Annotated in this window: 51 protein-coding genes and 5 tRNA genes (1 of these 56 only partly in view); 34 read left to right on the top strand and 22 right to left on the bottom strand. The window is 72.0% G+C overall.

Annotation, left to right across the window (positions count from 1 at the left end; translation table 11 throughout):
• The 4 genes from N8N77_RS06165 to N8N77_RS06150 form a co-directional block, all read right to left on the bottom strand.
• Positions 1–1,119, bottom strand: partial view of an ATP-binding cassette domain-containing protein gene (locus tag N8N77_RS06165; protein ID WP_261165453.1) — the beginning only. It extends 1,158 nt beyond the left edge of the window; 1,119 of the gene's 2,277 nt are visible here — the first part of the coding sequence; it begins with the start codon at positions 1,117–1,119; its stop codon lies off the left edge, out of view.
• Between the two features lie 27 nt (positions 1,120–1,146).
• Positions 1,147–1,722 (bottom strand): ECF transporter S component, encoded by a 576-nt coding sequence (locus N8N77_RS06160; protein WP_261165452.1) that lies wholly within the window; start codon positions 1,720–1,722, stop codon positions 1,147–1,149.
• 68 nt (positions 1,723–1,790) lie between these two features.
• Positions 1,791–2,792 carry a pirin family protein gene (locus N8N77_RS06155; protein ID WP_261165451.1) on the bottom strand — a complete coding sequence of 334 codons (1,002 nt, stop codon included), beginning with the start codon at positions 2,790–2,792 and terminating at the stop codon, positions 1,791–1,793.
• A 25-nt stretch (positions 2,793–2,817) separates the two neighbouring features.
• Positions 2,818–3,183, bottom strand: a complete 366-nt coding sequence (locus N8N77_RS06150; protein ID WP_261165450.1) for a GNAT family N-acetyltransferase — start codon at positions 3,181–3,183, stop codon at positions 2,818–2,820.
• 121 nt (positions 3,184–3,304) lie between these two features.
• Between N8N77_RS06150 and recQ the strand changes: the two genes are divergently transcribed.
• From recQ to N8N77_RS06125, 5 genes are all read left to right on the top strand, one after another.
• Positions 3,305–5,296, top strand: a complete 1,992-nt coding sequence (gene recQ / locus N8N77_RS06145; protein ID WP_261165448.1) for a DNA helicase RecQ — start codon at positions 3,305–3,307, stop codon at positions 5,294–5,296.
• Positions 5,297–5,616: 320 nt separating this feature from the next.
• Entirely contained in the window at positions 5,617–10,962 is a 5,346-nt protein-coding gene (locus N8N77_RS06140) for an Ig-like domain-containing protein (RefSeq protein ID WP_261165446.1), read from the top strand.
• A 200-nt stretch (positions 10,963–11,162) separates the two neighbouring features.
• Positions 11,163–13,208 (top strand): acyl-CoA dehydrogenase, encoded by a 2,046-nt coding sequence (locus N8N77_RS06135; RefSeq protein WP_261165444.1) that lies wholly within the window; start codon positions 11,163–11,165, stop codon positions 13,206–13,208.
• A gap of 145 nt (positions 13,209–13,353) precedes the next feature.
• Complete coding sequence (locus N8N77_RS06130; RefSeq protein ID WP_261165442.1) at positions 13,354–15,063, top strand: RDD family protein; 1,710 nt, start codon at positions 13,354–13,356, stop codon at positions 15,061–15,063.
• Positions 15,060–15,848: a PP2C family serine/threonine-protein phosphatase gene (locus tag N8N77_RS06125; RefSeq protein WP_261165440.1), complete on the top strand. Its 789-nt coding sequence runs from the start codon at positions 15,060–15,062 to the stop codon at positions 15,846–15,848. The genes N8N77_RS06130 and N8N77_RS06125 overlap by 4 nt, the downstream gene beginning before the upstream one ends.
• A gap of 40 nt (positions 15,849–15,888) precedes the next feature.
• Here the strand turns inward: N8N77_RS06125 and N8N77_RS06120 are convergent, their stop codons facing one another.
• Both N8N77_RS06120 and N8N77_RS06115 read right to left on the bottom strand, forming a co-directional pair.
• On the bottom strand, positions 15,889–16,329 hold the full coding sequence (locus tag N8N77_RS06120) for a recombinase family protein (protein WP_261165439.1): 441 nt from the start codon (positions 16,327–16,329) through the stop codon (positions 15,889–15,891).
• An 80-nt stretch (positions 16,330–16,409) separates the two neighbouring features.
• On the bottom strand, positions 16,410–16,667 hold the full coding sequence (locus tag N8N77_RS06115; RefSeq protein WP_261165438.1) for a glutaredoxin domain-containing protein: 258 nt from the start codon (positions 16,665–16,667) through the stop codon (positions 16,410–16,412).
• A 95-nt stretch (positions 16,668–16,762) separates the two neighbouring features.
• Here N8N77_RS06115 and N8N77_RS06110 point away from each other — a divergent pair, with 95 nt between their 5' ends.
• Together N8N77_RS06110 and N8N77_RS06105 are read left to right on the top strand one after the other, a co-directional pair.
• Entirely contained in the window at positions 16,763–17,962 is a 1,200-nt protein-coding gene (locus N8N77_RS06110; RefSeq protein ID WP_261165437.1) for a glycosyltransferase, read from the top strand.
• Entirely contained in the window at positions 17,959–18,873 is a 915-nt protein-coding gene (locus N8N77_RS06105; RefSeq protein ID WP_261165436.1) for a ribokinase, read from the top strand. The genes N8N77_RS06110 and N8N77_RS06105 overlap by 4 nt, the downstream gene beginning before the upstream one ends.
• A gap of 16 nt (positions 18,874–18,889) precedes the next feature.
• Here N8N77_RS06105 and N8N77_RS06100 read toward each other — a convergent pair whose 3' ends face one another.
• Positions 18,890–19,789, bottom strand: coding sequence for a rhodanese-related sulfurtransferase (locus N8N77_RS06100; protein WP_261165435.1), 900 nt, complete (start codon positions 19,787–19,789; stop codon positions 18,890–18,892).
• A 103-nt stretch (positions 19,790–19,892) separates the two neighbouring features.
• Here N8N77_RS06100 and N8N77_RS06095 point away from each other — a divergent pair, with 103 nt between their 5' ends.
• Positions 19,893–20,420, top strand: coding sequence for a thioesterase family protein (locus tag N8N77_RS06095; protein ID WP_261165434.1), 528 nt, complete (start codon positions 19,893–19,895; stop codon positions 20,418–20,420).
• A 24-nt stretch (positions 20,421–20,444) separates the two neighbouring features.
• On the opposite strand, the gene N8N77_RS06090 is transcribed toward N8N77_RS06095, so the two are convergent.
• The 7 genes from N8N77_RS06090 to N8N77_RS06060 all read right to left on the bottom strand — a co-directional run bounded on the left by N8N77_RS06090 (position 20,445) and on the right by N8N77_RS06060 (position 28,004).
• A complete protein-coding gene (locus N8N77_RS06090) occupies positions 20,445–21,431 on the bottom strand; it encodes an acetylxylan esterase (RefSeq protein ID WP_261165433.1) in 987 nt (328 codons plus the stop codon).
• Between the two features lie 107 nt (positions 21,432–21,538).
• Positions 21,539–21,949, bottom strand: a complete 411-nt coding sequence (locus tag N8N77_RS06085; RefSeq protein WP_261165431.1) for a VOC family protein — start codon at positions 21,947–21,949, stop codon at positions 21,539–21,541.
• 93 nt (positions 21,950–22,042) lie between these two features.
• The gene (locus N8N77_RS06080) at positions 22,043–23,578 is read right to left on the bottom strand and encodes an alpha-N-arabinofuranosidase (RefSeq protein ID WP_261165430.1); all 1,536 of its coding nucleotides are present in this window, start codon (positions 23,576–23,578) and stop codon (positions 22,043–22,045) included.
• A 33-nt stretch (positions 23,579–23,611) separates the two neighbouring features.
• The gene (locus N8N77_RS06075) at positions 23,612–24,514 is read right to left on the bottom strand and encodes a carbohydrate ABC transporter permease (protein WP_261165429.1); all 903 of its coding nucleotides are present in this window, start codon (positions 24,512–24,514) and stop codon (positions 23,612–23,614) included.
• Positions 24,511–25,467 (bottom strand): carbohydrate ABC transporter permease, encoded by a 957-nt coding sequence (locus N8N77_RS06070; protein ID WP_261165427.1) that lies wholly within the window; start codon positions 25,465–25,467, stop codon positions 24,511–24,513. The genes N8N77_RS06075 and N8N77_RS06070 overlap by 4 nt, the downstream gene beginning before the upstream one ends.
• The gene (locus N8N77_RS06065; RefSeq protein WP_261165425.1) at positions 25,464–26,798 is read right to left on the bottom strand and encodes an extracellular solute-binding protein; all 1,335 of its coding nucleotides are present in this window, start codon (positions 26,796–26,798) and stop codon (positions 25,464–25,466) included. Before N8N77_RS06065 ends, N8N77_RS06070 begins: the two co-directional genes overlap by 4 nt.
• A 153-nt stretch (positions 26,799–26,951) precedes the next feature.
• Positions 26,952–28,004 (bottom strand): LacI family DNA-binding transcriptional regulator, encoded by a 1,053-nt coding sequence (locus N8N77_RS06060; RefSeq protein ID WP_261165423.1) that lies wholly within the window; start codon positions 28,002–28,004, stop codon positions 26,952–26,954.
• 93 nt (positions 28,005–28,097) lie between these two features.
• Here N8N77_RS06060 and N8N77_RS06055 point away from each other — a divergent pair, with 93 nt between their 5' ends.
• On the top strand, positions 28,098–28,466 hold the full coding sequence (locus N8N77_RS06055) for a glyoxalase superfamily protein (protein ID WP_261165421.1): 369 nt from the start codon (positions 28,098–28,100) through the stop codon (positions 28,464–28,466).
• A gap of 84 nt (positions 28,467–28,550) precedes the next feature.
• On the opposite strand, the gene N8N77_RS06050 is transcribed toward N8N77_RS06055, so the two are convergent.
• Positions 28,551–28,934 (bottom strand): GbsR/MarR family transcriptional regulator, encoded by a 384-nt coding sequence (locus tag N8N77_RS06050; protein ID WP_396652805.1) that lies wholly within the window; start codon positions 28,932–28,934, stop codon positions 28,551–28,553.
• Between the two features lie 127 nt (positions 28,935–29,061).
• Between N8N77_RS06050 and N8N77_RS06045 the strand changes: the two genes are divergently transcribed.
• The gene (locus N8N77_RS06045) at positions 29,062–29,964 is read left to right on the top strand and encodes an ABC transporter ATP-binding protein (protein WP_314732513.1); all 903 of its coding nucleotides are present in this window, start codon (positions 29,062–29,064) and stop codon (positions 29,962–29,964) included.
• Between the two features lie 10 nt (positions 29,965–29,974).
• On the top strand, positions 29,975–31,546 hold the full coding sequence (locus N8N77_RS06040; protein WP_261165417.1) for an ABC transporter permease: 1,572 nt from the start codon (positions 29,975–29,977) through the stop codon (positions 31,544–31,546).
• A gap of 162 nt (positions 31,547–31,708) precedes the next feature.
• Here the strand turns inward: N8N77_RS06040 and N8N77_RS06035 are convergent.
• The 3 genes from N8N77_RS06035 to N8N77_RS06025 form a co-directional block, all read right to left on the bottom strand.
• Positions 31,709–31,784, bottom strand: a tRNA-Phe gene (locus N8N77_RS06035).
• 73 nt (positions 31,785–31,857) lie between these two features.
• A tRNA-Asp gene (locus tag N8N77_RS06030) sits at positions 31,858–31,931 on the bottom strand.
• A gap of 27 nt (positions 31,932–31,958) precedes the next feature.
• Positions 31,959–32,031, bottom strand: a tRNA-Glu gene (locus tag N8N77_RS06025).
• Between the two features lie 232 nt (positions 32,032–32,263).
• Between N8N77_RS06025 and N8N77_RS06020 the strand changes: the two genes are divergently transcribed.
• Positions 32,264–33,646 (top strand): peptidoglycan DD-metalloendopeptidase family protein, encoded by a 1,383-nt coding sequence (locus N8N77_RS06020; protein WP_261165416.1) that lies wholly within the window; start codon positions 32,264–32,266, stop codon positions 33,644–33,646.
• Between the two features lie 73 nt (positions 33,647–33,719).
• On the opposite strand, the gene N8N77_RS06015 is transcribed toward N8N77_RS06020, so the two are convergent.
• Entirely contained in the window at positions 33,720–34,256 is a 537-nt protein-coding gene (locus tag N8N77_RS06015) for an inorganic diphosphatase (RefSeq protein WP_261165415.1), read from the bottom strand.
• Between the two features lie 68 nt (positions 34,257–34,324).
• Here N8N77_RS06015 and tilS point away from each other — a divergent pair, with 68 nt between their 5' ends.
• The 12 genes from tilS to lysS all read left to right on the top strand — a co-directional run bounded on the left by tilS (position 34,325) and on the right by lysS (position 46,130).
• The gene (gene tilS / locus N8N77_RS06010; protein WP_261165413.1) at positions 34,325–35,311 is read left to right on the top strand and encodes a tRNA lysidine(34) synthetase TilS; all 987 of its coding nucleotides are present in this window, start codon (positions 34,325–34,327) and stop codon (positions 35,309–35,311) included.
• A 67-nt stretch (positions 35,312–35,378) separates the two neighbouring features.
• Positions 35,379–35,930 carry a hypoxanthine phosphoribosyltransferase gene (gene hpt, locus N8N77_RS06005; RefSeq protein WP_261165412.1) on the top strand — a complete coding sequence of 184 codons (552 nt, stop codon included), beginning with the start codon at positions 35,379–35,381 and terminating at the stop codon, positions 35,928–35,930.
• 135 nt (positions 35,931–36,065) lie between these two features.
• Positions 36,066–38,075, top strand: a complete 2,010-nt coding sequence (ftsH, locus tag N8N77_RS06000; protein WP_261165411.1) for an ATP-dependent zinc metalloprotease FtsH — start codon at positions 36,066–36,068, stop codon at positions 38,073–38,075.
• Between the two features lie 35 nt (positions 38,076–38,110).
• Positions 38,111–38,716, top strand: coding sequence for a GTP cyclohydrolase I (gene folE / locus N8N77_RS05995; RefSeq protein WP_261165409.1), 606 nt, complete (start codon positions 38,111–38,113; stop codon positions 38,714–38,716).
• The gene (gene folP / locus N8N77_RS05990) at positions 38,713–39,510 is read left to right on the top strand and encodes a dihydropteroate synthase (protein WP_261165407.1); all 798 of its coding nucleotides are present in this window, start codon (positions 38,713–38,715) and stop codon (positions 39,508–39,510) included. Before folE ends, folP begins: the two co-directional genes overlap by 4 nt.
• Positions 39,507–39,908 carry a dihydroneopterin aldolase gene (gene folB / locus N8N77_RS05985; protein ID WP_261165406.1) on the top strand — a complete coding sequence of 134 codons (402 nt, stop codon included), beginning with the start codon at positions 39,507–39,509 and terminating at the stop codon, positions 39,906–39,908. Before folP ends, folB begins: the two co-directional genes overlap by 4 nt.
• The gene (gene folK / locus N8N77_RS05980; protein WP_261165404.1) at positions 39,905–40,447 is read left to right on the top strand and encodes a 2-amino-4-hydroxy-6-hydroxymethyldihydropteridine diphosphokinase; all 543 of its coding nucleotides are present in this window, start codon (positions 39,905–39,907) and stop codon (positions 40,445–40,447) included. The genes folB and folK overlap by 4 nt, the downstream gene beginning before the upstream one ends.
• Positions 40,444–40,932 (top strand): DUF3180 domain-containing protein, encoded by a 489-nt coding sequence (locus N8N77_RS05975; protein ID WP_261165402.1) that lies wholly within the window; start codon positions 40,444–40,446, stop codon positions 40,930–40,932. Before folK ends, N8N77_RS05975 begins: the two co-directional genes overlap by 4 nt.
• A gap of 357 nt (positions 40,933–41,289) precedes the next feature.
• Positions 41,290–41,814 carry a PH domain-containing protein gene (locus tag N8N77_RS05970; protein WP_261165400.1) on the top strand — a complete coding sequence of 175 codons (525 nt, stop codon included), beginning with the start codon at positions 41,290–41,292 and terminating at the stop codon, positions 41,812–41,814.
• Positions 41,811–43,733: a PH domain-containing protein gene (locus N8N77_RS05965; RefSeq protein ID WP_261165398.1), complete on the top strand. Its 1,923-nt coding sequence runs from the start codon at positions 41,811–41,813 to the stop codon at positions 43,731–43,733. The genes N8N77_RS05970 and N8N77_RS05965 overlap by 4 nt, the downstream gene beginning before the upstream one ends.
• Positions 43,730–44,440 carry a Rossmann-like and DUF2520 domain-containing protein gene (locus N8N77_RS05960; protein ID WP_261165397.1) on the top strand — a complete coding sequence of 237 codons (711 nt, stop codon included), beginning with the start codon at positions 43,730–43,732 and terminating at the stop codon, positions 44,438–44,440. The genes N8N77_RS05965 and N8N77_RS05960 overlap by 4 nt, the downstream gene beginning before the upstream one ends.
• 169 nt (positions 44,441–44,609) lie before the next feature.
• A complete protein-coding gene (gene lysS, locus N8N77_RS05955) occupies positions 44,610–46,130 on the top strand; it encodes a lysine--tRNA ligase (RefSeq protein WP_261165395.1) in 1,521 nt (506 codons plus the stop codon).
• A 29-nt stretch (positions 46,131–46,159) separates the two neighbouring features.
• Here the strand turns inward: lysS and N8N77_RS05950 are convergent, their stop codons facing one another.
• Positions 46,160–47,302, bottom strand: a complete 1,143-nt coding sequence (locus N8N77_RS05950) for a DUF4192 domain-containing protein (protein WP_261165393.1) — start codon at positions 47,300–47,302, stop codon at positions 46,160–46,162.
• A gap of 202 nt (positions 47,303–47,504) precedes the next feature.
• Here N8N77_RS05950 and N8N77_RS05945 point away from each other — a divergent pair, with 202 nt between their 5' ends.
• Both N8N77_RS05945 and cls read left to right on the top strand, forming a co-directional pair.
• Complete coding sequence (locus N8N77_RS05945; RefSeq protein WP_261165392.1) at positions 47,505–47,729, top strand: hypothetical protein; 225 nt, start codon at positions 47,505–47,507, stop codon at positions 47,727–47,729.
• A gap of 109 nt (positions 47,730–47,838) precedes the next feature.
• Entirely contained in the window at positions 47,839–49,245 is a 1,407-nt protein-coding gene (gene cls / locus N8N77_RS05940) for a cardiolipin synthase (RefSeq protein ID WP_396652804.1), read from the top strand.
• A gap of 12 nt (positions 49,246–49,257) precedes the next feature.
• Here the strand turns inward: cls and N8N77_RS05935 are convergent, their stop codons facing one another.
• Both N8N77_RS05935 and N8N77_RS05930 read right to left on the bottom strand, forming a co-directional pair.
• Positions 49,258–50,298, bottom strand: coding sequence for a diacylglycerol kinase family protein (locus tag N8N77_RS05935; protein ID WP_261165391.1), 1,041 nt, complete (start codon positions 50,296–50,298; stop codon positions 49,258–49,260).
• A gap of 58 nt (positions 50,299–50,356) precedes the next feature.
• Positions 50,357–50,965, bottom strand: coding sequence for a GNAT family N-acetyltransferase (locus tag N8N77_RS05930; protein ID WP_261165390.1), 609 nt, complete (start codon positions 50,963–50,965; stop codon positions 50,357–50,359).
• A gap of 178 nt (positions 50,966–51,143) precedes the next feature.
• On the opposite strand from N8N77_RS05930, the gene N8N77_RS05925 reads away from it, so the two are divergent.
• The 8 genes from N8N77_RS05925 (at position 51,144) to N8N77_RS05890 (ending at position 57,234) form a co-directional block, all read left to right on the top strand.
• The gene (locus N8N77_RS05925; RefSeq protein WP_261165389.1) at positions 51,144–51,377 is read left to right on the top strand and encodes a hypothetical protein; all 234 of its coding nucleotides are present in this window, start codon (positions 51,144–51,146) and stop codon (positions 51,375–51,377) included.
• An 87-nt stretch (positions 51,378–51,464) separates the two neighbouring features.
• Positions 51,465–52,748, top strand: a complete 1,284-nt coding sequence (gene serS, locus N8N77_RS05920; RefSeq protein ID WP_261165388.1) for a serine--tRNA ligase — start codon at positions 51,465–51,467, stop codon at positions 52,746–52,748.
• A 75-nt stretch (positions 52,749–52,823) separates the two neighbouring features.
• Entirely contained in the window at positions 52,824–53,645 is an 822-nt protein-coding gene (locus N8N77_RS05915) for an HAD family hydrolase (RefSeq protein ID WP_261165387.1), read from the top strand.
• Between the two features lie 145 nt (positions 53,646–53,790).
• A tRNA-Ser gene (locus N8N77_RS05910) sits at positions 53,791–53,878 on the top strand.
• A gap of 13 nt (positions 53,879–53,891) precedes the next feature.
• Positions 53,892–55,229 (top strand): LCP family protein, encoded by a 1,338-nt coding sequence (locus N8N77_RS05905; protein WP_261165384.1) that lies wholly within the window; start codon positions 53,892–53,894, stop codon positions 55,227–55,229.
• 44 nt (positions 55,230–55,273) lie between these two features.
• Positions 55,274–55,363, top strand: a tRNA-Ser gene (locus N8N77_RS05900).
• Positions 55,364–55,475: 112 nt separating this feature from the next.
• Positions 55,476–56,174: a hypothetical protein gene (locus tag N8N77_RS05895; protein ID WP_261165382.1), complete on the top strand. Its 699-nt coding sequence runs from the start codon at positions 55,476–55,478 to the stop codon at positions 56,172–56,174.
• A gap of 109 nt (positions 56,175–56,283) precedes the next feature.
• Positions 56,284–57,234, top strand: coding sequence for a hypothetical protein (locus N8N77_RS05890; RefSeq protein WP_261165380.1), 951 nt, complete (start codon positions 56,284–56,286; stop codon positions 57,232–57,234).
• The last annotated feature ends 55 nt before the right edge of the window (positions 57,235–57,289 follow it).

The following is a 57,289-nucleotide window of genomic DNA, read 5'->3' as shown; positions in this document are numbered from 1 at the left end:
CTCGAGCTCCCCGCGCACGGTGTGAGCGACGAACTGATGCTCGGGATTCTGGAACACGAAGCCCACCCGCTCGGCGAGGCGGCGCGGTGGTGCGGCACCGGCGTCGAGCCCGGCCACGCGCACCGTTCCGCGCGGGGGCGGGACGACTCCGGCGAGCGCCTGCGCGAGCGTCGTCTTGCCCGCGCCGTTCGGACCCACCACGGCGGTGAACGAGCCGGCGGGGATGTCGAGGGAGACATCGCGGATGAGGGCGCGGCGCGCCCGGCCGCGCCCGGTGCGCACCGTGAGCCCCCGTGCCGAGACGGCCGGCGGCCCCGCGTCGTCGTCGGGTCCCGCGACCGGCGCATACGCCGGCTCACCCTCGCGCGGCAGCCACACACCCAACGCCCGGAGCTCGGCCGCGTGTCCGGCGAGCACCTCGCCCGGGCTGCCGTCCTGGACGAGGCGCCCGTCGCCGTCGAGCACGACGACCCGCGTCGCGAGCGGCAGCGCGGCATCGATGTCGTGCTCCACGAGCAGGATGGCGTGGTCGCCGGCGGCGACGAGAGCGGCCAGCGCGTCGTAGACGTCGCGCGCGCCCGCGGGGTCGAGGTTGGCCGTGGGCTCGTCGAGCACGAGCAGCGGGCTGCGCATCGCGAGCGCGCAGGCGATCGCGAGGCGCTGCTTTCCCCCGCCCGAGAGCTCGTCGGGGTCGTCGTGGCGGCGCTCCCACAGGCCCACCCGCCGCAGCGCCTCCTCGCTGCGCGCCATCACCTCCGCGGGATCGAGGAGCAGGTTCTCCAGGCCGAAGGCGACCTCATCCAGCACGCTCGAGGCGACCAGCTGCGCGTCCGGATCCTGGAACACCATGCCCACGCGGGTGCTCAGCCGCGCGGGGGACGAGGCGGCCACGTCTCGTCCATCGATCCGCACGACGCCTTCGACGTCGGCGTCGATGTGGTGCGGCACCAGCCCGTTGAGCGTGAGGGCGAGCGTCGATTTGCCGCTGCCGCTCGGGCCGAGCAGCAGCACCACCTCGCCCGGACGGATCTCGAGCGAGACCTCCCGCGGCGTGGGGCGGCGGGCGTCCAGATGCGCGACGCTCACACGCTGCAGCGCGGCGAGCGGGGCATCGGTCATCCGATCAGCGTATGCGGCCGCCGGGGGTCACGCCCGCGGCGTCGCACGCCGTGGGGCATCACGCCGCGGCGTGATGCCGGCGCGCTCCAAGGCGCGCCCGATCCACAACCCGAGCAGCGTCCACGCCACCGGCCCCAGCAACGACAGCGCGAGGTAGGCGGCCTGCGCCCACAGGGGCAGCTCATCGAGATCGGCCGCCATCGCGACGACGAAGGCGACGATCGCGCCGATGAGCAGTGCCGAGAGGAGGTAACGCCACCAGCTCCAGGCGCGGTAGCGGAAGATCGCCGCCACGCCCTCCTGGATGCCGCCGAACAGGACGGCGGTGCCGAGGAACTGCGGCGCCCACACGGGAGCGACCGCGGCACCGACGAGCCCGGCCAGCACATGGGTGAGCAGCGCGACCCCCGGCATGCGGAAGAGCTCCTGGGCCACGATGCCGGGCAGGGTGTGCACGCCGAGCAGGAAGCCGTAGAGGAACGGCGCCGCCGCGAGCACGGGGATGGTCAGCCATCCCTCGATCCCGCCGAGCACCCCCGTCGCCACCGCGATGGCTGCGCAGACGAGGAGGACGCGCGTGGACAGGACGCCGGGCTTGCTCACGACTCGAGCCTATTGCGACGCGCCGGTGCGGCGGGCGCCGAGCCGCCCGGGGGAGCGGACGGTGCGCGTCAGATCCGGCGCCGCCGTGCCGTCAGGCGCACGTTCGGCAGGGGCGGGGCGGGGATGCGGTCGTCTGCGGGATGACCCACCACGGCGCCGAAGCGCGCATCGCGCGCCTCCCACTGCTCGCGCGCCTCGGCGACCTCGTCGTGCGTGCGGCCCACGAAGTTCCACCACATCACGATGTCCTCGCCGAACGGCTCGCCCCCGAGGAGGAAGATCATCGCCCCGTCCTCGGTGGACACCTCGATGCCGTCTCGGTCGACGCCGAGGTAGAGCAGGTCGAGCCGATCCAGCGACATCGGTGCGGTGCCGCCCGGGGCGGCGTCGTGCACCCGCAGGTCGCCCTCCACCTGCACCACGGCGTACTCCCACGCCGGGTCGAAGGGCAGTCGCACCCGTGAGCCCGGCGCCAGCCGCACCTCGGCGCCCACGATGGGGCTGTACACCGCCGCCGGGGAGTCCACGCCGGCGAACGATCCCACCACGACGGTGATCTCGGGATCCGCGCCCTCGACCGCGGCCACCGTGGCGGAGGGCAGCTCGCGGTGCTGCTCGAAGTGCGGCCGCTGCCGGCGGGCGTGGTCGGGGAGCGCGATCCACAGCTGCAGCGCGTCGATCGGCCCCGGCTCATCGCCTACCGAGTACTCCGAGTGGCTGATGCCGTCGCCGGCCGTCATGATGTTCAGCTGGCCGCGCGTGATGAGCACATCCGAGCCCACGGCGTCGCGGTGTCGCACCTCGCCCACGAGCGGCCAGGTCACTGTCTGCAGCCCGATGTGGGGATGCGGGTCGACGCGCATCATCGCCTCCTGCGGACCGAAGCGGTCCAGGAAGCACCACGCGCCGACGAGCGGCAGATCGCGCTGCGGCAGTGAGCGCGACACGTCCATCGCGCGCACCCCGCCCAGCGGCACGCGGCGCGGCTCGAGCAGGAGCGCCCGTGGTCCGTCGCAGCTCGTGGATCCGCCGTCGACCGCATCGCGGGCGTCGACGTCGTACCGGGTCATCCGATCCCCTTCCGGTGCGCCGGGCTCAGGACGACGGCTCGGGCGGGGTGGCTGCGTTCTGCGGTGCCCCGTGCGGCCACTGCACCACGGCGCCGGCCACCTCGTTCTCGGTGAGGTACTTGGCGATGAACGGGCACAGCGGCACGATGGTGTCGCCGCGCTGGGCGGCGTCGGCGAGCGCGTCGGCCGCCAGCACATCACCCAACCCGCGCCCGCGGAAGGCATGGTCGATCACGGTGTGGGTGAACCGCACCTTGCCGTCCTCCTGCGAGAACTCCGCGAAGCCGGCAAGCGTCTCGCCGGCGGGCGCCGCCTCCGTGTCGGCCTGGTCCGACACATAGATCTCGTAGCGGTTCCGGGCGTCGACGCGCTCGACCCTCGTGTTCGTCATCCCTCCACGCTACGAGGTCCCCGGGCCCCAACGGAACCCTGTCGCCGATCCATGACGCCCGCCTCCGGCGCGGTCGTCCACGGGAGCGCACGGTGTCGGCCGCCCCGCCTACGCTGGAGGGATGACCCCCGGCGCGCACCTCGACCCGTACGACGGGTGGGCGCCGCCCGAGGAGCCGCCCGCCGACCCGTACGGCGACGAGTACTGGGAGCCCGATTACGCCGGCGGCCCGATCGCGTGGGGTGGAGCATCGCGCCCCGACGCGCCGCCGCCCGCGGCACCCGCCGGCCCGCGTCCCTCCCGCTTCGCTACGGCGCGGGAGGCCCTCAAGACCGTTTACGGCTACGACGCGTTCCGCGGCGACCAGGCGGCGATCGTCGACCAGGTGATCGCCGGCGGTGACGCCGTCGTGCTCATGCCCACCGGCGGCGGCAAGAGCGTGACGTATCAGGTGCCGGCGCTCGTGCGTGAGGGCACCGGCCTCGTCGTCTCACCGCTCATCGCGCTCATGCACGACCAGGTCGACGCGCTGCGCGCCAACGGCGTCAACGCCGCCTATCTGAACTCCACCCAGAGCCCGGCGGAGCGCGCACAGGTGGAGCGCGAGTACACCGGCGGCCAGCTCGACCTGCTGTACGTCGCGCCCGAGCGGCTCAACTCGGAGGCCACGCTGCGCCTGCTCGAGCGCGGGGCACTGAGCGTCATCGCGATCGACGAGGCACACTGCGTCAGCCAGTGGGGTCACGACTTCCGTCCCGATTATCTCGCCCTCGGCGGGCTGGGGGAGCGCTTCCCCGGTGTCCCGCGAATGGCACTCACCGCCACCGCCACGCCCGAGACACACCGCGAGATCACCGAGCGGTTGCGGCTCGACGACGCGCGGCACTTCGTCGCCAGCTTCGACCGCCCGAACATCCGCTACCGGATCGAGGCGAAGACGGAACCACGCCGGCAGCTGCTGTCGTTCATCCGCGCGCAGCAGGAGGGGTCGGCGGGCATCGTCTATGCGCTCAGTCGCAAGTCGGTGGAGGAGACGGCGGCGTTCCTCGCGGGCAACGGCATCGACGCGATCCCGTACCACGCGGGCCTCGATGCGGCCACGCGCGCCCGGCACCAGTCCCGCTTCCTGCGGGAGGACGGCGTCGTCGTCGTGGCGACGATCGCGTTCGGCATGGGCATCGACAAGCCCGACGTGCGTTTCGTGGCGCACATCGACCTGCCCAAGTCGGTGGAGGGCTACTACCAGGAGACGGGACGCGCGGGCCGCGATGGCGAGCCGGCGGTGGCGTGGATGGCCTACGGGCTCGGCGACGTCGTGCAGCAGCGGCGCATGATCCAGCAGGGCGAGGGGGACCGCGCCATCCGGCAGCGCCAGCAGCAGCACCTGGACGCGATGCTGGCGCTGTGCGAGACCGTCGACTGCCGCCGTCAGAACCTGCTCGCCTACTTCGGGCAGGAGTCGGAGCCGTGCGGCAACTGCGACACGTGCCTCGAACCGCCCGAGGTCTGGGACGGTCTCATCCCCGCCCAGAAGCTGCTGTCGACCATCGTGCGGCTGCAGCGGGAGCGCAACCAGGCGTTCGGTGCCGGCCACCTCATCGACATCCTGCGAGGAGCGGCCACCGAGCGCATCCGGAAGATGCGGCACGACGAGCTCACGACCTACGGCATCGGCAAGGACCTGTCGGAGCAGGATTGGCGCAGCGTGATCCGGCAGCTGCTCGCCCGCGGCCTGCTCGTGGCGCAGGGCGAGTACGGCACGCTCACCATGAGCCCGGCGGGCGCGGGCGTGCTGCGTGGTGAGACTCCGGTGCGGCTGAGGCGTGACGTGATCGGGCGCGTCTCGCGCGCCAGTGGCACGAAGAGGTCCTCGACCGCCGATCAGCTCGACGCGGACGACCGGCCGCTGTTCGAGGCGTTGCGCGCCTGGCGTGCCGAGCAGGCGCGCGAGCAGGGCGTGCCCGCCTATGTCGTCTTCGGCGACGTCACGCTGCGCGCCCTCGCCGAACGCCGCCCGGCATCGATCGCCGAACTCGACGGTATCACCGGCATCGGCGCGAAGAAGCGCGACGCCTACGGCGACGCCGTGCTCGCGGTCATCGCCGCGCACTGACGCTGCCGCCGAGCCGCGGGCCGCCGCCGAAGCGGTCGACGGCCCAGGTCGTCTCCCGATCGTCTCGGTGGCGCCCCTCCCGGCGCGGCCGGGCGTGCCGCCGCATGGCCTGCGCCACGCGTCAGAAGCGGCTGGGCTCGCGCCGTTATGCGCGATTCCCACAATTCATCCGCGGGTGAATTGCCGGTGAGACGCGGGTGAAAAACGACCTCCGCGGTAGACGGTGTTCTCCCCCCGCCACCAAGCTGAGCGGCAAAGTGCGCTGCCGGCATCCCGATATGGCGCGGCGCCGACGACGTCGCCGATTCAGGGGGAATGGCATGAGCACTGCCGCGCGCACCGTCCGCTCCGAGCGCCGAAGGCCCGGCCGGTTCATGAAGGGGATGCGGGCAGGCACATCCGTCGTCGCGGCGACGGCGCTCGCGGCCACCGCGGCGCCCGCTCATGCCGCGGTGAGCGACGGCTCCGAGGCGCTCGGTCAGGTGATCGCCGTCGATCTGCTCACGCCCGACCTGCTCGAGACGGCGACCGCGTGGACCGGCTATCCGAGCGCGCCGCAGACCGAGAGCACGCCGCTCAACCTGGGCGTGCTCGAGGGCATCGAGCTCGATCTCGGCGGCGGCCTCGTGCTCCCGCTCATGAGCCGGCCCGATGGTTCCGGGCTGCTCCACCTGGGCGAGCTGGGCGCGGTGAGCACCTTCGCCTCGTCACCGACCGCGGATGCGTCCACGGCCAGCGCGGGTGCCGTCACCGCCGACGGGGCGATCGACCTCGATCCTCAGGACCCCGGCGTGTACGGCCGATCGGTCCTCGACGTCACCGACCTTCTCGCGCAGGCGGGGGTGGCGGGACTGACCGACCAGATCATCGACGAGTTCCGGGTCTCGCTCGGAGCGTTCGCCTCCACCGCGACGGCCACCGGCAACGCCGCCGCGGGCACCGTCTCGTACGCGTCGGACTACATGATCGCCGATGCGCAGCTCGCCCTGCGCAGCCCGCTCGTGGCGGGGCTCACGCCTCAGCTGGCGAGCACGATCACGGGGGCCGGTGACACCCTCGACGCGGCGCTGGGGGAGGGTGGCGCGATCGACACCACGCTCGACGGCCTCTCCACGACGCTCAGCACCCTGCTCGGCGCGCTCGTATCGGTGGACTCGCTCACGTTGCAGGTCAACGGCGCCGACACCGCCCTCGCCGACCTGGCCGCCGACATCCTGGCGCGGCCCCTGCAGGACGACGCGGGCCTGCTGTCGGTCGACCTCGGGGCGGGGCAGATCGTCGTCGACGCCGACCAGCTGGCGTTCGCCGCGTACGGCACGGGACTCAGCGACCTGCCGGAGAACACCGAGCTGCTCACCGGCGAGACCATCGGCCTCCTCACGGGGGCTCTCACCGAGGCTCTCGGCACGCTCACCGACCGGATCACCACGGGCGTGCAGGGCGTGCTCGGGAGCCTCGAGGTCGTCATCGTCCTGAAGACGACCGTGGCCGCCGATCTGGGCCTGCTGGGGGTCCTGGACGTCGCCACGGTCGACGCGACCATCACGACGACGCTCGGGCAGTTGGCGGGAACCGCTCCCGGCGCTCCGGATGTCCAGGTGACCTCGGCGCTCCTGCCCGGGCTGAACCTCGGTCTGATCGGCGGGCTCCTCGACACCGTCATCAACCCGACGGTCGACTCCGTCGTGTCCACCGTGACGAACACCGCCGTGCCGACGATCCTCAGCACGCTGCAGCCGGTCGTGGCGGACCTGCTCGCGACCACCGGCGCCGGTCTGACCGCGACGCTCGACGGCGTCATCACCCCGGCTCTCGGCACCCTCGACCCCGTGCTGGCGGGCGTGCTCGCGCAGGTGGCGAGCATCACGATCAACGAGCAGGAATCCGGTCTGGACGGCAACCTCAGCGTGGGCGGCGTGACCGACTCGTTCACGGTGAACGCGCTGAGCGTCGAACTGCTGCCGCAACTGCTCGCGGGCGACCCCGCGGCCAACGTCGACCTGGCGTCGTCGACGGTCCGCGCCAGCGCCGTGCCGGCCGCGCCGGTGATCGTCGCACCCGAGAACGGCTCGGTCACGAACGACGTCACCCCCGTCATCACGGGCACGGCGCTGCCCGGAGCCACCGTGAGCGTCTCGATCGACGGGGGACCGGCGGGCACCGCGACGGCCGACGGGCAGGGAGTGTGGACGTATCCGTACCCCACGGGCACCGCGCCGCTCGCCGAGGGCGGTCCGCACACGGCGACGGCGACGCAGACCGTGGGAGGCGAGACGTCCGCCCCGGTGACGAACGAGTTCTGGGTCGACACGGCCGCTCCGGCGGTCGCGATCGACACGCCGGACGAGGGCGAGCTGACGCGGGAACCGGCGTTCGGGGGCACGGCGGAGCCGGGCTCCACGGTGACGGTCGTGGTGACCGGGCCGGACGGTCCGGTGCCGGGGACGGCGACGACCGATCCCGAGACGGGCGAGTGGACCTTCACGCCCGACGTGCCGCTGGTCGACGGGGAGTACAGCGTGGAGGTGACCGCCCAGGACGAGGCGGGCAACACCGGCACCGCCGGTCCGGTCGGCTTCGAGGTCGACACGACCGCCCCCGCGGTGGGCATCGACGCGCCCACCGACGGCGACGTGACCCGGGAACCGGCGTTCGGGGGCACGGCGGAGCCGGGCTCCACGGTGACGGTCGTGGTGACCGGGCCGGACGGTCCGGTGCCGGGGACGGCGACGACCGACCCGGAGACGGGCGAGTGGACCTTCACGCCCGACGTGCCGCTGGTCGACGGGGAGTACAGCGTGGAGGTGACCGCCCAGGACGAGGCGGGCAACACCGGCACCGCCGGTCCGGTCGGCTTCGAGGTCGACACGACCGCCCCCGCGGTGGGCATCGACGCGCCCACCGACGGCGACGTGACCCGGGAACCGGCGTTCGGGGGCACGGCGGAGCCGGGCTCCACGGTGACGGTCGTCGTCACGGGACCGGACGGTCTCGTCCCGGGCACGGTCACGGCCGACCCGGAGACGGGCGAGTGGGTCTTCACGCCGGGCGCCCCGCTGGGCGAGGGCGCGTACACGGTCGAGGCGAGGGCCGAGGACGAGGTCGGCAACACCGGCACGGCCGGCCCGGTTCGGTTCGAGGTGGACACGACCGCGCCGGCGGTGACCATCGACGCGCCCGCGGACGGCGACGTGACAAGGGCGCCGGTGATCGAGGGGACAGCGCAGGCAGGTTCGAACGTCACCGTCGTCGTGACCGGCCCGGACGGCCCCGTCGCGGGCGCGGTCGCGAGCGACCCGGAGACGGGTGGCTGGGTCTTCACCCCGGACGTACCGCTGGGCGAGGGCGGCTACACGGTCGAGGCGACGGCCGAGGACGGGGCCGGCAACACCGGCACGGCCGACACGGTCCGGTTCGAGGTCGACACGACCGCGCCCGTCGTCAGCGTCACCACACCGGCCGACGGCGCCGTGACCGGCGACGCCGCGCTCGTCATCGGCGGCGGCTCCGACACGGGCGAGGGCGAGCCGCACGACGACGCGCTCGTCGAGGTGACCGTCACCGGGCCCGACGGCCCCGTGGCGGGCGCCGTGGTGGTCGATCCCGCCACGGGCGAGTGGACGTTCACGCCCGCCGCGCCGCTGCGCGACGGGGCCTACGCGGTCACCGTCGAGGCCACCGACGCCGCCGGGAACACGGCACGCGCGGAAAGCGGATTCGCGGTCGACACCGCGCCCCCGGCGGTCACGATCGAGTCGCCGACGGACGGCGACGTCACGAACGCACCGCTGATCTTCGGAGCCTCCGAGCCCGGGTCGACGGTGGCGGTCGTCGTGACGGGACCGAGCGGCGCCGTCGCGGGCACGGTGACCGTCGACCCCGACACCGGTGACTGGACCTTCACGCCGGGCGCCCCGCTGGGCGACGGGGAGTACACCGTCGAGGCCACCGCCGAGGACGCCGCCGGCAACGCCGCCACGGCCGGACCCGTCACATTCACGATCGACACGACCGCCCCCGCGCTGACCATCGACGCACCCGCGAACGATTCCGTGACGAGCGATCCGGCCGTGCGCATCTCCGGCGGGTCCGACGCGGGCCTCGGCGAGCCGAATGCCGGCGCCGAGATCGTCGTGACGGTCAGCGGCGCGAAGACGGGAGGGATCGACGGCACCGTGGCGGTCGATCCGCGGACGGGCGACTGGACGTTCACGCCGAGCGCGCCCCTCGTCGACGACGTCTACACCGTGACGGCCTCCGCGACCGACGCGGCCGGGAACACCGTCACGGCGGGGCCCGTCTCCTTCGAGGTCGACGCGGTCGGCCCCGACGTCTCCATCGTCAGCCCGCTCGCGGGCACCGTGACGAACGATCCCGCCGCGATCCAGATCCGCGGGACATCCGACGCGGGGTCGCTCGTGGCGGTGACCGTCACCGGCGCGCAGACGGGAGCGGTGGACGGCGCGCTGACGGTGGACCCGCAGACGGGGGAGTGGACCTTCACCCCGGCGCTCCCGCTCGGGGACGACACGTACGTCGTCGCAGCCACCGCGCAGAGCGCGGCGGGCCGCACCGGCACGGCGGGCCCGATCGGTTTCGAGGTGGACACCACGGCGCCGGGGGTGGGAATCACGTCGCCCGCCGACGGCGACGTGACCTCCGCTCCGGTCATCGCCGGGACCTCGGAGCCCGGTTCGACGGTGACGGTCGTCGTGACCGGGCCGAACGGTCCGGTGCCGGGGACGGTGACGACCGACCCCTCGACCGGCGGCTGGGTGTTCACGCCCGACACCCCGCTCCCGGACGGCGACTACACCGTGGAGGTGAGCGCCGAGGACGCCGCCGGCAACACGGGCAGCGCCGGCCCGGTGTCGTTCGACGTGACCGACACGGCCCCGGCCGTGGAGATCCTCTCCCTCGCCGACGGCACGGCCTTCAGCGACCCGGGAGCCGTCTCCATTCGGGGCATGTGGCGTCACGCCGTTGCGCTCGACGTGACCGTCACGGGCGCCGCCACGGGCCGCGTGGCCGGATCCCTCGCGGTGGAAGGCGACGGCGCGTGGGAGTTCACGCCGCGCGCGGCGCTCGCCGACGACGCCTACACCGTCGAGGCGGTCGCGACCGACGCGGCCGGCCGCACGGCCCGCGCGACGCCGATCACCTTCACGGTCGACACGTCCGGTCCGGGTCCCGTCACCATCGACGAGCCGGACGGCGGCGGGAACGTGGGGCCCGATTCGGCGTTCACCGGCCGGTGCGAGCCGGGAGCGACGGTGTGGGTCTCGATCAACGGCGCCGACCCGGTCGCCGTCTCCTGTGCCGACGACGGCACGTGGGCGTACACGCCGCCGCAGCCGCTCCCGGCCGGCCCCGGCACCATCGAGGTCGTGCAGGAGGACGAGGCGGGCAACGTCTCGGCTCCCGTGACGCGCGACATCGTCGTCAGCGCGCCCGCCCCCGGCGCGCCGGTCATGACGCCCCCGGCCGAGCCGGACGCCGAACCCGCGCCCCGCCCCGAGGCGAACGGGGCGGGCCACGAGGCCGATCGCCTGGCCGCGACCGGAGCCGACGCCGGGACGGCCGCCGCGCTGGGCATGCTCGTGCTGGCGCTGGGCGCCGGGCTGCTGCTGGCGGGACGCCGCGTGCGCCGGCGAGCGCTCGGCTGAGCGCCCGGGAGCGGCGGCGGAGCCATCCCGCCGGCCGCTCCCGGGCTCGCGCCTGTGCCGCCGCCACAACGACCGCCGACCCCGGCGCGGCGGGAAGATGTCGAGGGTGCACAACGGTCGTGACCTGGCGCTGTGGAATCCCTAACGTGGGGTCATCCCACCGATCGCGCGTCGCGCGCGCGTCCGAAAGAGGTATCCGCATGGCCGACACCGTGGTCCGTCCCGTCGAGCACACCGAGCACCCCGACGCTCGCATCGACATCCGCCGCGTCAACGACGCCCTCCTGGGCACCTGGGCCGACATCCGCCGCGAGGCCCGCGAGATGATCAAGGACCCCGCGTTCTGGCGCATCGAGGGCCAGCCGATCGCCGAGCACCGCGAGCGGGCGTTGGCCCAGCTCGACCTGCTCGTGCAGCACGGCGCGTCGATGCGTGCCTACCCGAAGGAGTACGGCGGCCTGGCCAACCAGGGCGGCAACCTCGCCGGCTTCGAGGAGCTCGTGGCCGCCGACCCCAGTCTGCAGATCAAGTCGGGCGTGCAGTGGGGACTGTTCGCGTCTGCCATCCTGCAGCTCGGCACCAAGACACATCACGACCGCTGGCTGCGTGACGCCGGCGAGATGCGCCTGCCCGGCGCGTTCGCGATGACGGAGACGGGCCACGGATCGGACGTGCAGGCGATCGGCACGACGGCCACGTACGACCCGGAGACCGAGGAGTTCATCATCCACACGCCGTTCCGCGGCGCCTGGAAGGACTATCTCGGCAACGCGGCGCTTCACGCCAAGGCCGCCACGGTGTTCGCCCAGCTCATCACGAACGGCATCAACTACGGCGTGCACTGTTTCTTCGTGCCGATTCGCGACGAGAACGGCGACTTCCTGCCGGGCGTGGGCGGTGAGGACGACGGTCCGAAGGGCGGGCTGAACGGCGTCGACAACGGGCGCCTGCACTTCGACCGCGTGCGCATCCCGCGCGACCACCTGCTCAACCGCTACGGCGATGTCGCGCCCGACGGCAGCTACTCGAGCCCGATCGCCAGCCCCGGCCGCCGCTTCTTCACGATGCTCGGCGCGCTCGTGCAGGGACGCGTCTCGCTCGACGGCGCCGCCACGTGGGGGTCGGCGCTCGGCCTGAACATCGCGATCACCTACGGCAACCAGCGGCGCCAGTTCGACAACGGCGCCGGCGAAACGGTGCTGCTCGATTACGGGCGGCACCAGCGCCGGCTGCTGCCGCTGCTGGCGACCACCTACGCGCAGGCGTTCGCCCACGATCAGCTGCTGCAGAAATTCGACGCGGTGTTCAGCGGCGAGAACGACACCGACGAGACTCGGCAGGACCTCGAGACGCTCGCGGCGGCGCTGAAGGCGCTGTCGACGTGGCACGCCCTCGACGCGCTGCAGGAGTGCCGCGAGGCGTGCGGCGGGGCGGGGTTCCTCGCCGAGAACCGCATCGTCGGCCTGCGCAGCGACCTCGACGTCTACGTGACGTTCGAGGGTGACAACAACGTGCTGCTGCAGCTGGTCGGCAAGCGCCTGCTGGGCGACTACGCGAAGCAGTTCAAGGGCAAGCAGCCCGCCGAGCTCGCCGCCATCGTCGCCGGCCAGACCGCAGGCCGGGTCTTCCACGGCGCCGGTCTGCGCCGTCTCGGCCAGGCGGTCACCGACCTCGGCTCGACCGCGCGATCGGTCGAGCTCGGCCTGCGCGGTAAGGACCAGCACCAGCTTCTCGCCGATCGGGTGCAGACCATGGTGGCCGACGTCGCGGCGCGCCTGCGCCCTGCGGGGAAGCTGTCGCCGGCCGACGGCGCCGCCCTGTTCAACGAGAACCAGAACGAGCTGCTCGAGGCCGCACGCGCCCACGCGGAGCTGCTGCAGTGGGAGGCGTTCACCGACGCTCTCGGGCGCATCGAGCACGAGGGCACCCGGCAGGTGCTCACCTGGCTGCGCGATCTGTTCGGGCTCGGCCTCATCGAGAAGCACCTGTCGTGGCACCTCATCCACGGCCGCCTCTCCACGCAGCGCGCGGCCGCGGTCTCCCGCTACATCGACCGGCTCTGCGCGCGGCTGCGCCCGCACGCGCAGGACCTCGTCGACGCGTTCGGCTACGCACCCGAGCATGTGCGGGCCCCCATCGCCTCCGGCGCCGAGCAGGCCCGGCAGGACGAGGCGGCGCAGCACTACGCCACCCTGGAGGTGACGGGGAACGCCGCGAAGCGGGAGCCGAAGCCGCCTCGGAGCTGATGCGGCCACGCCACGGATCCGCGACTCGCATGCGTGCGAAGTCGCGGATTCGTCGCGTGGGCGGGTGTTGTGCTGACATGATCGTTCTAGACGCTCACGCCCGCCCCTCGCCGGCGGCGCGGAGATGCAGGGAAGGATGGGTGAGATGAGCACGCCCCAGTACCCCGGCCAGGCGCCGGATCCGTACGGGCAGTCGGCTTACCCGGGGCAGCAGTGGTTCCCGGGCGCCGAGGGCTACGGCCAGCCGGTCTCCGATCCGTATGCGGCCCCCGCCTACCCCTCCGCGCCCGCCGACCCCTTCGCCGCGTCACCTGGCTACCCGGGCCCCGCGGAGCACGCGGCGTCGGCGCCGCCCTACCCGTCGCCACCGGCCGAGCACGCGTACGGCTACGGCGCCGCGCCCGAGCAGCAGCCGTACGGGAGCCCCGAGGCTGTCGCTGCCTACCCGACGGCCGATCCGTACGCGCGCCCGGCTCACGGCGTCGGCGTCCCCGCCGAGCCGGGGCGCCGCGTCCTCGCCTTCGTCGTCGACACGCTGATCGCCGTGGGGATCGCCGTCGTCTTCGCGGTGCTCGCGGTCGTGCTCACGTTCACGGTCGACCTGAGCGTCGGCATGATCGTGCTGCTGGCGATGTACGCGGTCCTGATCGCGTGGTTCCTCGTCCACACCGGAATGCAGGGCGGCTCGGGATCGATCGGCGCGCGAGCGCAGAAGATCCGGATCGTGCGGGCCGACAGCGGTGCGCCGCTCGGCTTCGGCCGGGCGCTGCTGCGCAACGTGGTGCTGGGTGTGACGGGCTCGGTCTTCCTGCTGGGGTACTTCTCGATCCTCTTCGACAAGTCCGGGCGGCGACAGGGATGGCACGACAAGGCGGCCGGAGCGATCGTCGTCGACGCCCGCCCCGCGGAGCCCGACCCGTACGCTTCCCCTTCGGACGCATACGGCTCCTATCAGGGTGACCCCTACGCGGTCCCGCCCGCGCCGGCGGCCGACCCCTACGCCGCCCAGCCGGCCGCGTATGCGGAGCCTCCCGCCCACGACCCGTACGCCGCGCCGGCCGACCCCTACGCGGCTCCGGCGCAGCCGTATGCCGCGCCCGCCGATCCGTATGCCGCGCCGGCCGATCCGTACGCCGCGCCGCCGCCGCCGTATGCCGCTCCCGTCGACCCCGTGGCGACCGCCGCGGTGACGATGGATCCGGCGGCCGCCGATGCCGACCCCTACGCGCCCCCCGCGTACTCCCCGCAGGCGTCCGTTCCGCCCCGACCGGCCGATCCCGTCGCCGACGCCTCCGCGACGGCGATTCCCGAGCCCTCCGCCTTCTCGGCGTCGAACCCGCCGTTCCCCGCGGCGGCCCCGGCGGCGCAGCCGGGCGAGTCGCTCATCTCGTCGGTCCCGGGCATGCCGATGCCGGCGCCGCAGCCGCGCGAGCCGGAACCGCGCCGACGTGAGCCGGCCGCCGCTCCTGTGGCGGAGCCCGATGACTTCGTCGACGACACCGTCATCGTCCAGCGGCCCCGTCCCGGGGCGACCAAGCGCGCGGTGCTCGTGTGGGATGACGACATTCGGCACTCGGTGACCTCGCGCACCGTCTTCGGGCGCAACCCCCCTGAGGTCGAGGGATCGGAGGTCGTCGCGGTGCGCGACACGACGCTGTCGCTGTCGAAGACGCACTTCGCGATCGACGTCGACCCGACGGGAGCGTGGCTGACCGACCTGCACTCGACCAACGGCGTCGTCATCGTGCGCCACGGCGACCGCGTGGAGGTCACGCCGGGGCTGCGCACGCCCCTCGAGCCCGGAGACGCCCTGGAGATGGGGGACCGGGTCGTCACCTTCGAGGCGCTCGCGTGACCGCGCCCATCGTCGTCGAGAGCGGCGCGGCCACCGATGTGGGCGCGCGCCGCACGCTCAACGAGGACGCGCACCTGGCCGCGGCGCCGGTGTTCCTCGTCGCCGACGGCATGGGCGGCCACGAGGGCGGGGAACTGGCCTCGGCCGCGGCTCTCGAGGCCTTCGCGCCCTTCGTGGGCCGGCCGAGCGTCTCGGTGAGCGAGGCGCGTGATGCGTTCGACCGCGCCCGCCGCAGCGTCGACGGCCTCTCGGCGGCGCGCGAGCGCGGGGCAGGCACCACCTTCGCCGGCCTGATCGTGACGCACGTCGACGGCGTCGGCTACTGGCTCGCGATCAACCTGGGCGATTCGCGCGTGTACCGCATGCGCCGGGGCGAGCTCGAACAGATCAGCGTGGACCACTCGCTCGTGCAGGAACTGCTCGACGCGGGCGAGATCACGCCGGAGGAGGCGGCGCACGACCGGCGCCGCAACGTCATCACGCGCGCGATGGGCGCCGGCAGCCACGCGCAGGCGGACTTCTGGATGCTGCCCGCGGCGCGCGGCGACCGCATGCTCGTGTGCTCCGACGGCATGTCGAACGAGCTCACCACCGAGCGGATCGCCACGATCCTGCGCCTCGAGGTGTTGCCGCAGACGGCGGCCGAGCGTCTCGTGCGCGAGGCGCTGCTCAACGGCGGGCGCGACAACATCACCGCCGTCGTCGTCGACGCCGTCGCCGTCGCCTCGACGCGCGACCACGACATCGACGAGGACACGCGCCCGCGGGAGGCCGTCTCCCGCTGAGGCCCCGTGCCGAGCGTGGGCGCGGGAGGCCCGGTGCCGTTCAGGCGCTGACGTCGTGCAGGTGCCGCGCGCCGTGACTGAGCACCTTCACGACGATGCCCTTACGTCCCAGGGCGGCGACGGTGCGTGCTCCCTCGGCGGCATCGCGGCCCAGGGCGCGGATGCTCGCCACCACGAGCACGTCGCCCGGGCGGAGGGTGTCGAACAGGCGGGTGAGGCGCTGCTCCCACGTCTCCAGGATGTCGGGTGCGGGGTGGCGGAAGCCCTCGATCGGCACGCCGAAGCGTGCCAGGTCCTCGCGCTGCTGCACGACCGGGGGCATGTCGTCCCGGCTGACCACGAGGCCGACCAGGCGGGCGCCGTCGGGGCGCGCCTGCCACCAGCCGCGATCGCGCTGCAGCTCGATGAAGCACTTGGGGCACTCGGCCGCGGCATGCGGAAGATGCAGCGGGCTCGTCTCCGCATCGATCGTGTCGACCACGCGATCCTCCTTCGTCCCCTCTATTCTGCCGGTTCCGCACCGGGGGGACGAGATCGCGATCGCCGGAGGGCGCCGCGGGGTCAGATCAGGCTGAGCTCGCGCAGCTTCGCCTCGACGTCGGCGTTCGTCGGCTCCACGTGGTGGCTCGCGTCGGGGTAGACGACCACGGGGATGTTGGTGCGGCCCGAGATCTCCCTGGCCACGTCGGCGGCCGCGGGGTCGGCCTCGAGATCGATGTACTGGTAGGCCACGCCCAGCTCGTCGAGCTGCGCCTTGGTGCGGCGGCAGTCGCGGCACCAGTCGGCGCCGAACATCCGGATCTCCTGCGAAGTCGTCATCTCTCCAGGGTACGTCCGTCGCGGGGCACGGGATCCGGAGCTGCCCGGGGGCCGGCGGTGCGCGGCGTCACAGGGTGCCATGGAACGATGGAGGGGTGCGCCCCGCTCCCGAGGTGACGATCGTCATCCCCACGCGCGACGAGAGTCCCAACGTCGCGCCGCTCGTCGCGCAGATCGCCGGCGCGCTGGCCGGCCGCCGCGCCGAAATCCTGTTCGTCGACGACAGCGACGACGACACCCCGGCAGAGATCGCCCGTGTGGCGGCATCCGCGCCGTTGCCCGTGCGCGTGCTGCACCGGGCGCGCGGGGAGCGCGCCGGCGGTCTCGGCGGGGCGGTGACGCGCGGCCTCGCCCTCGCGGCGGCCGATGTGTGCATCGTCATGGACGGCGACCTGCAGCATCCCCCCTCGCTACTGCCGGAGCTGCTGGAGCGCTATGAGCGCGGCGGTGTCGATGTGGTGCTGGCGTCGCGCTACATGCACGGCGGCGACGGTGAGGGACTGGGGACGCGCCTGCGCGCCGCCGTGTCGCGGGTGTCTACCGCCGTGACCAAGGCGATGTTCCCGGTGCGGCTGCACGGCGTCAGCGACCCGATGACCGGGTTCTTCCTTGTCGACCGCCGGCGCGTGGACCTGGCGGCGCTGCGCCCCAACGGCTTCAAGATCCTGCTCGAGATCCTCGTGCGCGGCGAGCACCGCACGGCCGAGCTGCCTATGCGCTTCGACCGCCGTCGCGACGGCATCTCCAAGGCCACGCTGCGGCAGGGCGGCGCTTTCCTGGCGCATCTGGGGCGGCTGCGCTTCGGAAAGATGTCGCTGTTCGCGCTCATCGGGGCGGGGGGAGCGGTCGCGAACATCGGGATCGTGTGGGCGCTGACGTCCCTGGGGGTCGACTACCTGTGGGCCGCCATCGCGGGTGCCGAGATCACGATCGTGGCGAACTTCCTGCTGCAGGAGCGGTTCGTCTTCGCCGACATGCGCGATCAGGCGGCCGGCTTCGGCCGGCGCTTTGCCACCTCGTTCACGTTCAACAACGTCGAGGCGGCCATCCGCATCCCGGTCATGGCGCTCATGGTCGAGACGTGGCACATCTCGAGCGTGCTCGCCACCGCGATCACCCTCGCCGTGGCCTTCCTCGCCCGCTTCGTCTTCCACTCCCTCGTGGTCTACCGGCCGCGCCGCCCCGCCGAGCTCGCCGCCGACACGGGGGCGCTGCGCATCCTGAACGACATGGATGACCGGCGCGAGCGCGAGAGGATGGACGACATCGTGGGGGAGCGGAGGGAGAACCGGTGAGCGTCGCGATCGTCGGCAGCATCAACATGGACGTGGTCGCGCGGGTGCCGCGCATCCCGGGGCCGGGCGAGACCCTGCTCGCGTCGGGCTCGTCGCGCGGCGGCGGCGGCAAGGGCGCCAACCAGGTGGTGGCCGCGGCGCGGGCGGGCGGGGTGCCCGCCGCCTTCATCGGGGCGATCGGTGACGACGCCGAGGGCGCACAGCTGCGCGCATGGCTGGAGGCCGACGGCGTGGACGTGACGGGGCTCTCACTCTCGCGTGAGCAGACGGGCATGGCCCTCATCGCGGTCGGTGACGACGCCGAGAACTCGATCATCGTCGTGCCCGGCGCGAACCTCGCGCTGCAGAGCCTCGAGCCGCACCAGCGCGAGCTCGTGGCGGCGGCCGACGTCGTGGCCGCGCAGTTGGAGATCCCGATCCCGCTCGTCGTGGCGGCGGCGGAGGCGCGGCGGGACGGATCCCTGTTCGTGCTGAACGCGGCGCCCTCGGCGCCGCTCATGGACACCGCGGCGGCGGCGCGCGTGTTGCCGCTCGTCGATGTGCTCATCGTGAACGAGCACGAGCTCACCGACATCGCGGGGACGACGGATCGTGAGGCGGCCATCGACGCGCTCGCCGCGCGCGTGCCGGCCCTCGTCGTGACGCTGGGCGCGGCGGGGTCCGTGGTCGTCGTCGGGGCGGAGCGCGCCACCGTGCCCGCCTTCCGCGTCGATCCGGTCGACACGACGGGGGCCGGCGACACGTTCTGCGGCGTGCTGGCCGCGCGCCTCGGCCGTGGCGGCCTCACCGTGGCCGCGCTTGCCGAGGCGGCGCGCGCCGGGGCGGCGGCGTCCGCCATCGCAGTGACCCGCGTCGGTGCGCAGGCCGCGGTGCCGACCGCCGACGAGGTCGAAGCGCTGCTCGCCCGCTGACGGCGCGGACCGGGTCTCAGGCCGCGGTGACGGCGGCGTGCTTGGTGCAGGCGGCCGCGTCGCCGCACGAGGCGCACAGCACGACGCGCGCGCGGCATGCGTCGTCGGCGCAGTTGACCATGCGGTCCTCGGGCGCGCCGCACGAGACGCAGCGCCCGATCACGGCCGCGCCGTCGCCGAACGTCATCCGCTCCCGGCCGTCGAACACGTAGAGCGAGCCCTCCCACAGCCCGGAGTTGCCGAACGTCTCGCCGTACCGCACGATGCCGCCGTCGAGCTGGTACACCTCCTCAAAGCCGCGCGAGCGCATGAGGCTCGAGAGCACCTCGCAGCGGATGCCGCCGGTGCAGTAGGTGACGACGGGCTTGTCCTTGAGGTGGTCGTAGCGGCCCGACTCGAGCTCGGCGACGAAGTCGCGCGTCGTCTCGACGTCGGGCACGATCGCACCCTTGAAGCGGCCGATCTCGGCCTCGAACGCGTTGCGACCATCGAAGAACACCACGTCGTCACGCGCCTCGACGAGCTTGTGCAGCTCGCCGGGCTTGAGGTGCGTGCCGCCCCCGACGACGCCGTTGTCGTCCACCCGTAGATCGGAGGGCGCCCCGAAAGACACGATCTCGTCCCGCACCTTCACCGACAGGCGGGGGAAGTCCAGGCTCGCGCCGTTCTCGTCGAGCCCCGTGCCCGGCGACCACTTGAAGTCGATGCCCTTGAACGGCGCGTACTGCTTCGTCTTGCGCACGTAGGTCTTCAATGCCGCCATGTCGCCGCCGAGGGTGCCGTTCATCCCGTGCTCGGAGATGAGGATCCGCCCGCGCAGGCCCAGCAGCTCGCAGAGGTCGCGCTGCCACAGCCGCACCGCGTCGGGATCGGCGATCGGCGTGAACACGTAGTACAGCAGGATCTTGGCGACCATGCCCTCCAGATTATGCGGGCGCGGATGAGCCCCCGCCGGGCGGCTTTGGAGGCGGACGACAAAGGGCTTCGGCGTTCCGGGGGAGTGCTGGTTCACTCGAGCTGTGAATCTGTACTTCCGGCTGCTTCTGCTGTGGCTGCGCAGCCGCCGCGCGCGGCGGGTGTCGCTGTGGGACGAGGTGCGCACACCCTTCCGGGTGGTGCCGACTGATCTCGACCCGCTCATGCACATGAACAACGCCCGCTATCTCGCCCTGCTCGATCTCGGGCGCACCGACCTGATGTTCCGGTCGGGGTTCTGGGACGAGGTGAGCAAGCGCGGCTGGTACCCCGTGGTGACGGCCCAGACGATCAGCTACAAGCGGTCCCTCACGCTGTGGCAGCGCTTCGAGCTCGCCACCCGCGTGCTCGGCGTGGACGAGCGCCACGTGTACATGGAGCAGGAGTTCCACCGCGGTGGCAAGGTGATCGCGCGCGCCGTGGTGCAGGCCCGCTTCCTGCGGAAGCAGGGTGGCACGGTCGACCCGGGGGAGCTGCTCGCGGCCGCCGGCGGCGACCCGGGGCACCTGACCCTGCCGGAGTGGGTGCGCCCGTGGGCCGACGCCGTGCGGATCTCGCACTCGCAGGGCTGACGCGCCGAACGGGCGCCTCAAGCGTCAGGCGTCGGTGAGGCGGGCGCGCAGCCACGCCAGCTGGGCGGCGCGCTGGTAGGGCCCGCCACCCTCGTGCCCGTTGTACGGGTACACCTCGATCGCCTTGTCGTCGGAGGCCCACGCGTTGTACGCCGCGAACACCGTGGACGGCGGGCAGACCGGATCCATGAGCGCCACCGAGAACAGCGCGGGCGCGGTGGCCAGCGCCGACAGGTGCGCCCCATCGAAGTACGACAGGGTGCGCTGCACCTGATCCACCCGGTCACGGAACGCCGCGAGGTAGGTGACGAGCTCGCGATACGGCATCGTGTCGACGAGCGCGATGGATCGCGCGAAGTCGCACAGGAACGGCACGTCCGGCAGGGCGCCGTCGACGGTGCCGCCCGAGAGCTCGTGCAGCGCCACCGCGGCGATGGCGAGGCCACCGCCCTGGCTGCCGCCGGTGACGAACAACGGCAGACCGCCACCCGCCAGCCCGCGCGCGACGTCGATCGCGAGGGCGGCGTCGGTGTAGAGCCGCCGGTAGTAGTACGTCTCGGGATCCTCGATCCCGCGCGTGAGCTGACCAGCCACCGCCGCGCCGCCGCTGCCCTGCGGGTCGGCGGTGTGCCCCGGCGAGGCGGCGCCGCTACCCTGACCGCGGGAATCGACGAAGAGGTGCGCGTAGCCGGCGAGCGGCCATTCGTGCTGCTGGTGGGGCAGCCCGCGGCCCCCGTTGTAGCCCTGGAACTGGACGACGATGCCGCGCGGCGCGCGGCCCGCGGGGCGGTGCCACCACGCGCGGATGGGGTCGCCGCCGTAGCCCGCGAAGGTCACGTCGCTCGTCTCAACGAGTTCCAGCCCCGTGTCGACCGGCTCGATGCGTGTCTCCCACGACCGCGCGCGGGACTCGGAGAGCGTCGCGCGCCAGAAGTCCTTCAGGTCGGACGGGGGCTCCTGGCCGATGCGGTGCTCGCGCAGCAGGTCGAGGGGCAGGTCGAAGAACGGCATGAGACTCGCTTTCCGGCGTCGTCGGCGGGGGATGCTGCTCCCACACCTATCACGCCGGCAGCCGCGCGGCGGGGCAACGATCGCCCGCGCGTCGGCGGGCCGGCGGCTCAGGCGTCGGGGGACTCGCGCGGCGGGTTGTGCATGAACTCGATGCGGATGCCGCAGTCGTCCTCGAGGAACGAGGCGTAGTAGCGGGGCGAGAAGCGCGGGTAGGGCTTCGGATCGCGCACCACGGTCCATCCCGCCTCGAGGGCGATGCCGTGCAGGCGCTCGACCTCCTCCCGGGAGTCCACCGCGAATGCCAGGTGCTGCCAGCCCACCCGCCCGTGCCGGTGCGGACCGGTGCCGTCCTCGCGCGGCGCGTAGAGGATCAGCTCCGTCTCGCCGTCCTTGTACCAGGCGACCGCGCCGTCCCCGTCGGTGCGCTCCAGGCCGAGCGCGGTGAGCACGGGATCCCACTGCGCGGTTGCGCGCGGAAGATCGTCCACCGTGATGCCGAGATGGTCGAAGAGAGGCATGGCGTCAGCCTATTGAGAGGTGCAGTCGCCGCGGTATCTCCGGCGTGCGTCGGCCCGCGCGCCGCGGTCGCGTTCGCGGCGCGCGGGACCAGGTCACGCCCGCGCCACGTCGAACTCCACGACCGCCCACGAGAGCGCGGGCAGGGTGGCGCGCAGCGCGCCGTCCACCACCGCGACGTCGCGCAGCGGCACGAGGCCGACGCGATCCTGCTCGCTCTCGGTGTTCTTGGTGTGCCGATCGCCGTCGTCCGGGACGGTCAGCACCTCGGCCGAGCGGATGTCGCCGGCGGAAAGGCCGCGCAGGTCGACCGTGACGTCGGCGGCGTCGTCCAGCGAGCGGTTGGCCAGGAACAGGGCGATCCGCCCGTGCTCCTCGTCCCACGTGGCGGCGGCGTCGATCGCGTCGACATCGCCGAACTTCGGCGTCGGCACCTGCGTCGAGTCGACCGCGAGCCGCAGGATCCGACCCCGCGCGGCGTGCGCGATGCGCGCGAAGGGCCAGAAGATCGACTGCCTCCAGGCCGGTCCGCCCTCCTCCGAGCGGATCGGCGCGATGACGTTCACCAGCTGGGCCTGGTTGGCGATCTTCACGCGGTCGCCGTGGCGCAGCAGGCTGTGCAGGAACGTGCCGACCACCACGGCGTCGGTCACCGAGTACGTGTCCTCGATGAGCCGCGGGTGCTCGCGCCACTGCGCCGCCACCTTGTGCGGCTGGTCCTCCGTGTCGAGGCCGCGCTGGTACCAGACGTTCCACTCGTCGAACGAGATGTTCACCTGCTTGCGGTACTTGCCCGCCGCCTTGACGGCGTCGATCGTCGCGACGACGCCGTCGATGAACGCATCCATGTCGACCGCCTCGGCCAGGAACGAGGCGGCATCGCCGTTCTCCTCCTGGTAGTAGGCGTGCATCGAGACGTAGTCGACCTCCTCGTACGCGTGCGTGAGGACCGTGTGCTCCCAGGTGCCGAAGGTCGGCATCTGTCGGCTGGAGGAGCCGACCGCGACGAGCTCGATCGTCGGATCGACGAAGCGCATCGCCTTCGCCGTCTCCTGCGCCAGGCGGCCGTACTCGTGGGCCGTCTTGTGCCCGATCTGCCAGGGCCCGTCGAGCTCGTTGCCCAGGCACCACAGGCGGATGTCGAACGGCTCGTCGGCCCCGTTGCGGCGCCGCAGGTCGGACCAGCGGGTGCCGCCCGGGTGGTTGGCGTACTCCACGAGCGCGCGGGCCTCTTCGACGCCGCGGGTGCCCAAGTTCACCGCCTCCATCACCTCGACGCCGGCCTCCTTCGACCAGGCGACGAACTCGTGCAGGCCGAACGCGTTCGTCTCGATCGTGTGCCAGGCGCCGTCCAGCCGCCGCGGCCGGTCCTCGACCGGCCCGACGCCGTCCTCCCACAGGTACCCCGAGACGAAGTTGCCGCCCGGGTACCGCACCACCGTCGGACCGAGTTCGCGCACCAGTTCGAGCACGTCGCGGCGGAAGCCGTTCTCGTCCGCCTGGGGGTGCCCGGGCTCGAAGATGCCGGTGTAGACGCACCGTCCCATGTGCTCGACGAACGATCCGAACAGGCGTCGCGGCACGTCGGCGATGGTGAAGTCCCGGTCGATGGTGATGCGGGCGCGGGTCATGATTCTCCTGTTCTGACGGGGGTCTGTGGGCGCCTACTGGCCACCGAAGCCGGTGGTCGCGACGCCCTTGACGATCTGGCGCTGGAAGAAGAGGAAGACGACGATGAGCGGCAGCGCGGCCAGCACGGCCTGCGCCATCACCTGCGCGTACTGCACGCCGTAGGCGCTGATGACGGTCTGCAGCCCGACGGGCAGCGTCATGAGCGTCGTGTCGTTGATGACGAGGAACGGCCACAGGAAGTTGTTCCACGCCCCGATGAACACGAAGATCGACACCGCGCCCAGGATCGGCCGCGACAGCGGCAGCACGATCGACCAGAACACCCGCAGTCGGCTGGCGCCGTCCACGCGCGCGGCGTCCTCGAGCTCGATCGGCACGGCGTCGAAGAACTGCTTCAGGATGAACACCATGGCCGGCGCGACCACCTGGGGCAGGATGAGGCCCCAGTGGGTGTCGATCATGTTGAAGGCGAGCATCTCGTAGAACAGCGGGATGATCAGCACCTGCGGCGGCACGACGATCGACGCGATCACCACGACGTAGAGCCAGCCACGGCCGCGGAACGACAGCCGCGAGAACGCGTACGCCGCCAGGGCCGAGATCGCGACGGTGAGGACGGTGATGGCCGCCGAGGTCCACAGGCTGTTGAGCGCCCAGATGTAGACGTTTCCCTGCGACAGGATGGCCTCGAACGCGGCCGTCGTAAGCCCGTTCTCGCCGATCCACGTGGCGGCGCCGGCGGCGTCGGTCTCGGTCTTGAAGGCCGTCGCGACCGCCCAGAGGAAGGGCAGCAGCCAGCTGAGCGCCAGCAACAGCAGCACGACGAAGGCGAGGATCCGCGCGATCCCATACGGGCGCTCGCCGGGCTTGCGGCCCCTCGCCCGCGCACTCAGGGGCGGCGCGACGAGGGTCTGGGTGGCGGTGGCGGTGGTCATCGCGATTCCCTCCTGCGCCCGACGATCCCGAGCTGGACGAGCCCGAGGATGACGATGAGCGCGAAGAACACGTAGGAGATGGCGGCCGAGTAGCCGAACCGGTAGCCGACGAAGCCGGCCTCGTAGATGTACTGCACGATCGAGCGGGTGGTGTCGCTCGAGACACCGCCGAGCATCTGGTACGCCTGGTCGAACAGCTTCAGCGACGCGAGGATCTGCAGCAGCACGATGAGGACCGTCGCGGGCCCGAGCTGCGGCAGCGTGATGGAGAACAGCTGGCGCCACTTGCCGGCGCCGTCGATCGATGCGGCCTCGTACTGCTGAGTCGGGATGTTCTGCAGCGCCGCCAGGTACAGCAGGAAGTTGAACCCGACCGTCCACCAGACCGTCGCGATCACGATGGCCAGCATGTTCGTGCGCGGATCCTGCAGCCACGCGATCGGTTCCATGCCGAGGGATTCCAGCAAAGCGTTGGCCGCGCCGATCTGCGGGTTGAAGATCCACACCCAGATCTGCGAGATCACCGTCGACGCGAGCAGGAACGGCATGAAGAACGACAGCCGCCACAGCCACTGGCCGGGAAGGCCCTGATCCACCAGCAGCGCCATGATGAGCGCGATGAGCACGAGCGGCACGGTGGACAGGAACGTGAACCACACCGTGTTGCCGAGCGAGCGCCACATGACAGGGTCCGACAGCGCCTCGGCGTAGTTCGCGAAGCCGACGAAGTCGCCTCCGGCGCCGGTGAGCGACTGGTTCGTGAAGCCGAGGAAGATGCCGTGGATGATCGGCCATACGAGGAACAGCACGAAGGCGATGAGGAACGGCGTCAGGAACGCCCAGCCGACGAGCTGCTCGCGCCGGTCGCCGGCGTGCGAGAAGCGGCGCGGCGGGGCGCCGGTGACGATGGTGTGGGTGGACGTGGACGGCGCCACGCGCGTGGTGGTGGTCATGACTGCCACGTCCCCTCGGGGTCGGCCGGGTTCGGCTTGGACAGCTGCTCGTTCACGCGCTCGCGGAAGGTCGCGATCGCGGCGGCGGGGTCGGCGCCGCCCAGCAGGACGTTCTGCACCGACTGACCGAAGTCGCCCTGGAAGTTCGATCCCGATCCCGTGAACCATGCGGGAGGGTCGTAGGTGACGTACTCCGCCGCCTCGGCGTAGTGCGCCTGCGGCACGAGATCGTCGTACTCGGGGCTCTGCGTGATGGGCAGGTAGGCCGGGATGTGACCCGCGCCCGCCCAGTCGAACGATCCCTTCAGCAGGTCGGCGACGAACTGGTAGGTCAGTTCGCGCCGGGCCGGATCCGGGTTGTTCTGGTGGGGCAGGACAAAGGAGTGCGAGTCGGCGTAGACGGCGGGCGTGCCGTACAGCGTGGGGATCATCGCCGCATCGAACGGGATCCCCGCTTCCTGCATCGTGCGCAGCTCCCACACGCCGGTCAGCAGCATGCCGCTGCGGCCCGTGGCGAACTCTGCGATGGCGGAGGCGTAGTCGTTCTGCGGTGCCGCGATCTCGCCGTCGAGCAGGCTCTGCATGAACGTGAGCGACTCGACCGCGATGTCGTCGTCGAAGTCGGCGGGCCCGCCCTCGGGCAGCGACATCGTGGCGCCGTGCTGCGCGTAGAGCGTGTAGAACAGGCGCCACATCTGGGCGCCGTCGCCGAGGTAGCCGTACGACAGTCCGTGGCTCTCGGCGGATCCCGCGATGGCCCGCAGCATCTCGAGGAACGCCTCGGGCGAGTCGACGGGGGCGAGGCCGCCGTCGCTGGAGAGCACGCCGGCCGCGTCGCAGATGTCGGTGTTGAACATGAGGATGAAGGGGTGAGCGTCGAGCGCGACGCTGTACAGCTCCCCGCCGGTGATGCCCTTCTCCCAGATCGGGGCGGGGAACGTCGTCTCGTCCACGCCGAGCTGGGCGAGCCGGTCGAGATCCCACGGGTCGAGCAGGCCTCCCGGCGCGTAGCCCTCCACGCGCGTGGCGTGCATGATGGCGACGTCGGGGGCCCGCCCGCCCGTGCCCGCCATGGCGAGCTTGGTGTAGTACGGGCTGCCCCACGCCAGCACCGTGGGGCGTACCGCGTAGTCGCTCTGCGAAGCGTTCGCCTCATCGATGAGGCCGGACATCGTGACGCCGTCGCCACCGCTGAGCAGATGCCAGAACTGCAGCGTGGTGGGGGCGCCGATCGTGCTCGCGGGCGTGCAGCCCGCGAGCGCCGCGGCGCCGGCGAATGTCGCCGCCCCCGCGAGGAGCTGACGTCTGGTCAGCTGAAACGGTGGTGTCATAGCCACTCCCTTGTGACGTGAACCTCGTGCCGTAAGACCGGGTGGCCGCCATCATTACATCGATGAAATGGCCGGCACAAGGGGTGACGTGCGGGCTGTGGAGGGCGGCTGCCGTCGGCGGCGGGACGGGCGCGTCGGGGAGCGCGCGGAGGGTCAGGCGGAGGGGTCGTAGCCGCGCGGCTCGCTCATCGTGCTGCCCCGCACGATGAGGCGGTGCGGCACCGTCACCGCCCTCGGCGGCGTGGACCGACTGTCGAAGCGCGACTCGAGCAGCTCGATCGCGGCGCGGGCGAACTCGTGCCGATCGAAGCCGATGGTGGTCAGCGGAGGCGAGGTGTAGCGCGCCACCTCGACGTCGTCGAATCCGGCCACGAGCACCTGTTCCGGCACGCGGATGCCGTGCTCGTGCAGCGCATGAAGCGTGCCGACGGCGATGGAGTCGGTGAAGGCCACGATCGCGTCGAAGGGCACCGCGCGGTCGATGAGCTCGCGCGCCGCGGCGGCGCCGCCGGCCATGGTCCACGGGAACACGTACAGTTCGAGCGCCGGGTCGGGGGCGATGCCCGCCTCCCGCAGCGCGTCGCGGTACCCGGCGAGGCGGATGCGGCTTGTCGCCGTCGTGCCGGGCGTGCGCGTGTCACCGCCCAGCACCGCGACGCGGCGCGCACCCTTGGCGAGCACGTGCGCCGTGAGGTCGTGCGCGGCGGCGCGGCTGTCGATCAGGACGCGATCCGTCCGGTGCTGCTCCACCTCGCCGATCAGCACGACGGGCGGCAGCCGATCGGCGTGCTCCACGACGCTGTCCTCCAGGCGGATCGGATTGAGGATGAGGCCGTCGATGAGGTGTGCCCGTGCCCGCGACAGCAGCTCGTGCTCCCTCTGGGGCTCCGACGCCGTCTCCTCGATCTGCACCGCCAGACCGCGCCCGTGCGCGACCTGCACGAGGCAGTGCATGAGGTCGGCGGAGAACGCGGTGCCGAGGTCGGGCAGGGCCACCGCGATGATGCCGGAGCGGCCGTTGCGCAGCCCCCGCGCGCTGAGGTTCGGCACGAACTCGAGCTCGCGCATCGCCGCCTCGACCCGCTCCCGCGTCTCCGGGCGGACGAAGGTGACGCCCGTGACGACGTTCGACACCGTCTTCGGCGACACGCCCGCCAGCGCGGCGACGTCCTTCATCGTCGCGCGGGAGGAGCGAGGGCCCGGCATGCGCACCAGGATACGAGTCGGATGGCGGCCGGGCGGGTCTCGCGGATGTCGGTGGCCGGGCGTACCGTCTGGCGTGAGAGAAGCGAGGACGCCATGGACTTCCGAATCGAACTCATCTTCGTGCCCGTCTCCGACACCGACCGCGCCGTGGCGTTCTACGGCGACACGCTGGGCTGGAACGTGGATCACGACCATCGCGTGAGCGAGTCGCTGCGCTTCGTGCAGGTGACGCCGCCCGGGTCAGCCTGCTCGATCAGCTTCGGCGACGGCATCACGGAGGACACCCCCGGCAGCATGCGCAACGTGCAGGTGGTCGTCGACGACGCCGACGCGGCGCTCGCCTATCTGCGCGAGCGCGGCGTCGAGGCCGACGGCGTGGACGAGCAGCCCTGGGGCCGGTTTGTGTCCTTCACCGACCCCGACGGCAACGCCTGGGTCCTGCAGCAGCTCGTTCCGCGGTAGGCGGGCAGAGAGGCCGGGCATCGTGCTCGTCACGCACGCGCATCCGGGCCGCCGCTGGGGCACCGTCGCACTCCATCCGAGGGCTCAGCGCTGCTGCGACTCGTGCCATCGGTCCATCAGTCGCGGAAGCTCGACGCGCAGGAACTCGAAGAACCTGCGGGTCTCATCGAACCGCCTTCCCGCCTCCGTGTCGGTCCCCAGCAGCCGTGCGCCGGCTGCGGAAGCGTCCTGCCATCGCGCGAGGTTTGCGTCGTTGCCGGTGACGGCACGGAACCACGTGTCTTCCTGAACGCGGTAGTAGTCCCGTCGATCGCCGGGCACGCGCTCGCGCGTGACAAGCCCCGCCTGCAGGAGCGCCTTGATTCCGCCCGAGATGGCCGGCGCGCCGACATGGAGAGCCTGCGAGAGCTCTGCCGCGGTGAGGCGGCCATCCTCGGTTGCCATCAAGCAGGCGAAGACCCGAGCCATCATGCGCGGCCACCCCGACAACGTGAGGGCTTGGGCGTATCGCTCGATGAAGTCGGCAACTTCTTCCGTGTGGGACATCACTTGTTCCAACCTTCACGAATTTCGTGAATACATGTAATCTGTGCGCGTGAGCAACATTATCTCGATGTCGGCGGTCACGAAGTCGTTCGGCAGCAGCCGCGCGCTCGACGAACTGGAATTGGAGGTTGCGGCGGGCGAGGTGCATGGCTTTCTCGGGCCGAACGGCGCGGGCAAGACCACGACGATCCGGATCCTTCTGGGGCTGCTGCGCGCGGACAGCGGACGGGTGAGGATCCTGGGAATGGACCCCTGGACGCAGGCGACGGAAGCGCACCGCAGGATCGCTTACGTCCCAGGTGACGTCGCCCTGTGGCCCAATCTCACCGGAGGGGAGATCATCGACGTGATCGGCGGTTTCCGGGGCGGGTTCCGCCGTCGTCGCCGGGACGAGCTCATCGAACGCTTTCACCTGGACCCGACGAAGAAGGCCCGCACCTACTCCAAGGGGAATCGCCAGAAAGTCGGTCTGATCGCGGCGCTTGCCGCCGAAGCCGAGTTGCTGATCCTCGACGAGCCGACCTCCGGCCTCGACCCCCTCATGGAGGCCGTCTTCAAGGACGCCATCGCGGAAGAGAAGCTCGCAGGACGGACGGTGTTCCTGTCCAGCCACATCCTCTCCGAGGTCGAAGACCTGTGCGACCGCGTCAGCATCATCCGAGCCGGTCGGATGATCGAAACCGGGTCGATGGCGGAGCTGCGTCACCTCGGTGCGACATCGATCACGGCCATCCTCGACACGGTGCCCGCGCACCTGAACCACATTCGGGGCGTCACCTCTGTGGAGGTCGACGGGAACCAGGTCCGCCTGAAGGTCGACTCGTTCGACGCGGTGCTCGGCGAGCTTCAGGCGGCCGGCATCCGTGCGATCACCGTGTCGCCGCCGACGTTGGAAGAACTGTTCATGCGCTTCTATGACGGCGCCCCGACTCCGGCGAAGAGCGGGCACTGAGATGGACGCCTTGACCGGGCTTTTCCCGTTCATCCACCTCATCTGGCGCCGCGATCGCCTGCGATTGACGATCTGGTACGGCCTTGGCGTGCTCCTCGCCGTCGGCGTCGCCGCGGCTATCGGCGCGACCTACCCCACCGGTGCGGCGCGAGCCGAGTATGCCCACGAGATCAACAGCTCTCCCGCCGAGTTGTTCATGATCGGCCGCATCCATGCCGATTCGGTCGCGGCACTGGCAGCCTGGCGCGTTCAGGGCTTGGTGGCACTCATCCTCGGTGTCGCCAGCGTCTTCACCGTGATACGGCACACCCGCGCCGCCGAGGACGACGGCTATCGCGAGTTCCTCGGCGCCGCCGGCTTGGGACGCAGCACCCCGCTCGCCGGCTCCGTCATCGTGGCGGGGGCCGCGAACCTCGTCGCGGGGGCGGTGATCGCGATTGCATACGCGGCGTTGGGATTTCCCATCGGGGGTTCCCTGCTCACCGGCGCACAGTTCTTCGCGGCCGGCGCCTTCATGACCTCGGTGGGCGCCGTCGCGGCGATGCTCGCGGCGACATCTCGCGGCGCCACCTCATTGGCGGTCGTGGCGATGTCGGTCTTCTACGCGATACGGGGCACGGCGGACGCCGCCGCGATCCCCGCGTTGGGGTGGGCCAGCCCGTACGGCTGGTTGAGCTGGCTGCAACCGTACGCCGCCGACGACGGCCGACCTCTCCTGATGGTCATCGCCTTCGCCGGGGCGGTCCTCGCCGCGGCTCTGCGGCTCAGCGCCCGCGACATCGGCGCGGGCTTGCTCCCCGAGCGGAGCGGACGATCTCACGCGTCGGCCAGCCTTCGCGGTCCGATGGCCCTGGCTTTCCGCCTCTCCCGCAGCAGCCTCATCTCCTGGTCCCTCGCCCTGTTCGCATTCGGGGGGCTGATCGCCGCGCTCGCGGAAAGCACCGCGCGGCAACTGCAGGAGAGCGACGCGCTGGCTGGCCTCGCGGACGGTCCCGAGCCGGCTCTGTCCTTCATCGCCCTGGTCGTTTACGTCTTGGCCCAGGTGGTCACGTTGTTCGGCGTCCAGACCGTCCTGCGACTGCGCCAGGAAGAGGTCAGCGGACGCGCCGAGACCGTGCTCGCCGCTCCTGTCTCCCGGCTTCGATGGGCGGGGGGTGCCCTTCTCACGGCCCTCGCCGGGACCACCGTCATCCAGCTCTCCTTCGGCCTCGGCCTCGGCTTGACCTACGCCGCTTCGACGAGTTCCACGACAGAGCTGCCCGCCCTCATCGCCGCCACGCTCGTGAAGCTCCCAGCCATCTGGAGTGTGGTCGGGCTGGCAGCCCTGCTGTACGGCTTCGTTCCTCGGATCGCAGCCCCGGTCGCGTACATCGCCCTCGGCGCGCTCTTCCTCCTGGAACTTCTCGTCGAGCTCGGCTACCTCGACAGCGCGGTGCTCGCCATCTCGCCCTACACGCAGGTCCCGTCGCTGCCGGGTGGCCCCGTCGACGTGCTTCCCACGCTCGTGATCCTCGGGGTCACCGCGGTGTTCGTCGCGGGTGCGTCCATCGGACTGCGGAGACGCGACCTCACTCGCGTTTAGTTTCCAGGGATCTTGCCGACGCTGGAGAGCTCGTCCTCCGTGCGGGGGTCGCTGGTGGTCGCACGGAGACGTTCCCCTGGTGAGGTGGTGCGGCAACCGCGCCCGCGACGCAGGCGCGCTCCACTGCGCAACGAAAAACCCCCGGCGAACCGGGGGTTTCAGTGGTGGCTCCGACCGGTGTCGATCCGGTGACCTCACGATTTTCAGTCGTGCGCTCTACCAACTGAGCTACAGAGCCTCGCGGCGCGATCCGAGGATGTTGCCGCGTCCTATACGAAAGGCCTCCTCGAAAGAAGGCCCGTCGCTTGGAGCGACCCTGACGGGACTTGAACCCGCGACCTCCGCCGTGACAGGGCGGCACGCTAACCAACTGCGCTACAGGGCCAGATTTATGAAATTGTATCGGTTCGTGTGACCCCAACGGGATTCGAACCCGTGCTACCGCCGTGAAAGGGCGGCGTCCTAGGCCGCTAAACGATGGGGCCGGAGGTGAACCCGGGGCTCACGCTTGCCGACGATCCAGCATACGCGGAAGCCGCTCGGATTTCCAAAACGAGGGCGCGGCGTGCGCTTCCCGGGTGTGTCGCGGGGGCAGAATCACGAGGGCGACCCGTCCCGTCACACGGCCCGGAGCGGGCGCCTGGCGCCCACCCACTGGTTGCGGATGTTATTGATGTTGTTAATGTGATGGCTGTGAAGGTAGGTGCTGGCGGCCAGATGTCCTCGGGAATCGATCCGGACGCGTGCGATTGCGCACCCACCGAGGCGGAGCGCCGCGTGCTCTGGGGGCCGGTCTCGCGCCGCGCGGCCCTCGCTGCCGGCGCGATCGGCGCGGCGGCCCTCAGCGTGAGCGCATTCGGCAAGCCGGCCTACGCCTACAACCCCGACGACTACCCCTCCTGGGCCGAGGTCGAGGCCGCCCGCAAGAGCGAGTCGGCCAAGGCCGCCGAGATCAAGCGGATCGAGGGGCTCATCAATCAGCTGGCCGCCGACGTCGCGGCCAAGCAGAGGGCGGCCGAGCAGGCGGCGGATGAGCACTACGAGGCGCAGCAGGCCCTGTTTGAGGCGGCCTACCGCTCGGACGAGCTGCGGCGTCAGGCGGACGAGCAGGCGGAGAAGGCCGACGCGGCCGCCCTGGCTGCCGCGCGCGTCGCCTCGCAGCTGTCGCGCACGAGCGGATCGGGCACCTCGCTCGAGGTGCTCTTCGCCGACTCCGCCGAGAACGCTGACGAGCTGCTCACCAAGCTCGGCCAGATGGACAAGCTGGCGGAGAACAACGACTCCATCTACGCGGGTGCCGCCAGCGCCCGCGACGCCGCCCAGGCCCTGAGCGAGCAGGCCGACGTGGCCCGCGCCGAGCGCGACCGCCTCGAGCAGGAGGCGGAGGCCAAGTCCGTCGCCGCGCAGGAGGCGCACCTGGCCGCCCAGCAGGCGCTCGCGACGCAGCAGGAGCAGCAGGTCGTGCTCGAGGCGCAGCTGGCCGCGCTGAAGGACACCACCGCTCAGACGGTCGCCGACTACCAGAAGGGCGTCGAGGCCAAGAAGGCGTACGAGGCCGAGCAGGCCCGACTCCGCGCCGAGCGCGAGGCCGCCGCGGCGCGTGCCCGCGAGGAGGCCGCCAAGAACAACGGCGGTGGCGGTGGCGGCGGTGGCGGCGGTGGCGGCGGCGGCGGCGGCCAGGGACCCGGCAACGGCTGGGTGCGCCCGTCGAGCGGTGGCTGGACGTCCGGCTACGGGCCCCGCCAGAGCCAGTGCAACAGCAGCTACTGCGCGAGCAAGTGGCACTATGGCGTCGACATGGCGGCCGGGTGCGGCGCGCCCATCTACGCCGCCCACTCCGGAACCGTCACGTACGCCGGCGGCAACGGCGGCTACGGCAACTACGTGCGGATCGACCACGGCGGGGGCGTGGCCACCGGCTACGCCCACTCCAGCAGGATCGTGGTCGGCTGGGGCCAGTGGGTGAACGCCGGCCAGGTCATCGCGTACGAGGGCCAGACAGGCAACTCGTTCGGGTGCCACCTGCACTTCGAGGTGTACGTGAACGGCGGCACGGTCAACCCGAGCTCCTTCATGAGCGCCCGAGGCGTCTGGCTCTAGAGACCCTCACCGGGATCGCCCGGCAACGACGAAGGGGACCCGCCTCGGCGGGTCCCCTTCGTCGTGAAAGCGCTCAGTCGCGGGTGTTCGGGAACTCCCCGGCGCCCTGCGTGCGGGTGTCGCCCTCGTGCTTCTCGAAGCGCTCGTAAGCCTCGGTCACCAGGCGCTCCGCCTCGGCGGCGCCGGCCCACTCGTCGACCTTGACCCACTTGTTCGGCTCGAGGTCCTTGTAGTGCTCGAAGAAGTGACCGATCTCCTTCTTCGTGTACTCGGGCAGGTCGTCGACGTCCTGGATGTGGTCCCAGCGCGGGTCCTTCGCGATCACCGCGATCACCTTGTCGTCGCCGCCGGCCTCGTCGCTCATCTTCAGCACGGCCACGGGGCGCACCTTCACGCCCACGCCCGGGAACACCGAGTGGTCCATCACCACGAGCACGTCGAGCGGGTCGCCGTCCTCACCGAGGGTGTTCTCGAAGAAGCCGTAGTCGGTGGGGTAGCCGAACGTCGTGTACAGCACGCGGTCGAGGTACACCCGGCCCGTGCCGTGGTCGACCTCGTACTTCACGCGGCTGCCGCGCGGGATCTCGATGACTGCGTCGTACGCGCCCATGCCTTTTTGCTCCTTGGGGAAGACGGCTGATTCGTCGGCTAAAGCCTATCGGCAGTACTTTGACGAGCGTGCTCGATCCCGCCGTCGCCGCCGTCCGCCTCGCCGTGCGGCAGTCTCTCGCGCCGCTCGAGGGCAGCGGGGCGACCGTGCTGGTCGCCCTCTCGGGCGGGCCCGACTCGCTGGCGCTCGCCGCGGCCGCGGCCCACGAGGCGCCCAAGATCGGCCTGACCCTCGTGAGCGCGACGATCGACCACGGGCTGCAGGAGGGCTCGGACGAGGTGGCCGCCCGCGCCGCCGAGGCGGCGCGCCAGGTGGGGATCGCGGACGCCCGCATCGCGCGCGTCGACGTGGGAGCGGAGGGCGGCCCGGAAGCGGCCGCCCGGGAGGCCCGCTACGCCGCGCTGGGGCGACTCGCGGCCGACGCCGGTGCGGAGGCGGTGCTGCTGGGGCACACCCTCGACGACCAGGCCGAGACGGTGCTGCTGGCCCTCGCGCGCGGCGCCGGTGCCCGCAGCCTGCAGGGGATGGCGCCCCGCCGCGTCGACGAGCGCGGCACGGCGTGGCTGCGCCCGCTGCTCGGCATCCGCCGCGCGCAAACCCGCGCCTTCTGCGCGGCCTCGGGGCTGGAGGCGTGGACCGATCCGCACAACGCGCAGACGCGCTTCGCCCGGGTCCGGGCCCGCGAGCGCGTGCTGCCCGTCCTCGAGGCCGAGCTCGGTCCCGGCATCGCCGAGGCGCTCGCGCGCACCGCCGAGCAGCTGCGCGAAGACAACGAGGCCTTCGCCGAGATCATCGACGAGACGATCGAGGACATCGTCGAGCACGCCGAGGCCGGCATCGCCATCTCGGCCGCCGCCCTCGCGGCCAATCCCGCCGCCATCCGCAACCGGATCATCCGATACGTGGCGCAGAGCGAGTTCGGCGTCAGCCTCACCCGCACGCAGACCCTCGAGATCGCGCGCCTCGTCACCGACTGGCGCGGGCAGGGCCCCATCGATCTGCCCGTCTTCATCGCGGAGCGCCGCGGCGGGATGATCGTCCTGACGGCGCGCTGACGGCCCCGCGCCCCGCTCACCGGCCGGCGGGCGACGACGGGGCCATCGCGGTCCGTAGACTCGGAACATGCGCGCGGCCGACATCTCCGACGACCTCACCACCGTTCTCGTCACGGAGGAGCAGATCAACGCCAAACTGGCGGAGCTCGCCGAGCGCGTCGAAACGGACTACGCCGGCAAGGAGCTGCTGCTCGTGGGCGTGCTGAAGGGCGCCGTCATGGTGATGGCCGACTTCGCCCGCCACCTCACCGGCCACATCCAGATGGACTGGATGGCCGTGTCGAGCTACGGCGCCGGCACCAAGTCGAGCGGCGTCGTGCAGATCCGCAAGGACCTGGATGTCGACCTGCACGGCCGGCACGTGCTGATCGTCGAGGACATCATCGACTCCGGGCTCACGCTCAGCTGGCTGCTCGAGAACTTCAAGTCGCGCGGCGCGGAGTCGCTCGAGGTGCTCGCGCTGCTGCGCAAGCCCGAGGCGGCGAAGGTGCACGTGGATTGCAAGTACCTGGGCTTCGACATCCCGAACGAGTTCGTCGTGGGGTACGGGCTCGACTACGCGGAGCGCTACCGCAACCTGCGGGATGTGGCGGTGCTCGCACCGCACGTCTACAGCTGATCCGGTCCGCGTTACGCCCGGGGCGAATCCCAGTCGGGGCATAGGCGCCCGGCGGTAGCCTGGACGCCAACGCGCGCGAGCGTGTGTTTCGGCGACGCCGATGCGACGAAGAGGGAGCCCGGGCACGGCCCAGATATGAACGTCAAGAAGATCACCCGCAATCCGCTGATCTACGTGCTGTTGATCGGCGTGCTCCTGGTCGTCGGCTTCTCGCTGCTGTCGAACCTCGGCGGCCCGCGCCAGGTCTCCACCCAGGAAGGCCTGGAGCTGCTCGCCGGCGACACCGTGGAGCAGGTGACCATCACCGACGGCGATCAGCGCGTGGACATGACGCTGTCGAAGCCGTACGAGGACGCCACGGCGGTGCAGTTCTACTACGTCGAGCCGCGCGCGGCCGAGGTCGTCGAGGCCGTCGACAGCGCCGCGCCCGAGGAGGGCTACAACGACGTCGTGCCGCAGCCGTCGTTCTTCGACGGCCTGCTCTCGCTGCTCATCCCGATCCTGCTGCTGGGTGCGCTGTTCTGGTTCCTCATGTCCAGCGCCGCCGGCGGCAGCCGCGGCGTGATGCAGTTCGGCAAGTCGCGCGCGAAGCTCGCGAACAAGGAGCACCCCGACGTCACCTTCGCCGATGTCGCCGGCGCGGACGAGGCGCTCGAGGAGCTCGCCGAGATCAAGGACTTCCTCAAGGACCCCGCCAAGTACCAGGCCGTGGGCGCGCGCATCCCCAAGGGCGTGCTGCTGTACGGCCCTCCCGGCACCGGCAAGACGCTGCTCGCGCGCGCCGTCGCCGGTGAGGCGGGCGTGCCGTTCTACTCGATCTCCGGATCGGACTTCGTGGAGATGTTCGTCGGCGTCGGCGCCAGCCGCGTGCGCGACCTCTTCAAGGAGGCCAAGGAGAACGCCCCGGCGATCATCTTCATCGACGAGATCGACGCCGTGGGTCGTCACCGCGGCGCCGGGATGGGCGGCGGTCACGACGAGCGCGAGCAGACGCTGAACCAGATGCTCGTCGAGATGGACGGCTTCGACCCGAAGGCGAACGTCATCGTCATCGCGGCCACCAACCGCCCCGACATCCTCGACCCGGCGCTGCTGCGCCCCGGCCGCTTCGACCGCCAGATCGGCGTGGACGCGCCCGACCTGGCCGGCCGCCGCCGCATCCTCGAGGTGCACGGCCGCGGCAAGCCGCTGGCCGATTCGGTGGACCTCGACGTCGTCGCGCGCAAGACCCCGGGCTTCACCGGTGCCGACCTGGCCAACGTGCTGAACGAGGCCGCGCTGCTCACGGCCCGGTCCAACGCGCAGCTCATCGACAGCCGCGCGCTCGACGAGGCGATCGACCGCGTCATCGCCGGCCCGCAGCGTCGCACCCGAGTGATGAAGGACAAGGAGAAGCTCATCACCGCGTACCACGAGGGCGGCCACGCGCTCGCAGCGGCGGCGATGAACCACACCGATCCCGTCACGAAGATCACGATCCTGCCGCGCGGCAAGGCCCTCGGCTACACGATGGTGCTGCCCCTCGAGGACAAGTACTCCGTCACCCGCAACGAGCTGCAGGATCAGCTCACGTACGCGATGGGCGGGCGCGTCGCGGAGGAGATCGTCTTCCACGACCCCACCACGGGCGCCTCGAACGACATCGAGAAGGCGACCGACATCGCGCGCAAGATGGTCACCGAGTACGGCATGACCACGGCCGTGGGCCCCGTCAAGCTCAGCGCGGGCAGCGGCGAGGTGTTCATGGGCCGCGACATGGGCCACGGCCGCGACTACTCCGACGTGCTGGCGCAGCGGATCGACGACGAGGTGCGCGGCCTCATCGAGCAGGCGCACGACGAGGCGTATCAGGTGCTCTCGGCGAACCGCGAGATCCTCGACCGCCTCGCGCTCGAGCTGCTTGAGAAGGAGACCCTCGACCACACGCAGATCGAGGAGATCTTCAAGGACGTGCAGAAGCTGCCCGAGCGCCCGCAGTGGCTCTCGAGCGAGGACCGCCCCGTCTCGACGCGCCCGCCCGTGCAGATCCCGCGTCGGCAGGAGCAGCACCCCGGCGTCGCCGCCCAGACGGCGGCGGAGCGTGGGGGCGCGCCGGTGCACCACGCCTCGCCCAGCACGGGGAAGGCACGTCCTGCGACGGCCTGATCCGTCCTGACGGGAACCGACCGAGGGGGACGGACGTGGGTGTGGATCGCAGGCGCGTCGCCGAGCTGACGCGAGAGCTGCTGCTGGCCGTGGGCGAGGACCCGGATCGCCCGGGCCTGCGCCGCACGCCCGAGCGGGTGGCCGACATGGTGGCCGAGCTGTTCGCCGGTGTGGGTGAGGATCCCGCCGCGCCGCTCGCGCAGACCTTCAGCGTGGCGCAGGGGCCCGCCCCCGAGACGGTGCCGACCGGTGCCGTGGTGGTGCGCGACATCCGCTTCCGCTCCATCTGCGAGCACCACCTGCTGCCGTCGGCGGGGCGCGCCCACATCGCCTACCTTCCGGGCGAGCGCGTGGTCGGGCTCAGCGCGCTCCCGCGCGTGGTCGACGTGCTGGCCAGCCGGCCGCAGGTGCAGGAGCGGCTCGGCGAGCAGATCGCCGACGTCGTGGCGTCCACCCTCGATGCGCGCGGCGTGGTCGTCGTGCTCGACGCCGTGCACCAGTGCGTGACGATGCGGGGCGGGCGCCAGCCCGACAGCTCGACCGTGACCGTGGCGGCGCGCGGCGAGCTGGCCGAACCGGCCGCACGCGCGGAGGTCATCGCGCTGATCGGCGCCGCGCGGCCGGCGGGGGAGCAGGGATGATCGCGATCTGGGGCATCGTCAACGTCACGCCCGACTCGTTCAGCGACGGCGGCGCGCACTTCGACCCGGAGGCGGCGATCGCGCACGGGCGCCGGCTGTCGGCCGACGGCGCGACGGTGCTCGACGTCGGCGGGGAGTCCACCCGCCCGGGCTCCGAGCCCGTGGGTGCGGACGAGGAGATCCGCCGCGTCGAGGCCGTCATCGCCGCGCTCGCGGCCGACGGCGCCGTCGTGAGCGTCGACACCTACCGCGCGGCCACGGCGGCCACCGCCATCGCGGCGGGCGCGCGGATCGTCAACGACGTGTCCGGCGGGCTGGCGGACCCCGGGATCCTCGACGTGGTGGCGGCGTCGGACGTCGAGTACGCGATCGGGCACTGGCGCGGGCCGTCGGCCGACATGTACGCCAAGGCGCAGTACGAGCGCATCGCGCGCGAGGTGGCGGCCGAGCTGCGCGAACGCGCGGAGGCGGCGCTGTCGGCCGGCATCCCCGCCGAGCGGATCATCCTCGACCCGGGCGTGGGATTCGCCAAGGCCGGGCAGCAGAACTGGGAGCTGCTGCGCGACCTGGGCGAGGTGACCGCGCTGGGGTACCGCGTGCTCGTGGGCACGTCGCGCAAGCGCTTCCTCGAGACCGCGCTCGGCGAGGCGCCGTCGCGGGAACGGCGCGATCTGGCCACCGCCGTGACGAGCGTGCTCGCCGCGCGGGCGGGGGCGCACGCGGTGCGCGTGCACGACGCCCGCGCCACGCGCGACGCTCTCGCGGTCGCCGCCGCCTGGGAGGGGGTCGCGTGACTCCGCTCAACACGATCGAGCTGACCGGCCTGCGCTGCTTCGGCCGCCACGGCGTGTTCGACTTCGAACGCGAGCAGGGCCAGGAGTTCGTCGTCGATCTGCGGTTGGGCGTGCAGACCGAGCGGGCGGCCGAGACCGACGACGTCGCGGACACCGTGCACTACGGCGAGCTGGCGGAGAAGGTCGCGGCGATCGTGGAGGGTGAACCCGTCAACCTCATCGAGACGCTCGCGCACCGCATCGCCCGGGCGGTGCGCGAGGACGAGAAGGTCCTGTTCGTCTCGGTCACGGTGCACAAGCCGCAGGCCCCGATCGCGGCGCAGTTCTCCGACGTCTCCGTCACGGTGCATGACGGCCTTCCCGAGCGGCTTTCCGCCGGGGGCGGGGAGGCGGGATGAGCCGCCGCCTGACCGAGCCGCTGCCGCCGCGCGAGCCCCGCGAACCGGCGGCGCCGGTGGACGCCGTCATCGCGCTCGGCTCGAACCTGGGCGACCGCGAGCGGCTGATGCGCGAGGCCATGCAGGACCTGCGCCACCTGCCGCTGACCGAGCTGATCGCCGTGTCCGAGGCGATCGAGTCGGTGGCGCTCACGCCCGCGGGACCGAGCGACGAGCGGCCGGGGTACCTGAACGCCGTGGCGATTGTGCGCACGCGGCTGGCGCCTGACATGCTGCTGGCGATGCTGCACGTCATCGAATCCCGCCACGGGCGGGTGCGCGCGGAGCGGTGGGGCGACCGCACGCTCGATCTCGACCTCATCGCCTATGGTGACGTCGTGAGCGACGATGAGCGCCTGCGGCTGCCGCACCCCCGTGCCGCCGAGCGCGACTTCGTGCTCGGGCCCTGGCTGTCGATCGATCCCGACGCCGTGCTGCCGGGCCGCGGCCGCGTGGCCGACCTGCTCGCGGCGCTGACTTCGTCGGAGGGCGCCGGATGAAGCGCACGGGACCGGCCGTCCTTCTCCTCGCCGCGGTGCTCGGCGGGGCGGCGGCGTTCCTCGTCGACCACCTGCTCACCGCGAGCGGGCGCGCCACGTTCACCCCGGCCGTGTCGCTGCCGATCCTGCTCGTGCTGCTCGGCGCGGTGTGTCTCACGCTCGCGTGGCCGATCCGGCGCTCGCTGCGCGAGCCGGACGCCCCGCGCGTCGACCCGTTCCGCGCCGTGCGCACCGCGATGCTCGCGCGGGCCTCGAGCATCGTCGGGGCCGCCCTCGGGGGAGCGGGCCTCGGCTTCATCGCCTACCTCACCACACGGCCGGTGAGCCCCGGGATAGGCTCGATGGGCACGATCATCGCAACGGCGGTGGCGGGGGTCGTCCTCGTGGCCGCGGCGTTGATCGCCGAACCCTGGTGCATGCTGCCGAAGGATCCCGATGCCCGAGAGCCCGACGACCCCGGGGCCGGCGCGCCTGCCGCACACTGACGCGCAGCTGCCGCCTGTGCCCGGGCCGGTCCCGCCGCTGCCCGAGGGAGCCCCGGCCGTGCCGCCGCGCCCCGCCGTCCCGCCGCGCCCCGCCGTCCCGCCGCGTCCCGCGAACCCGCCGCGCCCCGCCGATCCCGCCCCGGATGCTGCGCGGCCGCGTCGGCGCAAGCGACCTCCGACGCGCCAGCCCAGCCGGCGCACGGCGCCGCGGGCGCCCAGGCCGAGCCGGCGCACGTTCCCGCGGCACCGCCCGCATCGGCGGGCGCCGCCACGCCCGGCACCGCCGCGCCGGCTGCCCCCGCCGCTTCCGCGCCCGCGAGCGCTTCCTCCGGCCACCACGCGCCCGAACCCGCGGCGGTGCTCGACGAGGGCACCTACACGGCCATTCGGGAGCCGCGCGCCGAGGGTCGGCTCACGCTCGACGGGCGCTGGCATCAGATCTCGCCGAAGTACGTCGTGTCGCAGACCGTGCAGAACGGGATCTTCGCGGCGCTGGTCCTCGTGGCGATGATCGTGCTCGGTGCGACCCTCGACCAGCCGTGGGCCTGGTGGGCGGGCGCCGCGCTGATCGTCGTGACAATCATCACGCAGGTCATCCTGCCCCGCCAGGCGCGGGCGCTCGGGTACATGCTGCGGGAGGATGACATCGTCTTCCGCAAGGGCATCCTGTGGCAGCGCATCGTGGCGGTTCCGTACGGGCGCATGCAGCTCGTCGACATCACCCATGGGCCGATGGATCGGGCCTTCGGCATCGCGAAGCTGAAGATGGTCACGGCCGCGGCCACCACCGGGGTGGAGATCCCGGGACTGTCGCAGGCATCGGCCGAGGTGCTGCGCGACGCGCTCATCCAGGTCGCCGAGACCCGACGGACCGGGCTGTGACCGATCCGCACCTTCGCGCGGGACAGGACGGGGCGGCGGACGAGACCGCTGTCGCTGCCGCGCCGTTGGTGGGCGGCGGATCCTCCTCGCTCGCCGACGGCGAGTGGCACCGGCTGCACCCCCTGACGCCGCTGTTCAAGGGCGGGATCGCGCTGATCATCGTGATCACGCTGATCCTCGGCAACCTCCGCGACCGCATCACGTACTGGTTCGTCGGCATCGTGGCACCGCATGAGCAGGACGAGGCCGAGTTCGAGAACGGCGATCCGATCGGGTGGTTCCTCGACTGGACCCTCTCGAACAACCTGGTCCTCGTGGTTCTCCTCGCGGTGCTCGCGGTGGTCGCCCTCGTGTCGGCCGGCTTCGGGCTGGCGTGGCGAGCGCATCAGTTCCGCATCACGGGCGAGGACGTCGAGGTGCGCAAGGGCATCATCTTCCGCAGCCACCGGCGCGCTCCGCTCGACCGTGTGCAGGGCGTGAACCTCACCCGCCCGTTCCTGCCGCGGCTGTTTGGCATGGCCAAGCTGGAGGTCGATGGCGCCGGCACCGACGCGAACGTGCCGCTCGAATACCTGTCGATCGCGCGGGCCGAGGAGGTGCGGGCGGACATCCTGCGCCTCGCCTCGGGCGCGCGGGCGGCGCGGCGGGCGGCGCGGGAGGGCGCGGACCCGAACCGTCCTCAGGGAGGCCGGCTGCGCTCGACCGTGTCGGCCGGCGTGCAGGAGCTCATCGAGGGCGCGGATGTGGCGGACGTGGCGCCCGAGAGCGTGGTGAAGCTGCCGGTCGGTCGGATCATCGGGTCACAGCTGCTCGAGGCGGTCGTGTGGGTGGCGCTGTTCGGGGGCATCTTCCTCGTCACCCTCGCGAGCCTGCTGCCTGCCGCCCTCATCGACGCGGACGGCGAGGGTCTCGTCGTGCTCGGGGTGGCAGCGCTGACCTCCGGCATCCCCATGGCGTTCAGCGTGGTGGGCGTGGTGTGGCGCGGCCTGTCCAGGGCGCTGCGGTACTCGATCGCGCCCACCCCCGACGGCGTGCGCGTGACGCAGGGCCTGCTGACCACCGTGACGCAGACGATCCCGCCGGGCCGCATCCACGCCGTCGAGCTCGTGCAGCCGCTGCTGTGGAAGCCGTTCGGCTGGTGGCGCATCAACATCAACCGGGTGTCGGGCCAGAGCGTCGCCGCGCAGGCGTCGGCGCAGCAGCAGTTCAGCCAGGTCCTGCCGGTCGGCACGCGCGACGACGCGATCCGCGTGTTGCAGCTGATCCTGCCCTACCTTCCCCCGCAGGACCTGCCGTTCATCATCGACCACGGCATGTTCGGCCCCATCGAGGGCGACCCGTACCGCGTCATGGCGCGCCGGGCGCGCTGGCGCCGACCCGCGTCGTGGAAGCGCCACGGCGCGCTGGTCACGGCGTACGCCCTGCTGCTGCGCCGCGGCACCCTCTGGCGCCGGCAGGCGATCCTGCCCCTGGCCCGGCTCCAGGGCACCTCGATCGCGCAGGGGCCGATCGATCGCGTCCAGACCGTCGGCTGGCTGCAAGCGCACACCGTCGCCGGCACGGTGTCGGGCACCGTCGTAGGCCTCGATCGCGCCGACCTCATGGCGCTGTTCGGAGAGGTGCGGGCGGGGTCCGTGGCCGCCGCCGCGGCCGACCAGACGCACCGCTGGGGCGCGCACGGCGACGTACCGGGCTGGGAGAGCTACGCCGCGCGCGTCGTCGCCGGCCCCGCCGCCGCCTTGCAGGCCCCCGGCGCGCCCGTCGCGGCGGACGCACCCGTCCCTGCGGCCGCATCGGTGGAGTCGGGCGCCCGCACAACCGGGGGCGCTGCGCCCGACGCGAGCCGCACCGCCGGGCCCGGCGCCGGTGACCCCGCGGCGCCGGCCGAAGCAAGCGCGCCCCGGGAGCCGCGAGCGTGAGGCGCGATGGCCGGCTCGGCGTCGGCATCGTCGGCTCCGGCAGGGTCGGCCCGGTCCTCGGCGCGGCCCTGGCCGGAGCCGGGCACGCCCTCACCGGCCGCACCCGCGCCTCCGACGAGGACCGGGCCTCTGCCGTGCTGCCGGAGGTGCCCGTCCTCGACGCCCCGGAGGTGCTGCGGCGCAGCGAGCTCGTCATCGTCGCCGTGCCGCGCGCGGACCTGTCGCACCTGATCCGCGGGCTCGCCGACGCCGGGCACTGGCAGATGGGTCAGCTCGTGCTGCACACCGACGCCGCCCACGGCATCGAGGTGCTGCGGCCGGCGGCGGAGAAGGGCGCCATCCCGCTGGCGGTGCACCCCGCGATGGCGTTCACGGGAACGTCGATCGATCTGCGGCAGCTGGCGGCCACGTACGCGGCGGTCACCGCACCCGCCGCGGTGCTGCCCATCGCGCAGGCGCTCGCGGTGGAGCTCGGGTGCGAGCCCGTGGTGATCGCCGAGGAGGATCGCCCCGCCTATGCGGAGGCGATCGCCACGGCCAGCGAGTTCTCGCGACAGATCGTGCAGCAGGCCACCGGCATCCTGCGTGGCATCGGCGTCGAGAACCCCGGCGGTTTCCTCTCGTCGCTGGTGCGCTCGACGGTCGACCACGCGCTCGCCGAGGCCAGCCCGGCGATCCCCGACCTTCCGCCCGACCTGGACGACTGAGGCGATAGCCGGGCCCGCGCGAAAGCGCCGGCCGGGGTGGCCGACGCGGCGGATCCCGCCGCTGTGCGCGGGCCGAGAGGGGCGCGGGCACGCCATCACTAGACTGGATGCCGTCTTCCGCGGTCGCTCGGCCGCGATCCACCTCCCGTGTCTGTCGAGGATCCCGCGCATGTCCGAAACCCCCGCCGAGAACGCCGCCGCGAGCGAAGAAGAGGACATCTTCGAGCAGAAGGCGGTGCGCCTGGCGAAGCGTGAGCGCCTGATCGGCGAGCGCGACTCGGCCGCCGGCGGCGCCTACCCCGTCTCGGTGCCGGTGACGACGACGATCGCGGCGCTGCGCGAGCAGTACGCCGACCTCGAGGCCGGAGCGGAGACCGGCGAGACCGCCGCGGTCGCCGGGCGCGTGGTGTTCAGCCGCAACACCGGCAAGCTCTGCTTCGCGTCGCTGCAGGCGGGAGACGGCTCGCGCATCCAGGCGATGGTGTCGCTGGCGAAGGTGGGCGAGGAGTCGCTCGCGCGCTGGAAGGAGCTCGTCGACCTCGGCGACCACGTGTTCGTCTCGGGCGAGGTGATCTCGAGCCGCCGCGGCGAGCTGTCGATCATGGTGGACGAGTGGCAGATGGCCGCGAAGGCCGTGATGCCGCTGCCCAACATGTACCGCGACCTGAACGAGGAGACGCGCGTCCGCCAGCGCTACCTCGACCTGATCGTGCGGGAGCAGGCCCGGACCACGGTGGTGGCGCGCGCGAAGGCCAACGCCAGCCTGCGCGAGACCTTCGCGCGGCACGGCTTCCTCGAGGTCGAGACGCCCATGCTGCAGGTGCAGCCGGGCGGCGCCACGGCTCGCCCGTTCATCACGCACTCGAACGCGTTCGACACCGAGCTGTACATGCGCATCGCGCCGGAGCTGTACCTCAAGCGCGCCGTGGTCGGCGGCATCGACCGCGTGTTCGAGATCAACCGCAACTTCCGCAACGAGGGCGCCGACTCGACCCACAGCCCCGAGTTCGCGATGCTCGAGGCCTACCAGGCCTACAGCGACTACAACGGCATCGCCGACCTCACGCAGGAGCTGATTCAGAACGCGGCGGTGGCGGTGGCGGGATCGACGACCGTGACGTGGGCCGACGGCACGGAGTTCGACCTGGGTGGCGAGTGGGATCGTGTGTCGATGTACCCGTCGCTGTCGGAGGCGGCCGGCGTCGAGATCACGCCCGAGACGTCGATGGACGAGCTGCTCGCGCTCGCCGAGAAGGCGGGCGTGGAGGCGCCGGATCACGCGACGCACGGCAAGCTCGTGGAGGAGCTGTGGGAGCACTTCGTGAAGACGCACCTGGAGCGCCCCACCTTCGTGATGGACTTCCCCGTCGACACGAGCCCGCTCGTGCGTGAGCACCGCTCGATCGCCGGCGTCGTGGAGAAGTGGGACCTGTACGTGCGCGGCTTCGAGCTGGCCACGGGCTACTCGGAGCTGGTCGACCCCGTCATCCAGCGAGAGCGCTTTGTGGAGCAGGCCGCGCTGGCCGACCGCGGCGACGACGAGGCGATGCGCATCGACGAGGACTTCCTGCGCGCCCTCGAGCACGGGATGCCGCCGACCGGTGGGATGGGCATGGGCATCGACCGCCTGCTCATGGCGATCACGGGCCTGGGCATCCGCGAGACGATCCTCTTCCCGCTCGTCAAGTAACGGGGCCACCCGCGCCTCAGGTGCGGGCATCAGGCGTCCCGCCGCGGCGGCCGTTCGAACGCCCAGGCCGGCAGGTAGGCGTTCGCGAGCATCGTCGCGATGAGTCCGGCGAGCCCGTGCGTGGGTTCGATCTCGAGCGCGCGAGAGACGTACCAGCCCGCGTGCGTGGAATTTCCGAGCGCCCAGCTGAGCCACGCGGCGCTTGCGAGCGGACCGACACGCTGCCGGGCGGGCACGCTCGCGGCGGCGACGCGGGTCAGCTCCAGCGCGCGGCGCAACCGCGAGGGATCGGGTCGGGGGCCGTCGCCGGCCAGTCGCACGGGCTCGTTCGGCGCGCCGGCGTCGCCCTGCGCGAACCGCAGCTGCCACGCCAGCGTGCGGCGGCCGGTGTCGAGGTCGGCACTCCACTGCGTGAGCGCGACGTCGCGCAGCAGCGGCACGCCCAGCGAGAGCGCCAGGACCGCGGTCTCGGCGGGGTGCAGATCGCACGGATCCCACGACAGCGCATCCTCGAAGACGCCGGGGAGGTCGTGGATCGCCGCGTCGTCGACCCCCGGCGTCGGGCCGCGGGAGCGGGCTCCGTCGTGCGCGGCGGCGTGGCCGCCCATCGGTTCCGGGCCGAGCCCGTCGCCCTGCAGCTCGGCCATCGCCGCGGCCACCCGTCGCCGCGCGGCCTTGCCGACGCGGGGCAGCTTCAGCCCCGCATGCTGGTCGCGCGATACCGGCCCGAGCCCGCCCTCGACGTCGGGCGGCGGTTCGATCTCGGCGAGCGGGCGGCACGCGGGCCCCTCGCCGTACGATCCCCAGCCGTCGGCGGCCACCAGGTGCGCGCCGTGCACGGCGAGACCGCCGTCGGAGGCGCGGGCGCGCACGCGCGCGACGAGCGTGTGCCGCGCGGGATCTCGCGTTCCCGCGCGGTGGAACGGCTGGTCGGTGTAGACGACGATCGCCAGGCCGTCGGCATCCCGCACGCGGCAGACCGTGCCGATCGCCGTGGCGGCGAAGCGCGCCTCGTCCTCGTCGGGTGACGGCAGGTCAAGGCGCAGCACACCCAGGCTGCGACCGCCGCGGAAGGGCACGAGCACGAGGCTCTCGCGGGGGGTAAATCCCGCGAGGTGGGGGACGAGCGAGAGGAAGCGAGCGGGCGAGGGGGCGCGAAGGATCGTGGTCATGCGGACGATCCTCGACGAGCCCCTACGCGGCGTCCCGCGGTCCACAGCATCGACCCGCCCGCCCTCGGCCGATGCGCGCCTGTGGACGCGGCGAGCCGCACCGGCGGGGCGCCTGCGGCACGACGACGCTCTCGATTGCACGGGAACCGCGCCCGCCGCCCGCTCCCAGCATCCGGCGGGGCCGCGCGGCTAGGATCGACGCGTGGACAGCTACTGGGCGGCCGTGGTGTGGTCGCTGCTGCCGACGATCGCGATCGCGGTGGTGTTCTGGTACGTGCTGCGCAGCATTCTGCGCTTCGACCGCACGGAGCGCCGCGCCTACGCGAAGATCGAGGCCGAGGAGCGCGCCAAGCGGGGGCTCGCGCCGCGCGCCGACGGCGGGTCCGCGGGCGCGTCGGGCGCCGCGGTGTCGCCCGGCTCCGACTGATCTCCGCGCCCCCGGTACGCTGAGGCCGGGAGGGCGCGTGGATTTTCTGAACTGGCTGTGGGGTGCGCTGGGCGCATCCTGGTGGGCGATCACGGTCTGGGCGGTCGACATGGCCATCCGGATCATCGCGGTGCTCATCGTGCCGGCCAACCGCAAGCCCACCTCCGCGATGGCCTGGCTGCTGGCGATCTTCCTGCTGCCGATCCCCGGCCTGCTGCTGTTCCTGCTGATCGGCAGCCCCCGTCTGCCGCGGGACAAGCGGCGCCGCCAGGCGCAGACGAACGAGTACCTGCGCGAGGTCAACGACATGCTCGAGGGCGGCAGCCTGCGCCCCGATCAGCCGGACTGGTTCACGGCCCTCGTGCGCATGAACCGAGAGCTCGGCGCCCTGCCGATCTCGGGTGACAACGGCGTGCGCATCATCTCCGACTATCAGCAGAGCCTCGACGCGATGGCCGCCGAGATCCGCCGCGCTCGCTCCTACGTGCACGTCGAGTTCTACATCTTCAAGTCGGACGCGGCCACCGACGGGTTCTTTCGCGCGCTCGAGGACGCCTGCGCGCGGGGCGTGACGGTGCGCGTGCTGCTGGACCACTGGGCCAACCTCGTCAAGCCGTTCCACCGGCGCACCATCCGCCGGCTCGACGCGATGGGCGCCGACTGGCGCTTCGCCCTGCCGATCCAGCCGCTCAAGGGCAAGTGGCAGCGCCCCGATTTGCGCAACCACCGCAAGATCCTCGTCGTCGACGGGCAGGTGGCCTACCTCGGCTCGCAGAACGTCACCGATCGCAGCTACAACCTGCGCGCCAACATCCGGCGCGGGCTGCAGTGGGTGGACGTCATGGTGCGGCTGGACGGGCCGGTGGTCTCGAGCGTCGATGCGGTCTTCCTGTCCGACTGGTTCAGCGAGACCGACACGGTGCCCGACGGCGTGGACCTGCGCGAGATGCCCTCCGGATCGGGCGACCTCGACTGCCAGGTGGTGCCGTCCGGTCCCGGCTTCGAGGTGGAGAACAACCTGCGCCTGTTCCTCTCGCTCATCTACGCGGCGCGCGAGAAGATCATCATGATCAGCCCGTACTTCGTGCCGGACGAGGCGCTGCTGCTCGCCGTCTCCGCCGCGTGCGACCGCGGCGTGCGCGTGGAGCTGTTCGTCTCGGAGGTGGGGGACCAGACGGTCGTCTACCACGCGCAGCGCAGCTACTACGAGGCGCTGCTGCGGGCCGGCGTGCGGATCTGGATGTACCGCAAGCCGTACATCCTGCACACCAAGGGGCTTACGGTCGACGACGAGGTCGCCGTGATCGGTTCGAGCAACATGGACATGCGCTCGTTCGGCCTGAACCTGGAGATCTCGCTGCTCGTGCGCGGCGAGGAGTTCGTGCGCCAGATGCGCGAGGTGGAGGACACCTACCGCAGCCTGAGCCGAGAGCTCACCCTCGAGGAGTGGCGCACCCAGCCGCTGCGCTCGCGCGTGCTCGACAACCTCGCGCGCCTCACCTCGGCGCTGCAGTAGGCCGCGGGCGCGTCAGAGCGCGCCGATCGGGTGGCCCCTCGGGAGGGCCGCGAGCAGCCCGCCGGGATGCACCGTGCAGTCCATGCGCGTGGCCTCGCCGAACTCGTCGCCGTCGAGTTCGATCGGCTGCGGATCGGGCGTGGCCGTCTCGATCACCGTGGCGCTCAGGTAGCGCACCGAGGTGTCGTGGCGCCGTTCCACGATCCGCCTGCCCGCTCGGAAGCGCCGCAGCACCGAGTTGTCCCACCACACCTTGCGCCACACGCCCAGCCAGCCGAACGGTCCCGTGGGCTGGATGATGGCGACGTCGAGGGTGCCGTCGATGATCGACGCGTCGGGGATCAGGGCGATCCCGGCGGGCAGCGCACCGCAGTTGGCGACGAGGATGCTCTGCACCCGCGCCGAGTGGATACGCGTCAGGGTGCGCGTGGCGGTCTTCGATCCGGGACGCGGATCGGTCTGGTAGACGATCCGGAACGGGCGGGCGCCGATGAGCGAGCGCGCGGCACCGTCGACGTACGCCACCCAGCCGACGGCCTTTTTCAGGTCGGCCTTCGTGTTCGCGATCATCGCCGCGTCCAGGCCCATGCCGGCCATGACGACGAACGCATGCTCCTCGGTGCTGCCGTCGGCACGCAGCAGTCGCGCGATGCCGATGTCGACGGGCACGGTGTCGCCCTCGAACGCCGCGCGCACCATCTCCTGCGGGTCGCCCAGCGGCAGCAGCAGGTTGCGGGCCAGCAGGTTGCCCGTGCCGCTCGGCACGATCGCGAGCGGCACGCCGGAGCCGTCCATCACCTCGGCGACGGCGCGCACGGTGCCGTCGCCGCCCGCGACGAGCACGGCGGCCGCGCCCTGCTCGAGCGCCTCGCGGGTGATGCCCTGCCCCGGGTCCTCCACGCTCGTCTCGAGCAGGATCGGTTCGCCCCAGCCGGAGCGCGCGGACTGCGCCTCCACGAGGGCGCGCAGCTTGGCACCGTTCACCTTCGAGGGGTTGTAGACGAGGGCGGCGCGCCGGGCCGAGCCCCGGAGCTTCGCGTCGGTCTCGGCCATGCCGCCAGCCTATTGCGGGCGCCCGCCGATGCCGCGGTGCGCGTGAGGCCCGGACGATCTAGCGGTTCCACTCCTCGGCAAGGAGGGCGTAGGTGAAACCGTCCATCCACTCGCCCGAGCGGTGCAGGCTGTCCTTGATCGTGTGGGCCTCGCGGCGCATGCCGAGCCGCTCCATCAGGCGCCACGACGGCTCGTTCGCCGCGAAGCAGTTCGCCTGCACCCGTCGCAACCCGAGCGGCCCGAAGCAGAGGTCGATCGCGGCGCGCACGGCCTCGGTGGCGTAGCCGCGGCCCTGAAAGGCGGGGTCGAGGCTCCAGCCCACCTCGGCCTGCACGCCGCGGGCGGCCGCGGCCACCTCGGCCTGTGCCCAGCCGTCCTCGATGCGAATCATGAGTTCCCCGATCACCGTGTCGTCGCCACCGTCGCCGGGCAGGGCAACGGTGACGAGCGAGGAGGCCCTGCGCCGCATGCGGGCGCGATGGCCCTCGAAGGTGTCGGGGGCGCCCCCGATCCACATGCCGACGTCAGGCAGGCGGCGGAACTCCCACATCGCATCGATGTCGGCAGCCGTCGTGCGGCGCAGCAGCAGGCGCTCGGTGCGGACGGGCCAGTCCACGGCCCGCAGGGGATCGTCGGTGAGGCTGCTCTCGGTGACGGGATGCGGCATGCGGCCACGCTATCGCGGCGGTCGGACGGCCGCCCCGTGGCGGCGGGCTGTCCTCGCGGCCGTGGCGTATCGGTGTCGGGCGTGGACCACCGGCGGTGGCAGGTACGGCCGCCGGCGTCAATGCCCTCCCGTCATCCGCCGCGCCACGGCACAGTGAGAAGGGAGAAGGAGGTACGGCATGACGAGCAACGACGACCGCCGCGACGCGGTGAACGACCATGTCAGCGAGGACCCGGAACTGCCGCTCGGGGAGGACCCGATCATCGGTGAGAACCCTGATCTGCCGGCAGGGGAGGACCCGGTCGGCGGGGAGCATCCGCCGGTCGACGACGAGGATGGCGGTACGCCCGCCGACGATCGCGAGCCCGCGGACACCGCCAACGACTCTGACGCCGGCGCCGAGAGCGACTAGGGGCGCACGGACTCGTTTGCCGCCGGAGGGCGGGTCGCCGCTGCAGCGCATGCGGCGCGCCCCTCCCTCCGCCCTAGACTTGACCGCGTGATCGATCCGGCCCTTCTGCGCGACAACCCCGACCTCGTCATCCGCTCGCAGGTGGCGCGCGGGCACTCGCCCGAGACGGTCGAGGCCGCCGTGGAGGCCGAGAAGGCCCGCCGCGCCGCGCTGACCGCCTTCGAGGAGCTGCGCGCCGAGCAGAACGCGTTCGGCAAGACGGTGGCGCAGGCGCCGAAGGAGGACAAGCCCGCCCTCGTCGCGCAGGCGAAGGAGCTCGCGGCCCGGGTCAAGGACGCGCAGCAGGCCGCCAACGACGCCGAGGAGGCGTTCGCCGCCGCGATGGCGCGCATCGAGAACGTCGTCATCGACGGCGTGCCCGAGGGTGGCGAGGATGACTTCGTCACGCTACGCGAGGTCGGCGAGATCCGCAGCTTCGATCCCGCCGAGTTCCCGAACGGCCCGCTCGACCACCTCGCCCTCGGTGAGAGGCTCGGCGCCATCGACATGGAGCGCGGCGCGAAGGTCTCGGGAGCGCGCTTCTACTTCTTGAAGGGTGTCGGCGCGCGGCTCGAGATCGCGCTCATGAACTACGCGCTCAGCGTGGCGCTGGAGCAGGGCTTCACGCCCATGATCACGCCCACCCTGGTGCGGCCCGACATCATGGCCGGCACCGGCTTCCTCGGCGCCCACGCCGACGAGATCTACCACCTCGAGGCCGACGACATGTATCTGGTCGGCACGAGCGAGGTGGCGCTCGCCGGGTACCACAAGGACGAGATCATCGACCTCTCCAACGGCCCCGTGCGCTATGCCGGCTGGTCCACGTGCTACCGCCGTGAGGCCGGTTCGCACGGCAAGGACACCCGCGGCATCATCCGCGTGCACCAGTTCAACAAGCTCGAGATGTTCTCGTACACCACCGCCGATGAAGCCGAGGCCGAGCACGAGCGCCTGCTCGCTCTCGAGGAGCGGATGCTGCAGTCGCTCGGTCTCGCGTACCGCGTGATCGACGTGGCCGCGGGCGACCTGGGGTCGAGCGCGGCGCGCAAGTACGACACCGAGGCGTGGGTGCCGACGCAGGGTGCCTACCGTGAGCTGACGTCGACGTCGAACTGCACGACCTACCAGGCGCGCCGGCTGAACGTGCGTCACCGTGCGGAGGACGGCGGCCGCACGCAGCACGTCGCCACGCTCAACGGCACGCTCGCCACCACGCGCTGGATCGTCGCGCTGCTCGAGACGCACCAGCAGCCGGACGGATCGGTGAAGGTGCCGGCCCCGCTCGTGCCGTACATGGGCGGCCTCGAGGTGCTCGAGCCGGTCTCCTGACCCGCTGCCCATGCCTTCCCGGGCCCCCGCTGGGCCCGGACCGGAGCCTCCGCGCCGGCCCATAGACTGGGCCGCATGAGCTCTGCAACCCGTCGTCTTGTGGCCCTGGACATCGACGGGACGGTCCTCCTCGAGGACGAGACGTTCAGCCCCGGTGTCGTCGACGCGGTTCAGGCCGCCGTCGAGAACGGGCACCTCGTCACCCTCGCGACCGGCCGCAGCTGGGAGGCGACCGCCCACGTGCTGCGCGGTCTCGACATCCGTCCCGAGTACGTCGTGTGTTCCAACGGTGCGGCGATCCTGATCCGCGACGACGCCTCCGACTCCGGGTACATCCGGCACTTCACCGAGCAGTTCGACTGCACCGAGGTGATCGAGCTGCTCGAGACGCACCTGCCCGACGCGAACTACCTCGTCGAGCTGCCCGACGGCACCCGCCTCTACACGCACTACGTGGATGACTGGGGCCTGCACCGCGCCAACGCGCAGCAGGTGGAGCTGTCGGAGATGAAGGGCCTCATGGTCTCGCGCGTCGTGGTGGTCTCGCCCGAGCACACCGAGGCGGACTTCGTCGAGATGGTCGATCGCATGGGCCTCAACCAGGTCTCGTACGCGGTGGGCTGGACGGCGTGGCTCGACATCGCCCCGAAGGGCGTGGACAAGAGCACCGCCCTGGCGCGCGTGTGCGAGCTCACCGGGTTCGCGGCCGGTGACGTCGTCGTGATCGGCGACGGCCGTAACGACATCGGGATGTTCCGTTGGGCGGCCCAGAACGGCGGCCGGGCGTTCGCCATGGGGCAGGCCCCGGAGGAGGTCAGTCACGAGGCCACCGACATCACCGACGACGTCGAGGACGGTGGCGTCGCGACGGTGTTCCAGACCCTCGGGCTCGTCTGAGCCGCGGGCGGACGGCGCAAGGCGTCGCGCCCGCGGTGCGGCACGGGTGCGAACGGCGGCGCGCCGCACAGAGATCCCCCAGATCGCGCCGCCAGAATGGCCGCCGAGGTCTGTCTACTAGACTCGGTGCCCGGCGGAGACGCCTGGAGGGTTGTCCGAGCGGCCGAAGGATCTGGTCTTGAAAACCAGCGGGCAGAGATGTCCCGTGGGTTCGAATCCCACACCCTCCGCCACGAAAGGGAACGGATGAGCGAGTCGTCGAAGCGCCACGTGCGGCGGACCGTGGCGCGCCATGGGCAGCTGCCCAAGTCGAACCCGGTGCGCCAGGCGCTCGCGTTCCTCGCCATCGCCCTCTCCACCGTGCTCGTCGCCGGGCTGGGCGTCATCGGCTACGTCGTCTACGACCTCACCTCCACGTTCGCCTCGGAGAACACCGTCGACCTCGACGGGCAGAGCGAGGCCCCGGCGATCGCCGAGCTCGACAACCGCGGCTTCAACATCCTGCTCGCCGGTCTCGACGTGTGCGACTGGGAGCACCACGAGATCATGGGCAACCGCTGCTCCGATGATCCCGACGACTACGACGAGAACGGCCTCGAGCTCGAGAGCGCCCGCAGCGACGTGCTCATGCTCATGCACATCTCGCCCGAGCCGCGTCGCGTCACCGTCGTCAGCTTCCCGCGCGACCTCGTCACCTACATCCCGGCCTGCGAGGACGAGGAGGGTAACGTCGGTGGCGACGGCCGCGAGATGATCAACGCCGCGTACTCGTACGGCGGGCTCAACTGCACGGTGAAGACGGTGGAGCAGCTCACGGGCCAGACCATCGACCATGCCGCAAGCGTGACGTGGGGCGGGGTGATCGACATCACCAACGCCATCGGCGGGGTGACGGTCTGCGTGGCCGGCGGCATCCACGACCCCGAGTCGGGCGCGGACTTCGCGGCCGGTGAGAACACGATCAGCGGCGACCGGGCGCTGGCCTTCCTTCGCACCCGCCATGGCGTGGACGACGGCAGCGACATCGCCCGCATCAGCAACCAGCAGGTGTTCATGTCGGCGCTGGTGAACAAGATGGTCAGCGACGAGGTGCTCGGCAACTGGGGCACCGTGTACAACCTGGCCCGTGCGGTGGTCGAGAACATCGAGAAGACCTCGGCGCTGGGCGACCCCATCTATCTCGCGCAGATGGCGCTCGCCGTCAGGGACGTGCCCTACGAGGACTTCGTCTTCGTGCAGTACCCGGTCTTCGTCGACCCCGCCGACGCGAACCGTCGCATCGCCGACGAGCAGTCGGCGCAGCAGCTGTTCGACGCGATCAACGCGAACGTCCCGATCCAGCTTTCCGCGGAGGGAACCGGGTCGGTGGCGCAGGACGAGGCGGACGGCGGTTCCGGCGAGCAGGCGCCCGAGGGCGAGACCGCTCCCGACGCGGGCGCGCCTGCGTCGCCCGAGGAGCAGCCCGCGCCGAGTGACCCGGCAACGCCGGCTCCCGAGGAGAGCGCCGGCCCCGTTGAGCTCGGATCCAATACGCCGGGGCAGACGGCCGCTGACCGGCGATGCTCGGCCGGAAATCTCGGCTGACGAGATCGGGTAACATGGACGGGTGCACCCGCCCGCGGGTGCCTGGAGACGTCGCATAGTCAGGCCTAGTGCACCACCCTGCTAAGGTGGAGTCCCCTTTAAGGGGACCGAGGGTTCAAATCCCTCCGTCTCCGCAGCGGCCCCTCCCGATGACCGGGAGGGGCCTTTCGCGTTCCCCGCCGCGGGCGCAACCCCCTCCGGCGCCGCGGCGACGGCGCCTAGCGTGGCGGGGACACGGAGGTGCCAATGGACAGCCTGATCTTTCTCGGTTTCGCGCTCGCCTACGTCGCGCTGGGGGTGTGGGCCGCGATGCGCGTCGCGCGTCGGGGTCGCGTCGTGGCCTCCGATCTCGTGCTGCTCGTGATCGCGGGGCTCGTGTACGACAACGCCGTCATCGCCCTCGGCGTCGTGATCGGCGAGGGCGGCGTGCTCGAGGTCCTCAACGGGGCCCGGTACTGGCTGCACGCCCTGCTGACCCCGTTGCTCGTGATCGTCGCCTGGCATGTGCTGGCGCGGTCGGGCGTCGGCTGGGCGCGCCGGCGGTGGGTGCTCGTCATCGCCCTGGTCGTCACGGCGGCCCTCATCGTGTTCGAGATCGTCACGGGCGCGATGCCGGCGCAACTCGTCGCCGAGCGGGAGCATGGGGCGCTCAGCTACGCGAACGAGCGGGCTCCGGGAGGGCCGCCGGTGATGGTTCTCGTTGTGGCCGCGGCGCTCCTTCTGGCGGGCATCGTCGCGTGGATGCGCCAGCGGTGGCCCTGGCTCTGCATCGGCACGGTGCTGATGCTCGCGGGCAGCTCCGTGCCGATCCCGCTGCCGAGCGGCGCCGCCACCAACGCCTTCGAACTGATCCTGCTCGTCGCGATCGTCGCGACCGTCGCTCGACAGGACCGGATGGAGGCCGAGGGGCGCGAGGGGGCGGAGCCGATCGCGGCGACGCGGTGAGCCGGCGCGGACGCACAGCCATCGCCGTTCGCGGCGGCGACCGCCGGGGACGTGCCGCCGCGTATGCCATTGTGGGAGTGACATGGACTCCCACGCTCCCCCCAGGCGCATGTGGCGCTCGCTGAGTGTTCGTCGCCGGCGCCGCCTCGCGCGCACGATCGTCATCGCTGTGGTCGCCGTCGTCCTCGGGTCCGGGGCGGCCGGGATCACGAACGGCCTGCTCGGCGCCGAGGGAGACACGTCCGGAGCGGTCGCCGAGACGGCGCCGGCCGACCTCCATGCCCTTGATCCGACACTCATCGCGTGGCCGGCGAAGGGCTCGGCCGCCGTGGCCGTCGGCGACGGCGAGGTGCACAGCATCGCCGACCATGCCGTGCCCATGGCGAGCATCACGAAGCTCGTCACCGCCCTGATGGTGCTCGAGGAGCGCCCGCTCGCGGCGGGCGAGCAGGGGGACGAGTACCACTTCGTCTCGCGGTGGAACGCGTCATACGAGGAGTACCTCGCCCGGGGCGAGTCGGCGCTGCCCGTGCCGGCGGGCGGCACGCTGACGCAGTTCCAGCTGCTGCAGGGCATGCTCATCGGTTCCGCGTGCAACTACGCCGACATCCTCGTGATCGAGATCTGGGGCGACGACGCCGCCTTCGCCGCCGCCGCCGACGCCTACCTGGACCGCCACGGCCTGGACGAGATCACGATCGTGGAGCCCACGGGCATCGACCCGCGCAACACCGCCACGGCGGCCGCGCTCATCGAACTCGGGCGGCTCGCTATGGCGCACCCCGTGATCGCCGAGATCGTCGCAACGCCCACCGTCGACCTGCCCGGTGCCGGTCTGGTCGAGAACACGAACGAGCTGCTCGCCGATCCGGGCGTCGTCGGGATCAAGACGGGCACGCTCGAGACGAGCAGCCTGCTCTCGGCGAAGGATGTCGCCACGGCGGAGGGCACGGTGCGCGTCTACGTCGCCGCGATCGAGCAGCCCGACGACGAGGCGCGCTTCACCGCATCGCGCGCGCTCTACCGGTCGGTCGAGGCGCAGCTCGCCGCGATCGACTGACGCCCCTGCCGCGGGCGTGACCCGACACGGGTGAAGTTCCGGATGAATTCGTCGG

The sequence above is a fragment of the Microbacterium sp. Marseille-Q6965 genome (assembly GCF_946151065.1).
Lineage (GTDB): Bacteria > Actinomycetota > Actinomycetes > Actinomycetales > Microbacteriaceae > Microbacterium.
The sequence above is the reverse complement of the archived record's forward strand: the minus strand, read 5'-3'. Positions and strand labels throughout refer to the sequence as shown.

Coding starts and splice junctions, on each gene's coding strand:
- N8N77_RS06155 (WP_261165451.1), bottom strand. CDS start 2,792: ATGACCCGGTACGACGTCGACGCCCGCGATGCGGTCGACGGCGGATCC.
- N8N77_RS06150 (WP_261165450.1), bottom strand. CDS start 3,183: ATGACGAACACGAGGGTCGAGCGCGTCGACGCCCGGAACCGCTACGAG.
- recQ (WP_261165448.1), top strand. CDS start 3,305: ATGACCCCCGGCGCGCACCTCGACCCGTACGACGGGTGGGCGCCGCCC.
- N8N77_RS06140 (WP_261165446.1), top strand. CDS start 5,617: ATGAGCACTGCCGCGCGCACCGTCCGCTCCGAGCGCCGAAGGCCCGGC.
- N8N77_RS06135 (WP_261165444.1), top strand. CDS start 11,163: ATGGCCGACACCGTGGTCCGTCCCGTCGAGCACACCGAGCACCCCGAC.
- N8N77_RS06130 (WP_261165442.1), top strand. CDS start 13,354: ATGAGCACGCCCCAGTACCCCGGCCAGGCGCCGGATCCGTACGGGCAG.
- N8N77_RS06115 (WP_261165438.1), bottom strand. CDS start 16,667: ATGACGACTTCGCAGGAGATCCGGATGTTCGGCGCCGACTGGTGCCGC.
- N8N77_RS06100 (WP_261165435.1), bottom strand. CDS start 19,789: ATGGTCGCCAAGATCCTGCTGTACTACGTGTTCACGCCGATCGCCGAT.
- N8N77_RS06090 (WP_261165433.1), bottom strand. CDS start 21,431: ATGCCGTTCTTCGACCTGCCCCTCGACCTGCTGCGCGAGCACCGCATC.
- N8N77_RS06085 (WP_261165431.1), bottom strand. CDS start 21,949: ATGCCTCTCTTCGACCATCTCGGCATCACGGTGGACGATCTTCCGCGC.
- N8N77_RS06080 (WP_261165430.1), bottom strand. CDS start 23,578: ATGACCCGCGCCCGCATCACCATCGACCGGGACTTCACCATCGCCGAC.
- N8N77_RS06075 (WP_261165429.1), bottom strand. CDS start 24,514: ATGACCACCGCCACCGCCACCCAGACCCTCGTCGCGCCGCCCCTGAGT.
- N8N77_RS06070 (WP_261165427.1), bottom strand. CDS start 25,467: ATGACCACCACCACGCGCGTGGCGCCGTCCACGTCCACCCACACCATC.
- N8N77_RS06065 (WP_261165425.1), bottom strand. CDS start 26,798: ATGACACCACCGTTTCAGCTGACCAGACGTCAGCTCCTCGCGGGGGCG.
- N8N77_RS06060 (WP_261165423.1), bottom strand. CDS start 28,004: ATGCCGGGCCCTCGCTCCTCCCGCGCGACGATGAAGGACGTCGCCGCG.
- N8N77_RS06055 (WP_261165421.1), top strand. CDS start 28,098: ATGGACTTCCGAATCGAACTCATCTTCGTGCCCGTCTCCGACACCGAC.
- N8N77_RS06050 (WP_396652805.1), bottom strand. CDS start 28,934: ATGGCTCGGGTCTTCGCCTGCTTGATGGCAACCGAGGATGGCCGCCTC.
- N8N77_RS06020 (WP_261165416.1), top strand. CDS start 32,264: ATGTCCTCGGGAATCGATCCGGACGCGTGCGATTGCGCACCCACCGAG.
- N8N77_RS06015 (WP_261165415.1), bottom strand. CDS start 34,256: ATGGGCGCGTACGACGCAGTCATCGAGATCCCGCGCGGCAGCCGCGTG.
- hpt (WP_261165412.1), top strand. CDS start 35,379: ATGCGCGCGGCCGACATCTCCGACGACCTCACCACCGTTCTCGTCACG.
- ftsH (WP_261165411.1), top strand. CDS start 36,066: ATGAACGTCAAGAAGATCACCCGCAATCCGCTGATCTACGTGCTGTTG.
- folP (WP_261165407.1), top strand. CDS start 38,713: ATGATCGCGATCTGGGGCATCGTCAACGTCACGCCCGACTCGTTCAGC.
- folK (WP_261165404.1), top strand. CDS start 39,905: ATGAGCCGCCGCCTGACCGAGCCGCTGCCGCCGCGCGAGCCCCGCGAA.
- N8N77_RS05975 (WP_261165402.1), top strand. CDS start 40,444: ATGAAGCGCACGGGACCGGCCGTCCTTCTCCTCGCCGCGGTGCTCGGC.
- lysS (WP_261165395.1), top strand. CDS start 44,610: ATGTCCGAAACCCCCGCCGAGAACGCCGCCGCGAGCGAAGAAGAGGAC.
- N8N77_RS05950 (WP_261165393.1), bottom strand. CDS start 47,302: ATGACCACGATCCTTCGCGCCCCCTCGCCCGCTCGCTTCCTCTCGCTC.
- cls (WP_396652804.1), top strand. CDS start 47,839: ATGGCCATCCGGATCATCGCGGTGCTCATCGTGCCGGCCAACCGCAAG.
- N8N77_RS05935 (WP_261165391.1), bottom strand. CDS start 50,298: ATGGCCGAGACCGACGCGAAGCTCCGGGGCTCGGCCCGGCGCGCCGCC.
- N8N77_RS05930 (WP_261165390.1), bottom strand. CDS start 50,965: ATGCCGCATCCCGTCACCGAGAGCAGCCTCACCGACGATCCCCTGCGG.
- N8N77_RS05925 (WP_261165389.1), top strand. CDS start 51,144: ATGACGAGCAACGACGACCGCCGCGACGCGGTGAACGACCATGTCAGC.
- N8N77_RS05915 (WP_261165387.1), top strand. CDS start 52,824: ATGAGCTCTGCAACCCGTCGTCTTGTGGCCCTGGACATCGACGGGACG.
- N8N77_RS05905 (WP_261165384.1), top strand. CDS start 53,892: ATGAGCGAGTCGTCGAAGCGCCACGTGCGGCGGACCGTGGCGCGCCAT.
- N8N77_RS05895 (WP_261165382.1), top strand. CDS start 55,476: ATGGACAGCCTGATCTTTCTCGGTTTCGCGCTCGCCTACGTCGCGCTG.
- N8N77_RS05890 (WP_261165380.1), top strand. CDS start 56,284: ATGTGGCGCTCGCTGAGTGTTCGTCGCCGGCGCCGCCTCGCGCGCACG.